The 57671-nt window shown below is 42.8% G+C and carries 41 protein-coding genes (1 of these 41 running past the window's edge); 30 read left to right on the forward strand and 11 right to left on the reverse strand.

Annotated elements, in window-relative coordinates; translation table 11 throughout:
- Positions 1-27 precede the first annotated feature (27 nt).
- The 5 genes from rplJ (at position 28) to WAZ74_RS01155 (ending at position 11147) form a co-directional block, all read left to right on the forward strand.
- Positions 28-555, forward strand: a complete 528-nt coding sequence (rplJ, locus tag WAZ74_RS01135) for a 50S ribosomal protein L10 (protein WP_201544320.1) — start codon at positions 28-30, stop codon at positions 553-555.
- Between the two features lie 126 nt (positions 556-681).
- Positions 682-1053: a 50S ribosomal protein L7/L12 gene (rplL, locus tag WAZ74_RS01140; RefSeq protein WP_201544321.1), complete on the forward strand. Its 372-nt coding sequence runs from the start codon at positions 682-684 to the stop codon at positions 1051-1053.
- A gap of 856 nt (positions 1054-1909) precedes the next feature.
- Positions 1910-6028 (forward strand): DNA-directed RNA polymerase subunit beta, encoded by a 4119-nt coding sequence (rpoB, locus tag WAZ74_RS01145; protein WP_422304921.1) that lies wholly within the window; start codon positions 1910-1912, stop codon positions 6026-6028.
- A gap of 163 nt (positions 6029-6191) precedes the next feature.
- Positions 6192-10412: a DNA-directed RNA polymerase subunit beta' gene (rpoC, locus tag WAZ74_RS01150; RefSeq protein ID WP_422304923.1), complete on the forward strand. Its 4221-nt coding sequence runs from the start codon at positions 6192-6194 to the stop codon at positions 10410-10412.
- Between the two features lie 207 nt (positions 10413-10619).
- Complete coding sequence (locus WAZ74_RS01155; RefSeq protein ID WP_422304925.1) at positions 10620-11147, forward strand: DUF6586 family protein; 528 nt, start codon at positions 10620-10622, stop codon at positions 11145-11147.
- A gap of 81 nt (positions 11148-11228) precedes the next feature.
- On the opposite strand, the gene WAZ74_RS01160 is transcribed toward WAZ74_RS01155, so the two are convergent.
- Complete coding sequence (locus WAZ74_RS01160) at positions 11229-13949, reverse strand: transglycosylase domain-containing protein (RefSeq protein ID WP_422304927.1); 2721 nt, start codon at positions 13947-13949, stop codon at positions 11229-11231.
- Positions 13950-14142: 193 nt separating this feature from the next.
- On the opposite strand from WAZ74_RS01160, the gene WAZ74_RS01165 reads away from it, so the two are divergent.
- From WAZ74_RS01165 to WAZ74_RS01215, 11 genes are all read left to right on the forward strand, one after another.
- Positions 14143-15198: a pilus assembly protein PilM gene (locus WAZ74_RS01165; protein WP_422304929.1), complete on the forward strand. Its 1056-nt coding sequence runs from the start codon at positions 14143-14145 to the stop codon at positions 15196-15198.
- Positions 15198-15851, forward strand: a complete 654-nt coding sequence (locus tag WAZ74_RS01170) for a PilN domain-containing protein (RefSeq protein ID WP_422304931.1) — start codon at positions 15198-15200, stop codon at positions 15849-15851. Before WAZ74_RS01165 ends, WAZ74_RS01170 begins: the two co-directional genes overlap by 1 nt.
- On the forward strand, positions 15848-16582 hold the full coding sequence (locus tag WAZ74_RS01175; protein ID WP_422304933.1) for a type 4a pilus biogenesis protein PilO: 735 nt from the start codon (positions 15848-15850) through the stop codon (positions 16580-16582). The genes WAZ74_RS01170 and WAZ74_RS01175 overlap by 4 nt, the downstream gene beginning before the upstream one ends.
- Complete coding sequence (locus tag WAZ74_RS01180; protein WP_422304935.1) at positions 16582-17127, forward strand: pilus assembly protein PilP; 546 nt, start codon at positions 16582-16584, stop codon at positions 17125-17127. The genes WAZ74_RS01175 and WAZ74_RS01180 overlap by 1 nt, the downstream gene beginning before the upstream one ends.
- A gap of 27 nt (positions 17128-17154) precedes the next feature.
- A complete protein-coding gene (gene pilQ / locus WAZ74_RS01185) occupies positions 17155-19530 on the forward strand; it encodes a type IV pilus secretin PilQ (protein ID WP_422304937.1) in 2376 nt (791 codons plus the stop codon).
- A gap of 175 nt (positions 19531-19705) precedes the next feature.
- Positions 19706-20266, forward strand: a complete 561-nt coding sequence (gene aroK, locus WAZ74_RS01190; protein WP_422304939.1) for a shikimate kinase AroK — start codon at positions 19706-19708, stop codon at positions 20264-20266.
- 85 nt (positions 20267-20351) lie between these two features.
- Entirely contained in the window at positions 20352-21500 is a 1149-nt protein-coding gene (gene aroB / locus WAZ74_RS01195; protein ID WP_422304941.1) for a 3-dehydroquinate synthase, read from the forward strand.
- Positions 21501-21616: 116 nt separating this feature from the next.
- Positions 21617-22714 carry a hypothetical protein gene (locus tag WAZ74_RS01200; RefSeq protein WP_422304943.1) on the forward strand — a complete coding sequence of 366 codons (1098 nt, stop codon included), beginning with the start codon at positions 21617-21619 and terminating at the stop codon, positions 22712-22714.
- A gap of 667 nt (positions 22715-23381) precedes the next feature.
- Complete coding sequence (gltB, locus tag WAZ74_RS01205) at positions 23382-27845, forward strand: glutamate synthase large subunit (RefSeq protein ID WP_422304945.1); 4464 nt, start codon at positions 23382-23384, stop codon at positions 27843-27845.
- 184 nt (positions 27846-28029) lie between these two features.
- Positions 28030-29451: an FAD-dependent oxidoreductase gene (locus tag WAZ74_RS01210; RefSeq protein WP_422304947.1), complete on the forward strand. Its 1422-nt coding sequence runs from the start codon at positions 28030-28032 to the stop codon at positions 29449-29451.
- 368 nt (positions 29452-29819) lie between these two features.
- On the forward strand, positions 29820-31055 hold the full coding sequence (locus tag WAZ74_RS01215; RefSeq protein WP_422304949.1) for an FUSC family protein: 1236 nt from the start codon (positions 29820-29822) through the stop codon (positions 31053-31055).
- Between the two features lie 252 nt (positions 31056-31307).
- Here WAZ74_RS01215 and WAZ74_RS01220 read toward each other — a convergent pair whose 3' ends face one another.
- Positions 31308-32429, reverse strand: coding sequence for an ABC transporter substrate-binding protein (locus WAZ74_RS01220; RefSeq protein WP_422304951.1), 1122 nt, complete (start codon positions 32427-32429; stop codon positions 31308-31310).
- A 290-nt stretch (positions 32430-32719) separates the two neighbouring features.
- On the opposite strand from WAZ74_RS01220, the gene WAZ74_RS01225 reads away from it, so the two are divergent.
- Positions 32720-33526: a 3-oxoacyl-ACP reductase gene (locus WAZ74_RS01225; RefSeq protein ID WP_422304953.1), complete on the forward strand. Its 807-nt coding sequence runs from the start codon at positions 32720-32722 to the stop codon at positions 33524-33526.
- Positions 33527-33577: 51 nt separating this feature from the next.
- Positions 33578-33841, forward strand: coding sequence for a hypothetical protein (locus tag WAZ74_RS01230; protein ID WP_422304955.1), 264 nt, complete (start codon positions 33578-33580; stop codon positions 33839-33841).
- Positions 33842-34020: 179 nt separating this feature from the next.
- On the opposite strand, the gene WAZ74_RS01235 is transcribed toward WAZ74_RS01230, so the two are convergent.
- From WAZ74_RS01235 to parC, 3 genes are all read right to left on the reverse strand, one after another.
- Positions 34021-34815 carry a Cof-type HAD-IIB family hydrolase gene (locus WAZ74_RS01235; RefSeq protein ID WP_422304957.1) on the reverse strand — a complete coding sequence of 265 codons (795 nt, stop codon included), beginning with the start codon at positions 34813-34815 and terminating at the stop codon, positions 34021-34023.
- A 251-nt stretch (positions 34816-35066) separates the two neighbouring features.
- A complete protein-coding gene (locus WAZ74_RS01240; RefSeq protein ID WP_422304959.1) occupies positions 35067-35990 on the reverse strand; it encodes a GIY-YIG nuclease family protein in 924 nt (307 codons plus the stop codon).
- Positions 35991-36072: 82 nt separating this feature from the next.
- Entirely contained in the window at positions 36073-38388 is a 2316-nt protein-coding gene (gene parC, locus WAZ74_RS01245; protein WP_422304961.1) for a DNA topoisomerase IV subunit A, read from the reverse strand.
- Between the two features lie 852 nt (positions 38389-39240).
- On the opposite strand from parC, the gene WAZ74_RS01250 reads away from it, so the two are divergent.
- From WAZ74_RS01250 to WAZ74_RS01270, 5 genes are all read left to right on the forward strand, one after another.
- Positions 39241-40968, forward strand: a complete 1728-nt coding sequence (locus WAZ74_RS01250; RefSeq protein WP_422304963.1) for an AMP-binding protein — start codon at positions 39241-39243, stop codon at positions 40966-40968.
- Positions 40969-41616: 648 nt separating this feature from the next.
- Positions 41617-43341 (forward strand): AMP-binding protein, encoded by a 1725-nt coding sequence (locus tag WAZ74_RS01255; protein ID WP_422304994.1) that lies wholly within the window; start codon positions 41617-41619, stop codon positions 43339-43341.
- A 186-nt stretch (positions 43342-43527) separates the two neighbouring features.
- Entirely contained in the window at positions 43528-44244 is a 717-nt protein-coding gene (gene rph, locus WAZ74_RS01260) for a ribonuclease PH (protein ID WP_079692657.1), read from the forward strand.
- A gap of 74 nt (positions 44245-44318) precedes the next feature.
- Positions 44319-44810 carry a hypothetical protein gene (locus WAZ74_RS01265; protein ID WP_422304966.1) on the forward strand — a complete coding sequence of 164 codons (492 nt, stop codon included), beginning with the start codon at positions 44319-44321 and terminating at the stop codon, positions 44808-44810.
- Between the two features lie 294 nt (positions 44811-45104).
- Positions 45105-45872, forward strand: a complete 768-nt coding sequence (locus WAZ74_RS01270) for a hypothetical protein (RefSeq protein ID WP_422304968.1) — start codon at positions 45105-45107, stop codon at positions 45870-45872.
- Between the two features lie 121 nt (positions 45873-45993).
- Here WAZ74_RS01270 and hemJ read toward each other — a convergent pair whose 3' ends face one another.
- From hemJ to serB, 6 genes are all read right to left on the reverse strand, one after another.
- Positions 45994-46428 (reverse strand): protoporphyrinogen oxidase HemJ, encoded by a 435-nt coding sequence (hemJ, locus tag WAZ74_RS01275; RefSeq protein ID WP_422304970.1) that lies wholly within the window; start codon positions 46426-46428, stop codon positions 45994-45996.
- A 109-nt stretch (positions 46429-46537) separates the two neighbouring features.
- Entirely contained in the window at positions 46538-47713 is a 1176-nt protein-coding gene (gene bioB / locus WAZ74_RS01280) for a biotin synthase BioB (protein ID WP_422304972.1), read from the reverse strand.
- Positions 47714-47947: 234 nt separating this feature from the next.
- Positions 47948-48454, reverse strand: a complete 507-nt coding sequence (locus WAZ74_RS01285; RefSeq protein ID WP_422304974.1) for an SCP2 sterol-binding domain-containing protein — start codon at positions 48452-48454, stop codon at positions 47948-47950.
- A gap of 180 nt (positions 48455-48634) precedes the next feature.
- Entirely contained in the window at positions 48635-49024 is a 390-nt protein-coding gene (gene aciT / locus WAZ74_RS01290; RefSeq protein ID WP_422304976.1) for an AciT family ciprofloxacin tolerance protein, read from the reverse strand.
- A gap of 214 nt (positions 49025-49238) precedes the next feature.
- Complete coding sequence (locus WAZ74_RS01295; RefSeq protein ID WP_422304978.1) at positions 49239-50279, reverse strand: DUF368 domain-containing protein; 1041 nt, start codon at positions 50277-50279, stop codon at positions 49239-49241.
- A gap of 152 nt (positions 50280-50431) precedes the next feature.
- Positions 50432-51619 (reverse strand): phosphoserine phosphatase SerB, encoded by a 1188-nt coding sequence (gene serB, locus WAZ74_RS01300; RefSeq protein WP_422304980.1) that lies wholly within the window; start codon positions 51617-51619, stop codon positions 50432-50434.
- Positions 51620-52090: 471 nt separating this feature from the next.
- Between serB and WAZ74_RS01305 the strand changes: the two genes are divergently transcribed.
- From WAZ74_RS01305 to WAZ74_RS01335, 7 genes are all read left to right on the forward strand, one after another.
- On the forward strand, positions 52091-53680 hold the full coding sequence (locus tag WAZ74_RS01305) for a hypothetical protein (protein ID WP_422304982.1): 1590 nt from the start codon (positions 52091-52093) through the stop codon (positions 53678-53680).
- Between the two features lie 194 nt (positions 53681-53874).
- Positions 53875-54111: a PA3496 family putative envelope integrity protein gene (locus WAZ74_RS01310; RefSeq protein WP_079692647.1), complete on the forward strand. Its 237-nt coding sequence runs from the start codon at positions 53875-53877 to the stop codon at positions 54109-54111.
- Between the two features lie 313 nt (positions 54112-54424).
- Entirely contained in the window at positions 54425-54982 is a 558-nt protein-coding gene (locus tag WAZ74_RS01315; RefSeq protein WP_422304984.1) for a UPF0149 family protein, read from the forward strand.
- Positions 54983-55036: 54 nt separating this feature from the next.
- Positions 55037-55504 carry a YbjQ family protein gene (locus WAZ74_RS01320; RefSeq protein WP_422304986.1) on the forward strand — a complete coding sequence of 156 codons (468 nt, stop codon included), beginning with the start codon at positions 55037-55039 and terminating at the stop codon, positions 55502-55504.
- A 60-nt stretch (positions 55505-55564) separates the two neighbouring features.
- Positions 55565-56029: a YbjQ family protein gene (locus WAZ74_RS01325; RefSeq protein WP_422304988.1), complete on the forward strand. Its 465-nt coding sequence runs from the start codon at positions 55565-55567 to the stop codon at positions 56027-56029.
- Between the two features lie 144 nt (positions 56030-56173).
- A complete protein-coding gene (locus WAZ74_RS01330; protein ID WP_422304990.1) occupies positions 56174-56386 on the forward strand; it encodes a hypothetical protein in 213 nt (70 codons plus the stop codon).
- 453 nt (positions 56387-56839) lie between these two features.
- A protein-coding gene (locus tag WAZ74_RS01335; RefSeq protein WP_422304992.1) for a bile acid:sodium symporter family protein crosses the window boundary here: on the forward strand, positions 56840-57671 show its 5' portion. Its footprint extends 92 nt past the window's final position; the window shows 832 of its 924 coding nt (coding positions 1-832); the start codon lies at positions 56840-56842; the stop codon falls past the right edge of the window.

Raw genomic sequence — 57671 nt, forward strand, 5'->3', positions numbered from 1 at the left:
GATTGATTAGATTAAAGGAGTCAACTTATGGCATTAACGCTAGAGCAAAAACAACAAGTTGTGGCTGAAGTGTCTGAAGTTGCTGCTAATGCTTACTCAGCAGTAGCTGCCGAATATCATGGTATTGGTGTTGCAAAGCTTACTAAGCTACGCGAACAAGCCCGTGAAAAAGGCGTCGTTTTGAAAGTGGTAAAAAATACCCTAGCAAAACGTGCGTTTGAAGGCACTAAGTTTGAGAGCATGTCAGACCGTATGACTGGTCCATTACTTTTGGCTTTCTCTATGGAAGATTTGGGATCTGCTGCTCGAGTCGTTTTCGACTTTAGCAAAGATAACAAAGCTTTAGAGACCAAATTGGTATCAGTCGGTGGTGTTGTTTATGGTCCAGAAGAGCTAGAGCGCGTATCGAAGCTTCCAACTCGCGACGAAGCACTCTCTATCTTGATGGCTACTATGAATGCACCAGTTACCAAGCTTGTTCAAACTATGAACGCTGTTCCTAGTAAGCTTGTTCGCACGGTAGCAGCAATCAAAGACGCAAAAGAAGCGGCATAATTGCTTGTTTTAACGTAACTTTGACATCGCCGATTGCACTTTATTGCTAACCCTATTTGAAAATTTAGCAAGCAATCCAAGCGATATTAAAATCAATTAATTTTTATCAGATAACGGAGAGTTCTCATGGCACTATCTAAAGATGACGTGTTAAACGCAATCGCTGAAATGTCAGTAATGGATATCGTTGAATTAATCAGCGCTATGGAAGAAAAATTCGGCGTAACTGCTGCTGTTGCCGCTGCTGCACCTGCTGCTGCCGGTCCTGCTGCTGCTGCTGAAGAGCAATCAGAGTTTGACGTTGTTCTTGCCAGCTTTGGCGAGAAGAAAGTTGGCGTAATTAAAGCCGTACGTGAAGCTACTGGTCTTGGCTTGAAAGAAGCGAAAGATTTGGTTGAAAGCGCTCCAGCTCCAATCAAAGAAGGCGTAAACAAAGCTGAAGCTGACGAGTTGAAAAAGAAACTTGAAGAAGCTGGTGCAACTGTTGAACTAAAATAAGCCTCGCTTATCTTAGTGTTGTACAAAAAAAGCTGGTAATGCCTTGCATTGCCAGCTTTTTTTTATTATAATTCGTAGCTTGACCTTTTGTGTCTGCCAACAGTCGCATGCAACATCACGGTGGATACCCATCAAAAGGACAGACGATAGCTATGCAAGTAAACACAGCGCAAGCACACTTAGTAATTTTTGAAGTCAGTTAATATAAGCTAAACGTCGATCGATGTTTGGCGTTTTTTTGTGTCCGCATGCTTTCCTATTAACACTATAGTTTGTATTGATTTTAACAGTCATTGCCTAAAATTTATAGTTACTCCAATTAGCATTAATTCTGAAACGTTATAAATCTTAGGTTATTTATTTAGCATGGTTTTACTGTCAGTAGGTAGGCTCGTAGACGGTAGATATCAGCGACGATATTACTTATGATGGTAGATAGTGAGTAGTTTGCTGTTTAGTGCTAGATAGTTTAAGAATTGAATTTTATAGGCAACACCCTTGTTTAAGATATCAACAACGCTTTAAAGGTATTACCCACACTTTAAGTGAATTTATCAACAGAATCAATAGTATTTAAATACCAGTGCTTGGTTGTAAGTATTATAGAGTGTACGACATTGAAATTTGCAATGTCAGCACCCATATAGGCATGTTTAGATGCCGATTTTACGCTTAAATAAGCTGGGTTAATCATGCACTATACGCGTGAATTAATCATCAGTCATTAAATGAGCAGGAATAACCGTTTTATATTATCGTTTACGTCGCCAAGTTTGCATAATATTAATATCAACTAATATTGATGCACGCTGGCCACGCTTTCAATTTGTTTCCACGTTTACTGTAAGGACTCTCGATGGCATATTCTTATACTGAAAAAAAGCGTATTCGCAAAAGTTTTGCTGAATTGCCTACTGTGATGGACATTCCCTATTTGTTGTCTATCCAAGTAGATTCTTATGAGCAATTTTTGCAAGAGCATAAAAAGCCAAAAGCTCGTGAGAATACTGGTTTGCAAGCTGCGTATTCCTCTATTTTCCCAATTGAGAGTCACTCTGGTAATGCAGAGCTACAATTCGTTGAATATTATCTAGGCACGCCTGAGTTTGATGAGCGTGAATGTATTCTACGTGGCTCAACGTTTGCTGCGCCTATGCGTGTTAAAATCCGCTTAATTATCAAAGATAAAGATAGCAAAGATAAAGATAGCAAAGCGGCTATCAAAGATATCCGTGAGCAAAGCGTTTATATGGGCGAGATGCCATTGATGACCGCTAACGGTACCTTTATTATCAATGGTACTGAGCGTGTTATCGTGTCACAGTTACATCGCTCACCTGGCGTGTTCTTTGATCATGATAAAGGCAAGTCGCATTCAAGTGGTAAGGTGCTTTATAACGCTCGCATCATTCCTTACCGTGGTTCATGGCTTGATTTTGAATTCGATGCTAAAGACTTAGTTTTTGCTCGTATTGACCGTCGTCGTAAATTATTGGCGTCAATTATCCTGCGTGCACTAGGTTTAAGCACTTCTGAGATTTTAGATCTGTTCTTTGAAAAAGTAGCCGTTTATAAAGGCGAAGAGCAGTTTGAAATTGATCTGGTTGCTGATCGTTTACGTGGCGAAATGGCGCAGTTTGATATCGTCACTCCTGAAGGTGATGTGGTTGTCGAGCAGGGCAAACGTATTAATGCCCGTCGTATTCGTCAGCTTGAAGAAGCTGGTATGACCAAAATTGCTGTGCCTGATGAATACTTGTATGAGCGTATCTTGGCAGAAGATATCATCGTTAATGATGAAGTCATTGCTAAAGCCAATACGTTGATTGACCATGAATTATTGGTTAAGTTAAGCGCGTTTGAAGCCAGTGATTCTATTAAAGAGTTCAGTATTTTATTCACCAACGATATCGATCAGGGCAGTTATATTGCCGATACGTTACGCGCTGATAGTACCTCAAGCCGCGAAGAAGCGTTGGTTGAGATTTATAAAGTCATGCGTCCAGGTGAGCCACCAACGATCGAAACCGCTGAGAAATTGTTTGACAGCATGTTCTTTAACGCTGATCGTTATGACTTATCAAATGTCGGTCGTATGAAATTTAACCGCCGTTTAGGTCTTGACTTTGTAGATACGGACGACGCTGATATCCAACGTGAACGTAGTGTATTGACCAATGCCGATATCGTCAACGTCCTAAAAGAGCTGATTGAGATTCGCAATGGTCGCGGCGAAGTTGATGATATTGACCATTTAGGTAACCGCCGTATTCGTTCAGTAGGCGAGATGGCAGAAAACCAATTCCGTGTGGGTCTAGTACGTGTTGAACGTGCGGTTAAAGAGCGTTTAAGCTCAGCTGAATCTGATAACTTATCGCCACAAGACTTGATTAACTCAAAGCCTGTTGCGGCTGCGGTTAAAGAATTCTTTGGTTCAAGCCAGTTATCACAGTTTATGGATCAGAATAATCCATTGTCTGAAGTGACGCATAAGCGTCGTGTTTCAGCTTTAGGACCCGGTGGTTTGACCCGTGAACGTGCAGGTTTTGAAGTACGTGACGTCCATGATACGCATTATGGTCGCGTATGTCCGATTGAAACTCCTGAAGGTCCAAACATTGGCTTGATTAACTCACTAGCGACCTTTGCTAAAACTAACAGCTTTGGCTTTTTAGAGACGCCTTATCGCCGTGTGGTTGATGGAAAAGTAACAGACGTTATTGAATATTTATCAGCGATTGAAGAAGTCGGTACAGTTATCGCACAGGCTGATTCACCAGTGACCGCTGATGGTGCCCTATCTGATGAAATGGTCAGTGTTCGTAGCTATGGTGAATTTGTCCGTATGCCACCAGAAAAAGTGACGCATATGGATGTGTCACCAAGTCAGGTAGTATCGGTAGCCGCTGGTTTGATTCCGTTCCTAGAGCATGATGATGCTAACCGTGCCTTGATGGGCTCGAACATGCAACGTCAGGCGGTTCCTACACTACGTGCTGATAAGCCGTTAGTGGGTACAGGTATGGAACGTCACGTTGCGCGTGACTCTGGTGTTTGTGTGATCGCTAAGCGTGGCGGTGTGATCGAAGACGTTGATGCTTCACGTGTTGTGGTTCGTGTGAATGAAGATGAGATGATTGCTGGTGAAGCCGGTATTGATATCTATAACTTAGTTAAATATACCCGTTCTAACCAAAACACTTGTATCAACCAACGTATTATCGTGAACCAAGGTGACGAAATCGCTGTAGGCGATATCTTAGCTGATGGTCCGTCAACGGATCTTGGTGAGTTGGCATTGGGTCAGAACATCCGCATCGCATTTATGCCATGGAATGGTTACAACTTCGAAGATTCTATTCTTTTATCTGAAAAAGTTGTGAAAGAAGATCGTTTTACTACCATCCATATTCAAGAATTGACTTGTGTGGCGCGTGATACCAAGCTAGGTACAGAAGAGATTACTGCGGATATTCCAAACGTTGGTGAAGCGGCTCTATCAAGTCTTGATGAAGCAGGTATCGTTTATATCGGTGCTGAAGTTGATGCTGGTGATATCTTAGTTGGTAAAGTGACGCCGAAAGGTGAGACGCAACTAACGCCAGAAGAGAAATTGCTCCGGGCTATCTTTGGTGAAAAAGCCGCTGATGTAAAAGACACCTCATTGCGTGTACCAACATCAAGCAAAGGTACGGTTATTGACGTACAAGTCTTCACCCGTGACGGTGTTGAAAAAGATGCGCGTGCACGTGCCATCGAAAAGTCACAGCTTGACAGCTATCGTAAAGATTTGAAAGAAGAGCTACGCATCTTTGAAGCTGCAGCACGCGGCCGTATTGGTAATCTTCTAGATGGTCAAAAAGTCAGTGGTGGTTCTGGTCTAAAAGCTGGTACCGTCATGGCATTGGCTGATATGAAAGATATGAGCCTTGAGACCTTGCTTGATATACAGCCTGTTGAAGAAGAAATCTCTGAGCGTCTAACGCAAATTGCAGAATACTTAGTCGATAAGCAAAAAGACATTGACAGCAAGTTTGCTGAGAAAAAACGTAAATTGACGGCAGGTGATGACTTGCAACATGGCGTGCAAAAAATCGTTAAGGTTTATCTAGCGGTTAAGCGTCGTATCCAGCCTGGTGATAAAATGGCTGGTCGTCATGGTAATAAAGGGGTTGTCTCGCGCATTATGCCGGTTGAAGACATGCCTTATGACGAGCATGGCAATACGGTTGACATCGTATTGAACCCGCTTGGTGTACCATCGCGTATGAATATCGGTCAGGTACTAGAAACGCATTTAGGTATGGCGGCGAAAGGCCTCGGTGAGAAAATCGACGGTATGCTCAAAGCCCAAGCAGCAATAAAAGATTTGCGTGATTTCCTAGACCAAATCTATAACAAAGTTGGCGGCGAGCAGGTTGATCTCGATAGCTTAACTGATGATGACATCATGGCGCTAGCAGATAACTTACGTGACGGTGTACCGATGGGTACGGCAGTATTTGATGGTGCACATGAGCATCAAGTCAAAGATTTGCTTGAGCTTGCTGGTATGGCACGTGATGGTCAGCAAACCTTGTACGACGGTCGTACTGGTCAGAAATTTGATCGTAAAGTAACGGTCGGCTACATGTATATGCTTAAACTTAACCATTTGGTTGATGACAAGATGCATGCGCGTTCAACGGGTTCATATTCGCTAGTCACGCAGCAACCATTGGGCGGTAAAGCTCAGTTTGGTGGTCAGCGCTTTGGTGAGATGGAAGTCTGGGCACTAGAAGCATATGGCGCGACTTATACTTTGCAAGAGATGCTAACTGTGAAGTCGGATGACGTTGAAGGCCGTACACGTATGTATAAAAACATCGTTGATGGTGAGCAGTATATGGATCCAGGTATGCCTGAATCGTTTAACGTATTGACCAAAGAAATCAAATCACTGGGTATCAATATTGAGTTAAAACAAAGCAACTAAATCCGTTGTTTAACTTAGTTGTTAACTAAAGGCAGTATGCTGATTGCTGCTGCTTTTAGTGATTTGTCTCAACCCTATTCATTGCCTTCATTCATCCTAACCGCGCCGCCATGATAATAGTGACAACGCTAGCAGATGATTATAAAGATAACGGAGAAGCAACTTGAAAGATTTACTCGATATCATGCAAAGCCCTACCGGCAACGGTAACCAAGAGTTTGACAGTATTCAAATTACTTTGGCCTCACCTGACGTGATCAAATCATGGTCGCACGGTGAAGTTAAAAAGCCTGAAACGATTAACTATCGTACCTTTAAACCTGAGCGCGATGGTCTTTTTTGTGCCAAAATTTTTGGTCCAGTAAAAGATTTCGAATGTTTATGTGGTAAATACAAACGCCGTAAATTCCAAGGCGTTATCTGTGAAAAATGTGGTGTTGAAGTTACCACTGCTAAAGTTCGTCGTGATCGCATGGGTCACATTGACCTAGCGAGCCCAGTTGCGCATATTTGGTTCTTAAAATCATTACCAAGCCGCATTGGTCTATTGCTAGACATGACGCTTCGTGATATCGAACGCGTCCTGTATTTTGAAAGCTATATCGTTACTGAGCCAGGTTTGACTTCTTTAGAGAAGTATCAATTGCTTGATGATGAAGATTACTATAAAGCCCTTGAAGAGTTTGGTGATGAGTTCGTTGCCAAGATGGGTGCAGAAGCTATCCAAGACTTATTAAAAGACATCGATTTAGATATTGAGATTGATGAGCTGCGTGAAGCTATTCCACAAACAGGTTCTGAGACTAAGCTTAAAAAGATGTCTAAGCGTCTGAAGCTGTTAGAAGCTTTCCGTGATTCTCATAATAAGCCTGAATGGATGGTGATGACCATCTTGCCAGTATTACCACCAGATTTGCGCCCTCTAGTACCACTAGAAGGTGGTCGTTTTGCGACCTCAGATCTAAACGATTTATATCGCCGTGTCATTAACCGTAACAACCGTCTAAAGCGTCTGCTTGAGTTGAGTGCCCCTGATATCATCGTACGTAACGAAAAACGTATGTTGCAAGAGTCAGTTGATGCCTTGCTTGATAACGGTCGTCGCGGTCGTGCGATTACGGGTAGTAACAAGCGTCCATTGAAATCTTTGGCTGATATGATCAAAGGTAAGCAAGGTCGTTTCCGTCAAAACTTATTGGGTAAGCGTGTTGATTACTCTGGTCGTTCGGTCATCGTTGTTGGTCCAACGTTACGTTTGCATCAGTGCGGTTTACCGAAGAAAATGGCACTTGAGCTATTCAAGCCATTTACGTACAACAAGCTGTTATCTCATGGTTTAGCAACGACGATTAAAGCTGCTAAAAAAATGGTAGAACGCGAAGAGCCGCAAGTTTGGGATATGCTGGCCATGGTTATCCGTGAGCATCCAGTGCTCCTGAACCGTGCACCAACGCTTCACCGTTTGGGTCTACAAGCATTTGAGCCAGTATTGATCGAAGGTAAAGCGATTCAATTGCATCCATTGGTTTGTACAGCGTTTAACGCTGACTTTGATGGTGACCAAATGGCGGTTCACGTGCCATTAACCTTAGAGGCGCAGCTTGAATCACGCGCGCTTATGATGTCTACCAATAACATCTTGTCTCCTGCGAACGGTGAGCCAATCATCGTACCATCACAGGATGTGGTGTTAGGCTTGTATTACATCAGCCGTTCATCAGTCAATGCCAAAGGCGAAGGCATGATTTTTGCCACGGTCAATGAAGCATTGCGTGCGATTGGTTCAAACGATTTACATGTGAACGCCAAGATTAAAGTTCGTGTGACTGAAACGCATATCGATGAAGATGGTAATCATACCAAAGAGATAAGCCTAAAAGATACTGTAGCTGGTCGTTTACTGATTTGGAACATCATGCCTAAAGGTATGTCGTTTGATGAATGTAACGAAGAGATGACGAAGAAAAATATCTCTAAATTGATTAACTCTTGCTACCGTAAAGTAGGCGTCAAAGACAGTGTGATGTTCGCTGACCAATTGATGTATCTTGGTTTTGCTCAAGCAACATTATCTGGTGTGTCAATTGGTATCGATGACATGGTCATCCCGCCAATGAAAAAACAAATCATCGAAGTAGCTGAAGCTGAAGTTCGCGAAATCGAAGATCAGTTTGAGCAGGGTTTTGTGACCGCTGGTGAGCGTTATAACAAAGTAGTCGATATCTGGTCACGTACCAATGACAAAGTCGCTAAAGCGATGATGGACAACTTGGCCACAGATAAAGTAATCAATGCGCAAGGCGTCGAGGAAGAACAGAAGTCATTTAACTCTATCTTTATCATGTCAGATTCTGGTGCTCGTGGTAGTGCGGCGCAGATTCGTCAGTTGGCAGGTATGCGTGGTCTAATGGCTAAACCGGATGGTTCAATTATCGAAACGCCGATTAAAGCCAACTTCCGTGAAGGTTTGACCGTACTACAGTACTTCATCTCAACTCACGGTGCGCGTAAAGGTCTAGCAGATACGGCATTGAAAACGGCTAACTCAGGTTACTTGACGCGTCGTTTGGTTGACGTGGCACAAGATTTGGTTATTACTAGCGAAGATTGTGGTACTGAGCAAGGCTTGCTCATGAAACCACATATTCAAGGTGGTGAAATCATTGAAAAGCTAGGTGAGCTGGTGCTTGGTCGTGTGACTGCACGTGATGTATCTTACAACGATGACGAATCAAAAATCTTGATTCCATCAGGTACCTTGATCGATGAGCATTGGGTAAATGTGCTTGATAACAATGCAATTGATGATATCTGGGTACGTTCGGTCATTACTTGTGATATCGAACATGGTGTTTGTGCACAGTGCTATGGTCGTGACCTTGCTCGTGGTCATCAAGTCAATATCGGCGAGTCAGTCGGTGTTATGGCAGCGCAGTCTATCGGTGAACCTGGTACTCAGTTAACGATGCGTACTTTCCACGTAGGTGGAGCGGCGAGTTCTGCTTCTGTGGACAACAGCATCTCTGTACGTAGTGCTGGTCAAGCGCATTTTGAAAACATGAAAACGGTTCAACATACCGATGGTCATTTGGTTATCGTATCGCGTTCAGCTGAAATCGCCTTAACCGATGAGCTTGGTCGTGAGCGTGAGCGCTATAAAGTACCTTATGGTTCAAGCGTTCTTGTGCAAAACGAAGATCAGGTCGAAGGCGGTCAGACCATCGCTAAATGGGACCCGCACACGCATCCTATTATCACAGAATTCGCTGGTTCAGCACGCTTTAGTGATATTACTGATGGCTTGACTGCGACTGTGAAGGTTGATGATGCGACTGGTATGAGCTCATTTGAGATTCTAGCGACTCGTGACCGTTCAAGCTCAGCAAAAGACTTACGTCCGGCGATTATCTTGAATACGGACGAAGGTAAAGAAGTGGTTTACTTCTTACCGGCTGAAACCATTATTCGCGTGGGCGATGGTGAAAAAGTAGCAGCAGGTTCGATCTTAGGACGTGTACCACAAGCCTCTTCTGGTACCAAAGATATTACCGGTGGTCTACCACGTGTTGCCGATTTATTTGAAGCACGTCGTCCAAAAGACCACGCGATCATGGCAGAGATGTCAGGTGTCGTGAGCTTCGGTAAAGAGACTAAAGGTAAAAACCGCTTCATCATTACCAATGAAGATGGCGAGATTCATGAAGAGCTGATCCCAAAATGGCGTCAAATCAACGTCTACGAAAACGAGACAGTTGCCCGTGGTGAGGTTATCGCTGATGGTCCACAAAACCCGCACGATATCCTACGTCTAAAAGGACAAACCGCGCTTGCTGATTATATCGTCAACGAAGTACAGGACGTTTATCGCTTGCAGGGTGTAAAAATCAACGACAAACACATCGAAGTTATCATTCGTCAGATGTTACGTAAAGTTGAGATTACCGACGGCGGCGATTCAAGCCACTTTAAAGGTGATCAGGTAGAATACGCTGATATCAAAGCGTTGAATGCGAAGCTGGTTGCGGAAGATAAATTCCCAGTACAGTATGAGCGTCAATTATTGGGTATCACCAAAGCAAGCCTTGCAACTGAAAGCTTTATCTCAGCGGCATCGTTCCAAGAAACCACACGTGTCCTAACGGCTGCTGCGGTTACTGGTAAAGTCGATGAGCTACGTGGTCTGAAAGAAAACGTAGTCGTTGGTCGCTTGATTCCTGCTGGTACTGGTCTTGCTTATCATAAAGCACGTAAAGAAAAAGCGGAGCAAAAACTGCAAGATAAAGACTTAAACGCAGCGTTTGATATGACAGCCAGTACAGATAGCAAAGACTTTGCTAGCTTCGATGAAGCGTTTGCTCAAGAGCTTAATCAAGGCAATCATTAATTTAAATCACGTTCAATTGTTTCTATAAATAAAAAAGCCAGCCATGTTGCTGGCTTTTTTGCGCCTTTAACAAAGTGAAGAATAAATGGTTATTTTCTTAGGAAGTTATTTAAGAAAATAGTACACTGCAATAAAGTAACTTTATAAAACAGTTATGGCTGTTTAGATAATAGCTCATCATCATTAATAATTAAAAAGGATAAGGGCATGGCTGGTAAGACTCGTGTTGCTAAATATCAAGCTGACCGTACCAATCAAAAGCTATATTTTTGTCGTCTGGCTTGTCAAGCGGCGGCAAGTACTAACGATAAGCAGCACTATCAAGCGCATTGTGAGACGGCTATTTTCCATTTGTATGGTACTTTTTTGGCCTTTCTACAAGAGCTTGGTCACTTTTATAATTTAACATTAGCGGCACCAACGCTGTCAGATATTGAAGATTTGCTCAGTGAGCGCACTCAAGTATCGCCAGAAGTACAGCGCTTACAACAGCTACAACAACAGGGATTCTTAGCAAATATAGAGCACGCGTACCAGCGTTGTTTATATGCCGTGATAGCTGATCCTGTAATCGATGAACAGGTAAATAGGGGCGCAACAGAGTCGCCTGATCTTATTGTAAATGTCGTTACATTATCGAATCAGTGGTTACCGGATGATGCGACCATACGTGAATGGCGTCAGCAGTTTTTGGAGCTGATTGAGCAACTACGTGCTGGTATGGTGGAATTTTAAGAGGACAAATAAAAGGCTTGCTCAGTAGATACTGAACAAGCCTTTTATTGAATAACTACTTTTATATTATCAGCCGTATATTTATTCTGGCATTGCTGGCATACGTTCTACTGGTGTTGGCGATAATGGTTTTGGTTTTTGCGCTAAGCTATCACTATTACGATTGTTATTAGGCTTAGCTACCGGTTTAGCTTGCGGTGTTTCCACAGGTCTAGGGGTAGGCGGTTGGCGTTGTTGTGTGGTGGTTTTGACGGGTTTATCTGATTTGCCTATATCGGTATTTTCGTCTTCAAGATCGATAACCCCTTCATCCATCATTTCTATAATGCTTTGCTTTTGTTTTTTAGACTTGGCTCGGTTATTAATAGACACCCACTGATTGGGAGTGTCTTTAAGTTGGGCTTTCATAAAGTCCATCCAGACCGGTAACGCTGCTACGCCACCATACTCGCGTCGACCAAGCGTTGAGGGCTGATCAAATCCCATCCATACGACCGTTGCATTAGTAGGATGGAATCCTGCAAACCAGGCATCTTTTGCGTCGTTGGTGGTACCAGTCTTGCCACCAATATCGTCACGTCCCAAAGATTTTGCCTTAAAGGCTGTACCACGCTGTACCACATCACGTAAGATATCTGCCATCTCAAAAGCTACTCTCGGTTTTAAAATACGCGGTGCTTGTTCTGCCCGCACATACTGTATAACAGGCGCTTTTAGACGATCCGACCCTGGACTGGCATCATAAATGCTCAAATCAACTTCTTTACTATCTTTAGAAGTATTGTCGCTACTATTTGCATCTACATTTAAATCAGCATCTAGGTTTTCATTTAACGCTTGATCTTTAGAGTCAGATTTTTTATTACTAGAATCAGCTGCTTTACTATCGCTTTCTGTTTTACTATCGCTTTCTGTTTTCGCATCAAAATCTTCGAGAAGTTTTTTGTTGGTGTCGTCAAGCAGTTCATTGAAGCATAAGGCGCAAGCTTGCTTGGGATTTGCCTGAAATAACAGCTTGTTATTATAGTTATAAATTTGTTCGATAAAATAAGGCTGAATACGATGACCACCATTTGCAAAGGTGGCGTAAGCGGTCGCCATTTGTAATGGAGTTGCTTGACCAGCACCTAAGGCTAAAGACAAAGTGGTTGGCAGCTTTTCTTTATCGAGTCCAAATTCATCCAAGAGGTTGCGCGCATCAGAAATACCAATAGCTTGCAATAAACGAATAGAAACCAAGTTGCGTGATAAATATAGTCCGCGGCGTAGGGTAATATCCCCTAAAAAACGACCATCAGAGTTTTTAGGTTTCCAGTCACCTACTTGAATCGGGCGGTCTGAAACGATACTATCTGGACGATAGCCCTTTTCTAGGGCAGCGGTATAGACAAGTGGTTTAATGGTTGAACCTGGTTGGCGCCAGCCTTGAAGGGCACGATTGAATTTACTATGGTTAAAATCGAAGCCACCAATTAATGCTCGAACGGCGCCCGTTTCAGGATTTAAAGAAACCAAGCTACCTTGAACCTTAGGTATTTGTCCCAACTGCCAACCACCATTCGTAGTAGGTAGCAGGCGAATAATATCATTTTTACTGACAATTTGGCTGGCATTACTAGGGGAGTTACCAATACGATTCGCAGAAATATATTTGCGCGCCCAGCTCATACCAGACCAGTTGACCGTGATACTTTCACCTGAGAGCATAGTAGCTTCAAAACTTTGAGAGTTAACCTTAGTCACTTTAGCAGGCGACATGTTGCTATAGCGGCGGAAGTTCTCAAGTGGTTCGTCATTTGCTTCAGCACCGCGCCAACCATGGCGATGCTCATAAGCAACCAAGCCAGCCAGTACCGCCGCTTCAGCATCTGTCTGTGCTTTACTATCAACGGTAAGACGCACACGCCAGCCGCCATGCATGACTTGCTTACCATAACGGTCAACCAGTGCAGAACGTGTCATTTCCGCCAAATAAGGCATATTAACATCAAGCTTTTCTTTATAAAGGTTAATACCGATTGGAGAGTTGATGCCCTCGTCACGTTGGGCTTTATTAATGTAGCCCAATTCATACATGCGTCCAATAATCCAGTTACGCCGTGTGAGCGCGCGACTAGGGTTAGCAACCGGATTATATTTAGAAGGTGCTTTGGGCAACCCTGCCAACATGGCCATTTCGGCAATGGTAAGGTTTTCTAGCGATTTGCTATAATATTTTTTAGCAGCGGCGCGAATACCGTAAGCGCCTTCTCCTAAATAAATTTTGTTGACATAAAGGGTGAGAATATCGTTTTTACTCAACTCGTCTTCAATTTTACGAGCTAGAAACAATTCTGTAAGCTTGCGATTTAAGGTGCGCTCTGAGCTTAAAAAGTAGTTTTTGGCGACCTGCATGGTAATGGTTGAGCCGCCCGTTTGGCTATCATCGTCGGTTACTACTTCAGTAACAGCACGACCAAGTCCTTTAATGCTAATACCACTATGTTGAAAAAATGAGGCATCTTCTGCTGCCAAAAAAGCGTGCGTCAAATCTTCCGGTATCTCATTAAAGGTAATTGGTAGCGATAGGCGATTGCCATACTGCCCAATCAACTTGTCATCACTACTATAAATCTGTAATGGCATCTCTAATTTTGCTGTTTTAATTTCTTGAGTACTGGGCAAGGTTGGCGATAAATACATCGCCATGCCATAGAAACCAATAGGTACAGCGAGCGCCAAGATAACCGCTAACGCCAAACAAGCGATGAAAAGCCCCACCAAAAAGTGAATGAGACGAAAGGTAGCATTTTTTTTGGTCATAATCAGACTTATCAATTAAAATTTGCAACAGGTATGGCATTATACCTTGAACAAAATAGGCAAGTAATAATAAATGTGTAAGTTATCCTTGATAGATAATTTAAATGCTTGAATCTATCTGTTAAGTAAAGTATTGTACTAAATTATTACAAATAACTATCAGATTGTACACTTAACATAAGGTATAGAGTTTGTGAGGCTATTTACTTCTAAGAGTCGACATTTAATTGGCGTGGATATTTCTACCACCTCAGTAAAATTGGTTGACATACAGCGCCAACAAGGCGTTTTTCATTTAAAATCTTATGGTACTGAAATACTACCAGAAGGCGTAGTCGTCGACAAACTTATTATAGACACCGAAGCTGTAGGTAATACTATAGCAAGCTTAGCTAGACGTTGCCAAGCTTCGGGTAGCAGCGCTGCAACCGCAGTCTCAGGGTCAGCGGTGATTACTAAGATCATCGATATGGATATGGTGCTCAATGACGTAGAGCGCGAAGCTCAAATACGTCTAGATGCTGATCAATATGTGCCTTATCCACTAGAGGACGTTAACTTGGACTTTGAAGTATTGGGTCCCTCTCTTATAAATGACGATATGGTGCAAGTACTACTCGCCGCCTCGCGATCGGAAAACGTTGATCAAAGGGTTGACGCGTTAACCTTTGGTGGTCTGCAAACTAAAGTGATGGATATTGAGTCTCATGCAATCGAACGTGCTTTTGGTTTGATGGCAGATAGTCTACCAAATCTGCCGGATTTGGTGGCTTTAGTCGATATTGGGCACAATCAAACCACCTTATATATTGCTAAAAATGGTGAATTTATATATAGCCGTGAACAGTTATTTGGTGGCAGCCAGCTAACTGAGGCGATACAGAACCGTTATGGGCTATCGGCCGAAGAAGCAACTACTAGTAAACGTGAGCGTAATTTACCTGATGACTACTATCCTGATGTATTGACGCCGTTTATAGAAAATACTATCCAACAGATTACTCGTTCGTTGCAATTTTACTTCTCCTCTAGCCAATATAGCAGTATTGATCATGTGGTACTTGCTGGTGGTAGTAGCTCTATTGCCGGTCTCGCGGGTATGGCTCAACAGAGATTGGGCGTGCCTGTTAGCATAGCAAATCCATTCATCAACATGACCATTGCTCCGCATATCGATAATGAGCAGCTGGCGATTGATGCACCAAGCTTAATGGCCGCTTGCGGTCTTGCGTTAAGGAGCTTTGACTAATGGCTCGTATTAACCTATTGCCCTGGCGGCAAGAAGAACGCGCACGTCGCAATAAAGAATTTATCACTTTGGTGGTGGCAGTGACTCTACTTGCTCTACTGGCTGCATTCGCTTCTTGGAGCTATTTTAACAATCAGCTCGAAGAACAATTGAAGGCAAATGCACTGATTGAGCAAGAAAACGTCCTCTTAGATAAAGCATTGGTCGAGATTGATAGTTTGGAGCAGCGCCGTGAAGATATTATCTCACGTATGCAGGTTATCCAAGACTTACAAGGTCGACGCCCGGTACCGGTGCGCTTATGGGACGATCTTGCAAAGGCCATTCCTCCAGCATTGTATTTAAACAATTTAAAGCGTGAAGGTGATTTACTGACGTTGACCGGCCTTGCGGATAATCCAAACATCGTATCAAGCTTGATTCGTAATCTTGATGATAGTAAGTGGATGGGTGACTCGGCCGTTAGTAATATCCAGCAAAATATTACTGCTTATCAAGCTGCGCCTACTTTGGAAACCACAGTCACTACTGGTGAACAACCGCGTCCTATTTATCCTGAAGACAGTTATGTACAGTTTGTGGTCACGACTAAAGTACAGTCGGAGACGGCGGCACCTGTAGATGGCACTACTGGACCTGGAGGTGAGTTATGAAGCTGACCCGTAAAAAAACGCTAATCAAAACCAAAAAGACGGCGTTAAAATCGAAAAAACAGTTTGATTTAAATGAGTTTCGACGCAGTTTTGAGTCATTGGATTCTGAAAACTACGGCAGTTGGCCTCTTCCTGTAAAGGTCACCGTCATTGGATTTATCATTGCTCTGATTGCTGCTCTGTCATGGGCGCTACCGATTAGCAGTAAAATTGATGAGATTACAGCAGCTGAAAGTCAGCAGCAAACCTTACTTGATAGCTACCGTGAAAAAGAATCACGTGCGCGCCATCTAAAGGCCTATCAAGCACAAGTCATTCAGATGGAAACTGAGTTCAATACCTTACTCGACCAGCTACCCAAAGAAACCCGCGTATCAGAGTTAGTAGAGGGTATCAATATGACGGGCGTGGGCAGTAACATCCGTTTCCAAGATATTTCAGTAGAGCCTGAAATTGAAAATGAATTCTTCATTGAGCAGCCTATACGTATCGCTGCTTTAGGTGAATACCATCAGTTTGGTAGCTTTATCAGTGGTTTGGCGGCTTTACCGCGTATTATTACGATGCACGATTTTGAAGTCAGTAATCCACAGCCGACCTTAGATGTTTTACCAGAGCTTAATTTGGTGCTACAAACCAAAACTTATCGCTCAAAAGAAGCGGCTCCTGAAGGTGATGAAACGGTTGCTACTGCTGAAGCTGTTCCCACTGATGCTGCAGGAGGCAACTAATGACTATCCAAAAACTGTCTATGCCTAGATTAAAGTTACTGTTATTAAGCGCGGCTATTTTATCAATGACGGGTTGTACTGATCGTATTGGTTTGGCAGAGCAGGCGATGGCTGATATTCGTAATCAGCCAGCGCAGCCGATTGAGCCTCCGCCTAAAGCGGAACTGGTAGAAGACTTTGTTTATAGCGCCAGTGCGCAGCGTAGCCCATTTTTGCCACCAAGCTTAGTAAATGTGCAAGGTCCGACGACCTCTATTGATGGCGTGCGCCCTGACATAACCCGAGTCAAAGAACCGCTGGAACAATATGAGCTATCACAACTTACCTTTCGCGGTGTCGTTATTTCACCCGAAGGTCAGCAATACGCTTTAGTACAGCGTCCTGATGGTTCGGTTGCGAGTGTGAGAGTAGGTAATTATCTTGGAATAAATGACGGCCGTATTGTTGAAATCACGCCGACCCAAATTAACTTGATTGAAATTGTGCCAGATAGCCGTGCTGGGTTTGTTGAGAAACCCCAGTCACTGGTGTCCCCTATAAGCTAAGTCGGCAGATTTTTTGAGGAATAAATAATGACAGTACGCAATAACAAGGTAATGACGATGAGCAACCGCCTATCTTCTACTTTTGCCATCTCTGCATTGGCAATGAGTATGGTAGCAATAAGTAGCAGCGCCCATGCCGAACAGCGCATCAATAATGTCTCTGTCGTGCAGACTGCCCCAGCTGTAACGCAAATGCGTTTAGGATTTGCAGGCGCGCCAGTATTGCCTGCCGCTTACCAGTTAGATAATCCTAGCCGTTTGGTATTGGATTTTGAACAGGTACAAAACGGGCTTGCCAGTCGCTTTAATGAATATAATATCGGTATGATCAAGGACGTCACTACACTTAACAGTGATAGTACTACCCGTCTTATTGTTGGACTAAAACAAGCTGGCAACTATACCACGGCTATTGATGGCAATGAATTGTTGCTGACTATTACCGATCCTAATCGTCCAGTGATCGCGCCAGTAGTTACTCAAGTAATAACCAACGACCCTGTAAGAGATGTGCTAAATGGTAATACTGCCATCACGACTACAGCGATTGTTACCCCGATCGTAGAAAGTAGTAGTGTAGCAGTGACTCCTATTAAGACGACGGTAACAAAAACCCAAGTACCTGCTGACACTATGGTAGTACGAGTTAATCCCTTGTTAAGTCCACAACTTGCAGCCTCACAAGTGAGCAAGCAGTATAGTTATGACGGACTAAGCGCTGTTAATTTTGCAGCAGGGAATGACGGTGGCGGTAACGTGAGTATTGCACTTGCCAACGAAGCAATTCCAGTGGATGTTCAGCGCCAAGGTAATAAGCTAGTGGTACGCTTAACGGGTAGTACCGTGCCTAGAAATCTATTACGCCGCTTGAACGTTAACAGTGGTTTGGTTGATAGTATCGATACTAAAAATCAAGGTCAAAATGGTGTCATCACCATTAATATGAAAGAAGATTATGAATACCAAGCCTACCAGTCAGGTAATCAGTTAAACATCGGTATCAGGAAACCAGAGCTACTACGTGAGCCAACGCTCGAAGAAAAAGTTTATACGGGTGAAGCGCTATCTATGGAGTTTCAGGATGTCGAAATTCGTAGTGTGTTAGATATTTTGGCACAGTTTACAGAGATGAATATCGTCGCTAGTGATTCGGTTGCTGGTAATATCACCTTGCGCCTTATTAATGTACCTTGGGATCAAGCGCTTGATATTATCCTGAAAAGTAAAAATCTGGGCAAACGCGAAAATGGTAATGTGATTTTGGTTGCGCCCTCTACTGAGCTTGCGCAGCAAGAAGCTCAAGACCTTGCAGCACAGCAAGCCGTTGAATCTTATGCACCACTACGTACTGAATATATTCGTCTAAGCTATGCAAAAGCAGCAGATGTTTTGACGCTTATCTCTCAAGGTAGCGGAGGTTCTTCTTCTGGCGGCAGCAATACGGGTAACGCCAATACTGCTGATAACAATACCTTGTTGTCTAATCGTGGTACGGTAACGGTCGATGAGCGTACCAATACTTTGATTGTTAAAGATGTGGCAGCCAGTATTGAAAATATTCATAAGTTAATTAGCAAAATCGATATTCCTGTCCGTCAAGTTATGATTGAAGCACGTATCGTTAGTGCCAGTGATAGCTTTAGTAAAGAGATAGGGGTTCGTTGGGGTATCTTGTCAAACGGCGCCGCCAATAACCGCAACTTATTGGTTGGCGGCAGTAATCAAACCTTATGGGATTTAAAAGATTTTGATGTTCAGACAACGACAGTTAATGGACAAACGGTTTCTTATCCTAAATATGATATCAGCCGTCCTGATAACTTAAACGTCGACTTGGGTGTTGATAATCCTGCTGGCCGCATTGCTTTTGGTTTACTTGGTATCTCTGATTTTATGCTAGATCTTGAGTTATCAGCCATGCAAGCAGATAATCGTGGTGAAGTTATCTCTACGCCAAAGATTTTGACGGCTGATAAACAAACCGCAAAAGTATCATCTGGTACGCAGATTCCTTATCAAGAAGCATCGGCCAGTGGTGCCACTACTACCAGCTTTAAAGAAGCAGCATTAAGTCTAGAAGCCACGCCGAATATTACCCCAGATGGTAAGATTGGTTTGCAATTGTTAATCACTAATGGCACACCTACCATTATTAACAATCAGGTTGCTATCGCTGAGGATTCTATTTCAACCAACGTAATTGTTGAAGATGGTCAAACGATTGTATTGGGCGGCGTCTTTAAAAACCGTACCAACAATGGTGTCGAAAAAGTACCTTTCTTAGGCGACTTGCCTTATATTGGTCGCGCCTTCCGTAAGGATGTACGTAGCACTTCTAAAGAAGAGTTACTGATATTTATCACACCAAAACTGATCAATGATGGTATTAGTCGCTTAGATTAATAAGTAGTTAGTAATTTCTTAGTCAGAAAAAGCAAGCCTTAGCGCTTGCTTTTTTTATGGCTATGAGGATTACTATTTCTATGATTACAGAGATTTTACTAACAATAATCATCGCTCATTACTAGCCAGAATATCAATGACGTTGTATCATACCTAATTTAGCTGAGTGAGTACTATGGTTGAGGAATTACCGTCGGTATTTTTAGTAGGGCCGATGGGAGCAGGCAAGACCACAATTGGCAGATTACTGGCAAAGCAATTAGGACGACCGTTTGTAGACAGTGATTGGTATGTTGAGTCGCAAACGGGTGCTGATATTGCTTGGATATTCGCTAAAGAAGGCGAAGCGGGCTTTCGTGAACGTGAAACACGAGCAATAGATGAATTGACCCAGCAACCGCAAATTGTCTTAGCGACTGGTGGTGGCGCAGTAATGGCAGCTGAAAATCGTGAGTTTCTAAAGCAGCGCGGTATTGTTATCTATCTTAATGCGCCTGTTGATGTGCAAATGGCCCGTACCGCCAAAGATAAATCGCGACCTCTGCTACAGCAACCGAATCCCAGAAAAATATTACAAGCACTATATAGCGCTCGCGACCCATTATATCGGCAGGTGGCGCATATTATCATGCCGACGGGACATACTTATCCACGACATATGGTCAATCAGTTATTACAGCAGCTTAACTCGTTCTGCGCGTCTACGTCTGTCGATTCAGAACCTGAGAAAGATTGATGTTAAAAAATCGATATCCGGAAACAATGTGCTACATCAAATAAATTTTAGTTAAATTTCACTCATAAGACTTAAGGAAACTTTCATGGCAACGCCACTGTTTCATGCTGACTTGACAGTACATACGCAAAGTCATGACTATCCAATTGTTATTATTGAAGAAACAGCGACCGAGAACGCAGCGATAGATAACAAGACGATGGCAAGTCAAATTACCCCTTATATTGTGGGTCAGCAGGTATTGATTGTTACTAATGAGACGGTTGCGCCCTTGTATTTAAAAGCCTTGAAGGAGCCGTTAGAAGAGCAGTTTACCGTTCGGGTTTGTGTACTGCCAGATGGTGAGCAATATAAAAATCAGACCAGCATTAACCAAATTTATGATGCGCTAATGGCAGCGCACTTCAATCGTGATGTGACGCTTATCGCGCTTGGTGGCGGTGTGGTTGGTGATATGACAGGTTTTGCGGCGGCAAGCTTTATGCGCGGTGTGAATTTTATTCAAATTCCAACCACATTACTGTCGCAAGTAGACTCAAGCGTCGGTGGCAAAACGGGCATTAATCATCCGCAAGGTAAAAATATGATTGGTGCATTTTGGCAGCCGCAAATGGTATTGGCTGATATGAGTACGCTCAAGACTCTACCAGCGCGAGAGTTATCAGCAGGATTGGCTGAAGTCATCAAATACGCCCTCATTATGGATGTGGATTTTTTGACATGGCTTGAGCACAATCTGCCGGCAATGATGGCATTGGACTTAGCGGTACTTGGCGAAGCGGTAAAACGCTGCTGTGAATATAAAGCCCATATCGTCGCCCAAGATGAAAGAGAATCAGGTGTAAGAGCGCTATTAAACTTTGGTCATACGTTTGGTCATGTGATTGAAACACATGAAGGCTATGGCAACTGGCTGCATGGTGAGGCGGTCGCTGCTGGTATGGTGCAAGCCGCTGAGCTATCACAGAGAATTGGCTGGTTAACTTGTGATGAAGTTGCCCGCGTTAAGCGCGTGTTAGCCTTAGCCAATTTACCCATCACGCCACCGCCTATCGAGGTAAAGACGGCTTTAGGCTTGATGGGTCATGATAAAAAAGTGAAACAAGGACAAATCCGGCTTATTTTGCTAAAATCATTAGGTAAGGCGGTCATAACCAGTGATTTTGATACACAATTACTGACTGAGGTGTTGTCAAAACATCACTTGCAAGGTACGGAAGCAAGTATCTTCTAAATGGCTGCTAGCAAATAGCCATTCAAAGTAGGCAGTTTGGTCTTATCTTTATCTGAACGTGTTTTCTATGAGCGCTAAGCACACATTCTAAGTATATCTTTACCAAGGACATCCCCATGGCAGCATCCCGCTCGACGACTCGCACCGCTAGCCAATCCTACCGCCGTCAAGCATTGATTTGGCTGATAGCGACCTTGCTGTTGGGCGTGTTTACTGCTTTAGTATGGATGTTTAGTCAAACACCAGCGATGGGTGCCAAAATTGAAAATGCCCCAATATCAGCGCCACAACCATTGAGCGCTGAGCTTGAACAGCCGTTAAAAATCGAATCATTGCATGAGCTTGATACCGATGTGCAGCCGATTAGTTTTGATGAAACTATTCGTGATCTGCGCAGCTATCCTGATGAGTTTAAAGATAAGCGTTATCTGCTTGCTAACAAAGGCAAGTGGACCGTACAGGTGATGAATGTCGCTGAAAATGATGTGATTGTCAGTTACTTAGAAGGTCGTGAAGATCGTAGTAAGTTTGCCTATTTTCGCTATCTTGATGAAAACGAGCAAGTACGTTATATGCTGACTTATGGGCTAATGAGCAGTCCACAAGAAGCAGTGGGGGCTGCCAAGCTGATAGACTTTAAGCTCCCTGCTAATGTACGGGTATTGCCTGAGGATATTAATCGCTACGTCAGTATTATCGATAATTATGAACGCCCTGACCCTGTCAAAGACTTAAGCGCTAAACGCACGCGTTCAGTGAATTTGCGACCGACCAAACGAGAAGTACCGGTTCGTCAGCAAACCAATAACGATACTGACCAAACAGCAAGCAATACTGCCAATCGCAATGCTCAAGAAGCTGCTAATCAAACCAATGCTGAGAGCATTCGCCAGTCAGTCGATACCTCTGAGACCTTATCGGTCAATGAAGAGCGTATTGTCGGTACAGATGAGCAAGCACCTGCTATCTCAACGCCTAAAAATGTAGATAATACCCGTAAGCCTGAGCAAGACAGCAAAAAGCCAGCAGCGTCAGGCACGGATAATAACGTAGCGAAAAAACCACCCGTGGTTGCCACGCCTAAGCCGCCTAGTGCTAACACTAATAATGCGAACTCGGCTAATAAAAACACCAATAGCAGCTCTGCTAATACAGGGACAGCAAAAAATAACAACGACAGTATAAAAGAGCTTATCGAAGAAAAAAATAATTGATGTTAACTGTAAATGTGCTTCAAAAAAGCCTACTAAATAATTAGTAGGCTTTTTTGTGTTATCGGTTTGCTTACCTCATCTTTATGTTACAAATAATGGTTAACACGCTAAGCTTTTACTAAATCTGATGGACGAGTTGACAGAAAAGACTAGATTTTTTGTTAATCATTAACTAAGATAAGTATGGGCGATGTTCTGTATAGTTATCGTAAATAGTGCAATTCCTCTTATTGTCATCCTTATTAGGATGGTTAAGGCGATTAAATACAGGATATCTAATATTCAGATTTAATGGAAAACTAGCGTGATGTCAGCTATTTTATTGGTTAGTCATTAGGTGTTATAGCGTTCACATTGAACGCTATAACAGAGCCAATACTGGTAGATGATAGCGCCTAAATACTGAATAACTTGGTTTTTTGATGACTATTCTATCTTATTAACAATGTTGTTTTAGTGGCTGGTGTTAAGTCAATAGCTCTGATTGCTCTAGGATAAAGGGAGTCGTGATAAGTATTTTTATCAGGCTCAAACGCTTGCACTATTTTCTCTGCCTGCGCTTTATTAATCCGGATATGTGAATATATTTTAACCCGTTCTGCTTGCGGAGAATAATCTGTGCATCACGTTGGTTGCATAGACTACCGCTCATTTAAAAGGACAAGCTATGTCAATGATTTCTTCCCACACGCATTTGGCCACGCCAGATGATTTTTCTGACAATTGCGGCTTTGGTTTGATTGCTCATATTGAGGGACAAGCCAGCCATGATTTAGTAAAAACGGCCATTCATAGTTTAAGTTGTATGACTCACCGCGGCGGCGTAGCGGCTGATGGTAAAACTGGTGATGGTTGTGGTTTATTATTAGCGACACCCGTTGCTTTCTTTAAAGACATTGCAGCAGAGCTACAGTTTGAGATAACGGATAACTTTGCGGTCGGTATGGTATTCATTAATGATGATACAACCCAAGCACAGCATAGTCAGCAGGTCTTAAGCGATGAGATTACTGCGCAAGGTTTGGAGGTTTCTGGTTGGCGCGATGTGCCGCTTGATTTGAGCATTGTTGGTGAGATTGGTCGTCAGACGCTACCAGATTTTAAGCAAGTATTTGTCAATGCCCCTGATGGCTTAGCTGCCGATGATTTTAACCGTAAGTTGTTTGTTGCCCGCAAAAAAGCGGAGCAGCGCTTAGACAATGATGAGCTATTTTATGTCTGTTCGCTAAACTGCCAAACTATTATTTATAAAGGTTTGGTGATGCCATCAGATTTGCCAGCTTTCTTTTTAGACTTACAAGATGCGCGCTTAGCCTCACATATTGTGGTTTTTCATCAGCGCTTCTCGACCAACACGCTACCACGCTGGCCGTTGGCGCAGCCGTTTCGCTACTTAGCTCACAATGGTGAGCTCAATACGATTACCGGTAATCGTAGCTGGTCTGAGGCACGCACACCAAAATTAAAGTCAGATAAATTGCCCAATTTGAACGAGCTAGGACCATTGGTTAATAGCAGTGGTTCTGACTCATCAAGCTTAGACAATATGTTAGAAGTGCTAATGTCGGGTGGTATGAGTTTGTTCCATTCTATGTCTATCCTTGTGCCACCAGCGTGGCAAAATGTCGATAGTATGGATATGGACTTGCGCGCATTTTATGAGTTTTACTCACAGCATATGGAAGCATGGGACGGTCCAGCAGGGTTAGTCATTCAAGATGGTCGTTATGCTGTCTGTATGCTCGATCGAAATGGTTTGCGTCCATCACGTTGGGTGACCACGAAGAATGGATATATTACGGTCGCTTCAGAAGTCGGCGTTTGGGATTATGCGCCAAAAGACGTGCTTGCTAAAGGTCGCGTTGGCCCCGGTCAGATGCTGGTTATTGACACCCTAACCGGTCAAATCATGGATACTAAGGCCATTGCGACCTTGCTTAAAAAGGCGCATCCGTATCGTAAATGGCTACGTGACGAAGCAACTCGCATCCGCGATGATGAGCGCTTAGAAGAAGAATTGGCGGCGCAGGCATGTCGCGGTGAGCCGCTAAAAGCACTACAAAAGATGTATCACATTACTAATGAAGAGCGGACAGAAATCATCCGTCCTAACGCTGAAAATGCGCAAGAGCCAGTTGGTTCTATGGGTGATGATACGCCAATGGCAGTGCTATCACAGCAAATTCGTCATGTTGGTGACTTCTTCCGTCAGCAGTTTGCGCAGGTGACCAATCCACCGATAGATCCGCTGCGTGAGGCTATCGTTATGTCGCTACAGACTTGCCTTGGTGCTGAAACCAACGTCTTTGCACCATCAGCCAAAGATGCCCATCGTATTATTTTATCGTCGCCAGTATTGTCAGCCAGCAAGATGCAGCAGCTTGAAACCTTGGCTGATCCCGCCTTTAAGTTGGTACGCATTGATCTAAATTATGACCGTACTCAAGAGCTATCAGAGGCTATCCTTGCTATTTGTGAGCAAGTGGCAAGTGAAGTTCGTGCCGGTCATACGCTGATTGTGCTCTCTGATAAAGGCATTGAAGCCGATAAAGTACCAGCCAATGCCATTATGGTGACGGGTGCGGTACATCATTATCTGATTGCTCAAGGCATTCGTACTGACGCCAATTTAATCATTGAGACGGGTCTGGCGCGCGATTCGCATCAAGTGGCAGTACTGATAGGATTTGGCGCGACCTGTGTTTATCCTTATTTGGCTTATGACGTTATCGATGATTTGGTCGCCACTGGTGAACTGCTTGGTGATCCGATTCAAGCGCGGGTAAATTTCCGTAAAGGCTTGGACAAAGGCTTGCTAAAGATTTTATCGAAAATGGGCATCTCAACCATAGTCTCTTACCGAGGTGCACAGCTATTTGAAGCCGTTGGTCTGTCTGAAGAAGTCGTGAACTTATGCTTTAAAGGCGTGCAAAGCCGGATTAAAGGCGCTACTTTTGCCGATCTTGCTGCCGACCAAGCGCAATTAGCGGCTAATGCTTTTAAACGTCGTGCACCGCTTGACCAAGGTGGCTTATTAAAGTTTGTCTTTAATAAAGAATATCATGCCTTTAACCCTGATGTAATCAATAGCCTGCATATGGCGGTACGTACCGGTAATTATGATAATTACCGCCAGTATGCAGAACTCGTTAATAGCCGTCCGGTCGCCACTTTGCGCGACTTACTACAGCTTAAAACCGACAATCCTCTTGAAGTCGATGAGGTTGAAGATATCTCAGCCATTTTGTCGCGTTTTGACTCTGCTGGTATGTCGCTAGGCGCACTATCGCCAGAAGCGCATGAAGCCATTGCTATTGCTATGAATACCATTGGCGGTCGCTCAAACTCAGGTGAGGGCGGTGAAGACCCTGTAAGATACGGCACGCTACGTAACTCAAAAATCAAGCAAATCGCCTCTGGTCGTTTTGGGGTCACACCTGCCTATTTGCGCTCAGCAGAAGTCTTGCAAATTAAAGTTGCTCAAGGTGCAAAACCTGGTGAAGGTGGTCAGCTGCCGGGTGGTAAAGTCAATGCCTTGATTGCCCGCTTGCGTTATTCAGTGCCGGGGGTGACCTTAATTTCACCACCACCGCATCATGATATTTACTCGATTGAAGATTTGGCACAGCTAATTTTTGATTTAAAACAAGTCAATCCTGATGCCTTAGTATCCGTTAAATTAGTATCCCGTCCGGGCGTAGGTACGATCGCAACGGGTGTGGCAAAAGCCTATGCCGATTTGATTACCATCTCAGGCTACGATGGTGGTACGGCGGCGTCGCCACTGTCATCTATCCATCATGCGGGCTCGCCTTGGGAGCTGGGTCTTGCTGAAACCCATCAATCACTACGAGTAAATGGCTTGCGTCATAAGGTTCGTATTCAAACCGATGGCGGTTTAAAGACAGGACTTGATGTGGTGAAAGCAGCCATTCTTGGTGCTGAAAGCTTCGGTTTTGGCACCACGCCGATGATTGCGGTTGGTTGTAAGTACTTACGTATCTGTCATTTAAACAACTGTCCGACTGGGGTTGCTACCCAAAAAGCCGAGCTACGCGATAAGCACTTTATTGGCGAGGCAGAAATGCTGATTAACTTCTTTAAGTTTGTCGCGACTGAGACTCGGGAATGGCTTGCAAAGCTTGGCGTGCGCACCATGGAAGAGTTGGTTGGACGTACGGATTTACTGGATATATTAGAAGGCACGACAGATAAACAGCGCCATCTTGATTTAACACCGCTACTGTATAGCCATCCAGCAAGTGTTGGCGCCGCGCAAACCTGTCAAGTGGCACGTAATGAGCCGTTTGATAAAGGCTTACTTGCTGAGCAGATGATTAAGGATATGCTGCTTAATATTCGCCAAGGTAACGGCGGCGACTATAGCTATCATGTCGGTAACTGCGATCGCTCTATTGGTGCGCGTATCTCAGGTGAAATTGCCCAAGTATGGGGCAACCTTGGCATGAACGATATGCCCATTAAGCTGCATCTAACCGGTACCGCAGGGCAAAGCTTAGGCGTGTGGAATGCTGGCGGCTTGCATATTGAGCTTGAAGGCGATGCCAATGACTATGTCGGTAAGGGTATGGCAGGTGGTGAAATTATTATTTATCCGCCAAAAGATTCAAACTTTACCGCACAGCATACGGCCATTATTGGTAACACTTGTTTATATGGCGCAACGGGCGGCAAACTATACGCTGCTGGCACTGCAGGCGAGCGCTTCGGCGTCCGTAACTCTGGTGCCCATGCCGTCATTGAAGGCACCGGTGATCACTGCTGTGAATATATGACTGGCGGTATTATCACCGTCCTTGGACGTACTGGTCTTAACTTCGGAGCAGGTATGACTGGCGGTTTCGCGTATGTGCTTGATATGGAAGGTGACTTTTTCGATCGCTGTAACCATGAATTGATTGACCTTAACCGTATCTCTAGTGAGCAGACCGAAGGGCACCGTATTTATTTGCAGCAAGTGCTTGAAAATCATGTGAATAAAACGGGCAGTGCATGGGGTCAAACGCTATTGGCTGACTTTGAGCATTATGTGCGTAAGTTTTACTTGGTTAAGCCTAAAGCGGCGAATATTGCGACCTTGCTTAAGAGCACAATGGCAGACCCACAATAGCATTCGTGATGATTGGTCAAACATTTTAAAACCAAAAATTTGCCGTTCATATGTGTTAAGCAGGCAAGTGACAGTAGTAAAGGTTGCCTATAGTTTTTTAATTGATTGATTACGGTTAATAATTACTATTGATAACTGCGGCCTTTACTAACAGTTACCGCCCACTATAGAAGAGATTTTTACCATGGCAAAACGCTTAGAAAATAGTTTTCAGTTTTTAGATGTGCCTCGGCTTGAGCCGAGCAAAAAAGACATTGCGACGCGCTCAACAGAGTTTGTCGAGATTTACAAACCCGTTGAAAGTGAAGCCGTTGCGCAGCAGTCACATCGCTGCCTTGAATGTGGCAACCCATACTGCGAATGGAAGTGTCCGGTACATAACTACATTCCTAACTGGCTGAAGCTGGCAACAGAAGGACAGATATTTCAAGCAGCAGAATTGTGTCATCAAACCAATACTTTGCCTGAAGTCTGCGGACGTGTTTGTCCGCAAGACCGCTTGTGTGAAGGCGCCTGTACGCTTAATGATGGCTTTGGTGCTGTGACTATTGGCAATGTAGAAAAATACATCAACGACACCGCCTTTGCCCTTGGTTGGCGTCCTGATATGTCAGAAGTGATTTGGACAGATAAAAAAGTCGCTATTATTGGCGCAGGACCAGCAGGACTGGGCTGCGCAGATATTTTAGTTAGAAATGGCGTCAAACCGGTTATCTTTGATAAGCGCCCAGAAATTGGTGGCTTATTAACCTTTGGTATTCCAGAGTTTAAAATGGAAAAAGATGTCATGCGCAATCGCCGTATCATCTTTGAAGGCATGGGCATGGAGTTTCGCCTTGAGACAGAAATCGGTACGGATGTCAGTATTGATGAGCTGTTAGACGAATATGATGCCATATTTATGGGTATGGGCACTTATACTTATATGCGCGGTGGTTTCGCTGGCGAGGAGCTAGAAGGCGTATATGATGCGCTAGATTTTTTGATTGCCAACGTTAATCGCTGTAACGACTGGGAAAAAGATCCAGAAGAGTACATCGACCTAAAAGGTAAAAAAGTGGTGGTGCTTGGTGGCGGTGATACTGCGATGGATTGTAATCGTACCAGTATTCGCCAAGGTGCTGAGCAAGTAATTTGTGCCTATCGCCGTGATGAAGAAAACATGCCCGGCTCACGCCGAGAAGTAGTCAATGCACGCGAGGAGGGGGTTGAGTTCTTATTTAACCGCCAACCGACCGAAATTATTGGCTTAAATGGTAAGGTTAATGCGGTAAAAGTGGTCACTACACACTTAGGTGAGCCAGATGAACGCGGTCGTCAGCATCCTGAGCCAATCGCTAACTCTGAAGAGATTATTCCTTGTGATGCGGTGATTCTAGCTTTTGGTTTCAGACCAAGTCCTGCTGACTGGTTTGAATCACAACAAGTGGCCATGGACAGCTCTGGTCGTGTATTAGCAGCAGAGAAGCAGACCTTTAAGTTCCAAACCAATAACCCTAAAATCTTCGCCGGTGGCGATATGGTACGTGGCTCTGATTTAGTAGTGACTGCCATTTGGGAAGGTCGAGAGGCTGCTGAAGGGATTTTAGATTTTCTAGAAGTCTGATGTTCTTAAACGATCATTCGCTAAACGCTAGCGAATAAGCACGTTTTTTGTATTATGTGCTAGCATGTTTGACCTTTAACGTCTTTTATCCTTTAATAGGTAAAAGGCGTTATTTTTTTGGTAGTTATGGTCAATCCTAAATAAAAGAAGTGCAAATATTATAACGTGCTGCTGGAATAAATTTTTCTTGCTTGCTGTGCCTCCGCAGACAGAGGCTACAAAAAATTCATACCAGCATCACTGTATCCTTTTAAAATTTAATCAACTATAGTTTAATAATAGACTATCTACCAATATTAATATTAATTCTTGAATGACGCTGTGCTCCAAATCTCACTTTAAACTTACTTAAAAAAGAGCCCTATTGCGTGAAACTAACCTTTTGGCAACGATTTACCGCGCCGCTTACCGAACCTTATGCACGTTATCAGCACGCTGATGTCTTACATGCCATGCGTTTGGGTGTGGCGGTATTGACGGCGCTGCTGCTAAATAAAGTCACGCATCTGCCGCATGGAGAGTGGACAACCATTACGGTCTTTGTCATTTTGGGTTTACTGCAATACCAAGGGGCTATCTATACTAAGGCCAAAGAGCGGATATTAGGTACGGTGCTTGGTGTGGTCGTTGGGCTAGGATTTTTATGGCTGAGCCAAGATATCGGCACGTGGCTATGGTTATACTATGTAATTATCGGGGTGATGAGTGGCATCATCGGTTATATCGCCGTCAAGCAGCTAGGCTATATTGGTTTGCTGACGGGTATCACGATGCTGATGATAGTCTCAAGCCCTGACCAAAGTAATATTGCTCAGGATGGTCTTTACCGCGCCTTTAATATTTTGCTCGGCGCTGGTGTGGCAGTGGCAGCGACCTTAATTTTGCCGCTGAAGTCGACCTTAATGTGGCGATTTTTAATGGCAAGTAACCTTGATGCGTGTAGCGACCTCTATGCAGGCGTCGGTCACCATATTGATGCTGAAACCTTGACCGCTAAGCCCTTTAAATATACCGAAATTAACAGTGGATCGAGTGTCATTTATTCTGCCAGTCATTCTGTTCCTGATATACCAGTTACTAAGGCATTATTGAAGTCGCTACAAGAAATTAATAAACGCCTACTCGCAGTACGTCCGCATATTGCCGCTACCGCAAGTGAGACAGGTCTTGATAAAGATACCATCGAGACTATTCAGCGTGTCCATCGTAATATTATCGGTACGATTGATTTATTATTAACGGCTGCACCGCGCTTGGCTAATATCGAGATTGACGATGACAATCATATTTTGCTCATTCATTATCAACATGAGTTAACCCAAGCAATGCAGCATATGGCGGCAGTGTTACGTAGTCCTAGCGATGAAGTTTTTCGTCCTATTACCCGTATTGCGGTGTCAGATTATCCAAGCGTGCAACATTTGGCTTTTGAGTGGCAAGGGTATTTTTGGTTAACTAAAACCTTACAAGCGCAATTGCAGCAGCTTAGTGATTTGTTACAAGCCACTAAGCCGCGCTGGTTTTCCGCCTCGGGTGTTCGTTATCAGCGCCGCGAACAGCGCCGAATGGAAGAGCATGGTGGCGAGACAGATTTGCATTTATAGCTATCAAAAATTTATTTTATAAAAAAAGATATAGTCAGTAAAAAGTAATATCGTTACTGACTACTGGTATCAATTTTTCTTGCTTGCTGTGCCTACGCAGACAGAGGCTGCAAAAAATTGATACCAGCAGTACCTTAGCGTCTTTAAGGTGTTTTAACTTTATAAAAAAACGCTGACCGTTATCGATCAGCGTTTTTTTTAAATCAGTTTTTAGTAAAAATATTCAATCGAACTGCTTTTCAACAAGTGCGATTAACGGCCAGTTTTTAATTTATCCCAATACTGCTGATACACTTGTAAGGCATCATCGCCGACATCTTCTTGGAACTCCGCTTTTGCCAAAACATCTTTACTAGGATAAATAGTTGGGTTGTTTCTAACCTCTTCAGGCATTAATTCCCGTGCTGCGATGTTAGGCGAGGCATAACCAATCTCTTCACTAACGATTTTAGAATTCTCTGGACGCAGCAGATAATCAATAAATTTATGTGCGGCGTCTACTTGTTTGGCGTTTTTTGGAATGACAAAGTTGTCCATCCATAATATTGCGCCCTCAGTTGGGTATTTATAAACCAAGCTGGTTAGACCTTCGTTGTTGGCGATGATTGCTTCGCCATTCCACGTCATACCAACCGTCGTCTCACCTTCCATATAAGGCATGCGCGAGGCATCTGAGTTAAAAGTTTTAACATTCGGCATCAAAGTTGTGAGCTTTTCATAAGCCGCTTTAATCTCATCAGGATTTTTACTATTACCTGAATAGCCAAGCGTTAGTAACGACATGCCAAATACTTCGCGCATATCGTTCATCAGCATCACTTGACCTTTATACTCAGGACGCCAGAGGTCATTCCAGCTATTGACAGTCGCAGGGTCGATCGCTTCGCCATTAATGGCAAGTCCAGTGCTGCCCCACATATAGGGAATCGAGTATTTATTCTCGGGGTCGACTTTGGTATTGGTAAAGGAGGTATCCAGATTTTTAAAGTTGCTTAATTTAGATTTATCCAACTCTTGTAGCAAGCCTTCTTTTGCCATTTTTTCGACATAATAAGTCGATGGAATCGCTAAGTCATATTGGCTAGAGTCATCAAGCAACTTCAATTTGGCGTACATCGCTTCATTAGAATCAAAAGTGGTGTAATTAACCCTAATGCCGGTCTCTTTAGTAAAACCATCGAGAATTTCTTGCGGCATATATTCTGACCAATTATAGAGATTGAGCGTCACGTTGCTAGTCGTTGTACCTTCAGTAGCAGCGTTATCAGATTTGCTACAGCTAGCAAGTGAAAGCCCAATAGCAACGCACAACAGTGCTTTAGGTAGCATTCGGGTAAGGTTGCTAGTTGAAAGACGTGATGATAAATGGGACAAGATGGCTCTCCTAAACTAAGGCAAAAGATAAAAAACGGGTATATGACACCGTTATAATATATTCATTATACGTTTATGGTTATCCTAAGTCGAAATTTAAAGGGCAAGGGTTTGAATCTACTGACTTTAAGGCTGATGACTGTCGAGAGTGGCTCATATAATCACCATAGTTAACCATGCTATGATTGGCGCTGTTTGGTTTTTAGTATCATAAAAATAAGCCATCAAAATAAAGCTACTAAAATAAGCCTTGTTTTCTATAACTATTAAATAATAAAGGATAAAATATAATGAATGAAATTCAAGTAGCTATACCAGCATTACCAGCATTATTGACCAATAAAGTTGCCATTGTCACAGGTGCCAGTCGTGGCCTTGGCGCTCAAATTGCTCAGCAAATGGCAGCAGCAGGGGCAAGCGTTTGTGTGAATTATCTTAATAGTAAAGCCGCTGCTGAAACAGTCGTTGCTGATATTAGAGCAGCAGGTGGGCAGGCTTTTGCCTATCAAGGCGACGTGACTGATTTGGTGCAAATGCAAGCGATGGTAGCTGAAGTTATCAAGCGTTTTGGGCGTATTGATATATTGGTGAATAATGCCTTACCGAGCTATCAGTTTAATCCAAGCGCTGATTACACCAGTATTGAAACCGTTAAATGGGCGCATTTTTCTCAGCAAATAGACGGTATTGTTCAAGGCGCGGTCAACACAGTGCAAGCAGTATTGCCACAAATGAAATCCCAGCAGATGGGCAAGATTATTAATATCTCAACCAACCTTGTTTATAATCCAGTCGTCACTTATTACGACTATACCACCGCAAAATCTGCGCTCATTGGCCTAACACGCAATCTGGCTGCTGAGCTCGGACAATATGGTATCCGCGTCAATTTACTGGCAGGTGGACTATTAAAAACGACTGATGCGAGTAGATTAACGACTGAAGAAGTGTTTGATTATATTGCCACCACGACGCCACTGCGCCAAGCGACCTCAGTTGCCGACTTTGCTAATTCAGTATTGCTGATGGCGTCTGATTTGAGCGCTGCTATCACTGGTCAATCTATTGCGGTTGATGGTGGTTTGACCATGCCATAATGGTTTAATTATTGACTCACTAAATTGATTTGAGTGTACGAAAGAGACAAGATGACTAACCATAAAATCGCCGGCATTGTCACTGCTGTGATAGGTCTATGTGCCATCATTGCTTTTTTCAATGCGGGCATGGATACGCCAATTCTAAGCTGGCCGTTAGAAGCGTATCTTGGCGTGACATTTACTATTGGCTGGTTGACTAGCATGCCGACATTATTGGCTTATCTAATCGCTGCCTTGATATTTATTTTGATTGCTGTCGCACTTTATAAGCTTGGTAGTTGGGTTTATGGGTTGGTAGCGGGTCGGGGTTAAGTAGCAATTATTCACTGAGTTTAAATTAATCATATTGATAATATTACTGATGACTTAAAGGCGTTTTCTCTATTGAGATAGTTAAATGAAAGTCTAAATAAATAGCTGCTAAGTTTTAAATAATAAAAAGCCCTTACTAGATACTAGCAAGGGCTTTTTTACGGTTTTTGAACTGAATGTTAGACTACAAGTAAATGCTTAACTACCGCTTGTATCCCATGCTCTTCAATCGTACCAGTCACAAAATCTGCCCGCTCTATCAGCTCGGGCTTTGCATCGCCCATTGCCACCGCATAGCCTACCAAATCAAACATCTCTAAATCATTCAAGCCATCACCAAACGCCATGCAATCGCTCGCATCGATGGCGTAATGCTGGCATAAATCGATGATACCTCGTGCTTTGGATGCCTCGATTGGTAATATATCTGCGCCAATATGATGCCAATGTACCAGTTTTAAATCATCCTGAGCAAAGTCAACCTCTTGCATTTTATCTTCTTGATTGTTAAAGAATACCGAGCATTGATAAACCGTATTTGCTTTATGATAATCTGGGTCAAGGATAGAGTTTGGCGTTATCGAATTATAGTCACGCAGCCGCTCGTTCTCATGTGACCATGCAATATGCGTTGCTGAGTCAAATTTATGAATAAGTTCACTTTTTTGGCACAACAGCACAATCTTGTTAGTCTGCGTATCTGATAGTGGGTAATGACTGATAATGCCCTCTTTATTAAAGCTATATTGCCCATTCATACAGATAATAGCATCCAATACATCAGCCTCAAGTAACGCTAAAATATCAGCAGGTAATATGGCTTTGGAACGTCCGGTTGAAATCACCAGTTTAATATCAGTTTGTGCGAGCGCTTCAAGCGTTGCTTGATTGTGCGCGGCAATAATACCGTTACGGCTTAAGGTGTCGTCGATATCAAAAAATATGATTTTGGGAGTAAGTGTTTTATTATTCATAGTGGCTTTGGTAGTCCTATGTACGGTAAATATAATGATTTTATTAAGTTGAAGAATCTTAACTATAAAAGTATAGCGTGGGTGTAATGAAATGAAACCAACGGGCTAAGTTAAAATTATAGGTTAAAAAATGGGCTCTATTCATCTGATTAGGTCGGAACGAGTATGGATAGGATTAAAATTGGCTATGATTAATTTCCTTGTATAATAGATGTTTTTTTTATAATGATTTGCTGGGCTAAAAGCCCAGCCTAGGCTTGCTTAAGATAAATCATAAATTCTACTAAAGCAGACTTCTCATCTCCTGAATAACTTTGATTAAACTTTTTCTCGTTGTAAATAGCACTTAAAATAATAGTTTTACCGTCTGCTTTAACACTTACTTTCGTTTTTTCTATGTATATTACTCGTTTTATCTTTAACTTCGCCATTATTGGCTTTAGAACGTCTATATCTTGAGATAGATTCTCTAGATAGTACCAAGAGTGTTTGTGATGAACTTTTTTAATTTCATCTTCATTATTCGTTGTAAATGAATATAAAACAAAAAAGACTATGGCAAAAAGGGCGTAATATACGAATGACTCTATATTGAACCATACTGCTAAAATAGCACCTACAGCAAGAGTACCGTATTTATAAATTTCTAACTGTTTGCTGTTATTCTTAACAACCTCTATTTCAGCAAGACTAGCTTCCCTGCTCATTCTATCTATAGTCCTCCTAATACGAGATATATAATTAGAGTCAAGCCTTTCAGTAACGAGGGCTTTTTCAACTTCTGCCACAACTTCTTTAGCTAAGCGGTCTCTATTTTGAACTTCTAACTTCTCTTTATATAATTTTTCTATGTAATCTTTAAGTTTGTGTTGTTTTTTTAACAACAAGTTATCCATTTTTTTTATAACGTATTCAACCTCCTTACCTCGAAAGTCAAACATTTCACCTCTTTTATCAAGTCTATAGCTTTTGAACTCTGCAAATATATATTGCTCTGTTTGATAAGCCTCATTAACAGGCCAATCACGAGCTACTTCCCATTTTCCAGCAACACCTGTAGCTCGACTTATTTCTCTTGCTCTTTCGATAGGACTCCTTTTTGTATAACCAATTTTATATATATTTGGTACAAACTTATTAGTTAGTATGTAGATATAGCCATCATCGTTAGCCACTTATGACCACCTATGTAATTATTTCTTTTCTAGAAGCCTAATCAAGGGTTTCAAATCTACAATATAGAAAAGTTAAACCCAATTACCCAACCTCAACACTCGTCACATTCTGAAAACCTCTTGGTAGCTGACCACCACGACTACCACGTTTCGCAGTATAGTTGGCTAAGTCCATTGGTTTTAAGGTCACATGACGCTTACCCGCCGTAATAATAAGGCTGTCTTGTTGACGTAATGGCGTGATAGTAAGCACTTCTTCATCACCTTTTAGGTTAATCATTTTATTGCCTTTACCACGAGCCTGTTCAGGCAAATCGCTCAGCGCAAAGATTAATAAATAGCCAGCGTTGGTCACGACGGCGATATGGTCAGGAGTAGCACTGTTTTCGCTAGCAGATATGCCACTATTCTCAGCGCTTACAATCACATTCGCTTGACCATCAATACGTGCGATAGGTAGCAATCGGCTATTAGTGGCTAAGTTAATGATGTTTTTACCGGCTTTTTGATTGCTATCTAGATTGCCAATGGTATTTATAAAGCCATAACCTTGTGAGCTGGCTAAGATAATGCGCTGGTCATTGTCGCCAGTTAATAATTGCTCAAAGGTAGCACCTGAAGGCGGTTTTAACACGCTAGTAAGCGGATCGCCTTGACCACGAGCGGACGCAAGGTTATGCGCATCAATACTATAGCTACGCCCTGTGCTATCCAGCACGTAGATTCTTTCATTTGATTTAACGCGGACGTACGCTTGGTAAGCATCGCCTGAGCGATAGGTCATACCAGCGGGATCAACATCGTGACCTTTGGCAGCTCGAATCCAGCCCGCTTTTGATAATACAGCGGTAATCGGCTCGCTCGGTACGAGGTCAGACTCTTTTAATGCTTGCGCTTCCTCGCGTTCCGCTAATTGTGACACACGTTCGTTGCCGTGCTCTTTCATATCGGCGGTGAGCTCATCAATCATTAGAGTAGTCAGACTCTCTGGGTTGTCCAAATATTCTTGAATAATGGCGCGTTCGGCTGCCAGCTCATCTTGCTCACGTCTCAGCTCAAACTCTTCTAATTTAGCTAATTGACGCAGACGAATATCTAAAATGGCATTGGCTTGAATCTCGGTTAAATCATAGTCTTGCATTAACGACAATTTTGGATCGTCTTCTTCGCGAATAATGCGAATCACTTCATCAATATTAAGATAAGCAATCAGCAGACCTGCGAGGATATGCAAGCGTTTATCGATTTTATCGAGGCGATACTGCAAACGGCGCGTGACCACTGAACGGCGGCAAACGAGCCATTCTTCTAGGATTTCTTTAAGGTTTTTAACTTGCGGTTTACCGTTGAGACCAATCATATTCATATTGACGCGGTAATTGCTTTCAAGGTCAGTACTGGCAAACAGATGACTCATGACGCGATCAACATCAACCCGCGATGAACGTAACTCAAGCACGATACGGCAAGCATTTTCGTGGTCTGATTCATCATGAATATCAACAATCCACGGCAGCTTTTTATCCGTCATCAGCTTGGCGATTTGCTCTTGGATTTTATTACCGGATACTTGGTAAGGGAGGGCATTAATAATGACAAGGTTTTTCTCTTTCGGGTCAATATGAAAGGTCGCGCGCATTTTATAGCTGCCACGACCAGTCTCATACATGGCTTGCAAGTCTTTTTTGCTGGTGATGATCTCAGCAGGCGTGGGCAAATCAGGTGCTGGTATTGATTGCGTCAGTTGCTTAACCGATAGCTCAGGGTTTTTTAGCAGACGAATAGCAGCACGAACTACTTCGTTAAGGTTGTGCGGTGGAATATCCGTTGCCATACCGACAGCAATACCTGTGGTGCCATTTAATAAGATATTGGGCAGGCGGGCAGGTAGAGTGGTCGGCTCTTGCATCGTGCCATCGAAGTTATCTTGCCAATCGACCGTACCTTGACCGAGCTCTGCAAGCAACGTATTGGCATAAGCAGACATTTTGGCTTCGGTATAACGCATGGCGGCAAATGATTTAGGATCATCCGGGCTACCCCAGTTACCTTGACCGGTAATCAGCGGATAGCGATAGCTGAACGGCTGAGCCATGAGCACCATGGCCTCATAACAAGCGCTATCGCCATGCGGATGATATTTACCAAGCACGTCACCGACCGTACGCGCAGACTTTTTCGCCTTCGCCGTCGATTTTAGCCCAAGCTCGCTCATCGCATAGACAATGCGGCGCTGGACAGGTTTTAGACCGTCAGCGATATTGGGCAACGCCCGATCCATGATGACGTACATCGCATAGTTAAGATAAGCTTGCTCAGTGAATTCCGCCACTGAGCGTGTATCCATCGGTTCATTCGGAATGGTTGTAGCAATCGTATGATCAATAACATCGGACATAAAGTAAGATTCGCTTATCAGTTTTAATAGGTATAAATAATTGGTTCAATTGAGCAAATAGGATAGTGCTATCGTAAAGGATATTGGCGCAATTAAAAAGGTGTAAGTCAGTATAAGCGACAGCGCATGACGTGCTAAGTATGACGTTTCTATAGCGCTTTGGTTGTTAGCTTTCATAGAATAAACCAATGATGGTTAATCTGATTGTCTGCTTACTTATTTTTATCATCTTATAGTTGATACCCAATAAAAAAGATAAGTTATTTTATCACGCGAGACTAGGATGAGTTTTTCTGGCTTGCTGTGCCTACGCCGACAGAGGCTGCAAAAAATTCATCCTAGTTTCGCTGTATCGTTTTTACATTGAACTGAATATATTTATAGCATTAGCGTTTCAATCAATACTAACTTAATTATCATCACAACAATCATAATGATAAAGTCAATGAAAGCAAGGTAGCCGTAGGTGAAACGTATATTGCTTTATTTAAAGTCCCTCCGATAGCTCAACAAAAGCTACATAATAATAGACGATAAATGTTCATCAATATATTATGGCTTATTTAGTCTGTAATCATACTTAAATGACTGATATAAATAAATATATGGGTCGTCAAGCTACTTTGCGAACTCAAGTAGCAATCTTTTATATTGAGTAGTTTGTATAAAGTGTGTATGTTAAACAACAAAGGGCTATTTCCCGTTAAATTGTTGACTCATCGCCATACACTTGTACCGTCAGCCTCCCTCGCCATCATTGTGGCTAGCTGGTGCGTCGGATTTTCGTGTGTTTATCACATTGTGATTGTTGTGGGTTAACAGTAGTGCACTATTACTAGGAGAAGTAAGATTATGGAAAATCAAGATAACCTAATTCGTCGTAATGATAAAGTATGGGTCAAAACTTACGAAAAGCTTGGTATCCAGTACGATATCAATATGCCAGCTGCAAACACTTCGTTAATCGATATATTTGAGCAGAATTTTGTCAAGCATGCGGGTAAGACTGCTTTTGTCTGCATGGATGTAGATCTCTCTTATGAAGATTTAGATCGCTATAGTAAACAAATCGCTGCTTATCTACAGTCAATTGGATTAAAAAGAGGCGATAAAGTCGGCGTTATGATGCCAAATATTTTGCAGCTACCGGTTGCAGTATTGGGTGTGCTACGTGCTGGCATGGTCTTAGTAAACGTTAACCCACTGTATACGTCAAAAGAGCTTGAGCATCAATTAACAGATTCTGATACTAAAGCATTATTCATTTTAGAGAATTTTGCCAAAACTTATGAAGATATTGGCAAAGACTTGGTTGACCATGTCGTTGTGACGTCGATGGGTGATTTAATGAGCCCATTGAAAGGTTTTATCGTCAACATGGTTGTGCGCCATGTGAAAAAATTGGTACCTGATTATAATCTTAAAAACAGCGTAAACTTTAAAAAAGCACTCAATCGCTTACCTGCTAAACGCTATAAGCGTCCAACTGATATCGGTCTTGACGATATTGCCGTTCTACAGTATACCGGTGGTACAACAGGTGTTGCAAAAGGCGCGATGCTCACGCATGGCAACTTAGTGGCTAACCTGATTCAGTGTGATACGTATCTTGGCGATGCTTTTGATAAGTTTGAAGGCATGAGTGAGCAGGCAGTTATCATGACGGCATTGCCGCTATATCATATCTTCTCATTCACGGTTTGTGGCATGTTCGGCTTATATCGTGGTTGTATCGGTCTGCTGGTACCAAACCCACGTGATGGCGCAAGCTTAATTAAAGCCTATAAAGATTATCCACCAGCGTTTTTCCCAGCGGTAAACACCCTGTTTAATGCGTTGGCAAATAGTGACGAATTCAAAGCCTTAGATCATAGCAAGCTTGAGATGTCTATGGGCGGCGGCATGGCTGTTTTAAAAGACACGGCTGAAAAATGGCAGAAAATTACCGGTAATATAATCGTTCAAGGTTACGGTTTGTCGGAGACTTCACCTGTTGCATCAGCAAACCCGCAAGGTACTGGTGAATTTTCAGGTAATATCGGTCTACCGATGCCTGCGACTGAAATGGCCATCTTGGATGAAGAAGGTAATGAGCTGGCACTTGGTGAGCGTGGCGAGATTTGTGTGCGTGGTCCGCAAGTGATGAAAGGCTACTGGAAACGTGACGATGCCACGGCTGAAGTCATGACGTCCGACGATTATTTCCGCACTGGTGATATCGGCGTGATGGATGAAGAGGGCTACTTTAAGATTGTTGATCGTAAAAAGAATATGATTTTGGTATCAGGCTTCAACGTTTATCCAAACGAAGTGGAAGACGTGATGTCAGGTCATCCAAAGATTTTGGAGTGTGGCGTCATTGGTGTCGATGATGAAAAGAGCGGCGAAGTACCAAAGATTTATGTCGTACGTAGTGATGACAGTTTAACGGTTGAAGATGTCCTCGCTTATGGCAAAGAAAATCTCACCGGTTATAAGCGTCCACGTTATGTTGAATTCATTGATGAGTTGCCGAAGTCGAACGTTGGTAAAATTTTACATAAAGATCTGCGCGTACTTGAAGAAAAGAACAAGGGTTAGATAGTTAGGCAATTTGCCATCAAGTTCAGAGCATTTTTTATTTATGCCTATCCATGTTTATCAGTGATAGGCATCATTGAAATAGCTTAATGTTTGATGCGGTAGCTATAAGTAGCTATGAAAAATAACTATTAAAAATGACTATGAAATATAGTTGTGAAAAATGATAAGGTCTGTGCAAACGACCTTATCATTTTTTTTGTTTTTCTATTATGATATGGCAGTATTTATAGAGAATTGCCAGCAAAACTGCTATAGTTCGTGCCGATGTGTTTTTATGGTTAACAATAAAAGCGTGTCATTTCTAGCCTTTTCAGCTTAAGTTTTTCACGAGAATATCGCTATAAAGTAGTGGGGATAGGTCATCTTTAACGGCCTTTATAGTAGATAATAGAGTTTGGCATGGGAATAATGATTTTTGATTTAAAAAATTTGTGAATAACAAAACATGTTCGCTTATGAGCGAAGAGACTTCTTATTCACAAGTTTTTTATTCTAACAATGAGTGGCTTAGTTATTTACGACGACAGTCATTCTATCTGGTGTATTTTAACAGTAATGTTTTAACGGCAATATTTAGGGAAGATTATGACAGACAATATTAATAAAGAAAACAAAGACCATAAAGCTGCGAAGAATGTTCAATCAATGGTAGAAACCAACGCATTTCCTACCATGCCGACGATAGCAAGTGACAGACCGTGGCTGAATTCTTATGAGCGTTATGGTATCAATGCGACAATCGATATGCCAGATGATAGTACGTCTTTACTTGAGGTGTTCGAGCGTAACTTCAGCCGTTATGGTCAAAAACCTGCCTATATTTGTATGGGTGCGTCCATCACGTTTAAGCAATTAGATTTATATAGTCGTCAGATTGCCAGCTATTTACAGTCACTAGGATTGGTTAAAGGTGATGGCGTTGGGGTGATGATGCCCAATATTTTGCAGTATCCAATCGTCATGCTAGGCATCATCCGTGCTGGTATGGTTTTGGTCAACATCAATCCTTTATATACCAGCCGCGAATTGTCGCATCAACTGCAAGATAGTGGTGCCAAAGCTTTATTTATCGTCGAAAACTTCGCCAAGACTTATCAAGACGCTGAAGATAAAGGTCAAGTTAAGCATGTCATCGTGTGTAAGCTTGGCGATATGTTGGGGTTGGTCAAAGGTACTGTCGTCAACCTCGTAGCTCGCCATGTCAAAAAAATGATTCCCGCTTATCGTTTGCCAGAGAGTACCAGCTTTAAGCAGGCGTTAAATGCCGTATCAGCCAGCAAATATAAACGTCCTGATTTGAACCTAAGCGATGTGGCGTTACTGCAATATACCGGTGGTACAACGGGTGTGGCTAAAGGCGCGATGCTCTCGCACGGTAACTTAGTCGCCAATATGCTACAGATTAGTGCATTGATGAGTAGTGCCTTTGATGATGATGTGGATTCGGATGATGTCATTTTGACAGCGCTACCGTTATACCATGTGTTCTCATTTATGGTGTGCGGCATGTATGGCATGTACGAAGGTTATGCTGGTTTGCTTATTCCAAATCCGCGCGACCTTGATGGTTTGATTAAAGAGATGGGTAAATATAAACCCGCCTTTATCCCTGCGGTCAATACCTTGTTTAATGGTTTGGTACACAAACCCGCTTTTGCAGATTTAGATTTCTCTAGTTTAAAAGCCTCTATCGGTGGCGGTATGTCGGTATTACCAAGCGTGGCAAAAGAGTGGCATAAAATTACTGGTCTGCCTATCGTTGAAGGCTATGGCTTGTCTGAAACCTCACCGGTAGTGGCTTTTAACCCGATGACCATCGCTGAGTTTACTGGAAAGATTGGTATTCCTGCCTCTAGCACTGATATCGTACTGATTGACGATGATGAAAACGAAGTGGCTATTGGTGAGCGCGGTGAAATCTGTGTTAAAGGGCCACAAGTCATGATTGGCTATCAAAATCGCCCAGAAGAAACGGCTGAGACTTTTACGGCTAGTGGTTATTTAAAAACTGGCGACATCGGTATCATGGATGAAAAAGGCTTTATCAAAATCGTTGACCGCAAAAAAGACATGATTTTGGTGTCTGGTTTTAACGTTTATCCCAATGAAATTGAAGAAGTCATGAGCGAGCATCCAGCAGTGGTGGAGTGCGGTGCTATTGGTATTCCAAATGATGACCGTGGCGAAGATCCAAAGCTGTTTGTGGTCAAGAAAGGTGAGGTCACTGAGCAAGAGCTGCTTGATTTCGGCAAAAAGAACTTGACTGGTTATAAGCGTCCACGTCATATCCAATTCGTTGATGAATTACCAAAATCAAACGTCGGTAAAATTCTGCGTAAAGAATTGCGTAAGATGGAAGGTCTAGAATAACTTTTACGACTATTTTTATCCAAAACAGCGGTGTGATAGTGGGTGTGAATCTTGCTATTGCACCGTTGTCACGTTAGGATAACCTAATGTTTAGCGCTGTGACTGGCTATTGAAAAGCCAAATAATTACCAATCATTTATTTTATAACATTGCTTTTAAAAAACCATACTTGCACTAGGAAATTTTATGCGTATTGACAACCGTGAGCTTAACCAACTTCGCTCAATCAGCTTTGAGCGCCATTATACTAAGCATGCTGAAGGGTCAGTATTGGTCAGCTTTGGCGACACCAAAGTACTATGTACTGCAAGTGTTGAATCTGGCGTACCGCGCTGGCTCAAAGGTAAAGGCAAAGGCTGGATCACTGCCGAATATGGCATGCTACCACGCGCGACTAATACCCGTAATCAGCGTGAAGCGGCACGTGGTAAGCAGTCAGGTCGTACGCAAGAAATCCAGCGTTTAATCGGTCGTAGCTTACGTGCCATGATTGATTTGAGTAAGCTGGGTGAGAACACTATTTATCTTGATTGTGATGTCTTACAAGCGGATGGTGGCACTCGTACCGCTAGTGTGACGGGTGCAGCAATTGCCCTCATCGATGCGTTAGAGAGCATTCAAAAAACTAAGAAACTAAAAGCGGATCCATTGATTGGTTTGGTTGCTGCAGTTTCTGTCGGTATGAAAGATGGTGAAGCGTATCTGGATTTGAACTACGAAGAAGATGCTAGCTGTGATACTGACCTCAATGTGGTCATGACCCAAAAAGGCGAGTTTATTGAGCTACAAGGTACCGCAGAAGAAAAGCCATTCACGCGCGCGCAAGCCGACGACATGTTGATTCTTGCCGAAAAAGGTATCGCTGAGCTTATTGCTATGCAAAAAACCGCACTTGGTTGGTAGTGATGTAAGACAGCTAGACCGCTTGCTCAATGCGCTTTCATTCTTCTATTACGCTCTTTAACAGGTATTAACCTATGCTTAAGCTGACCGATGACGGCGCTAAAATCACCTTACAAGGACAGCCTCAAGCATTAGACAATAGGTTGTTTTGGTTTGGCGCGGCGTTGTTAGTAGGCGCAGTGTGCGTCGCGCTGGCGATGAGCTTACTGCCAGTACGATGGTCTATTGGTGCCCTAGCATTGCTGATTATTGGTAGCTTCTTTTTTAATCGACAACGACAACAGCGTAAAAAAGCCATGACCGGTATGATTAGTAGCGGCATATTATGGGTGCGTGCTGGCGAGCTAGTACATGATAATCAAGGGAAGCGTACACCTATCCAGCTGGCTGACGACGATAAAATCAGTCTAATCGGTGAGCAACTCGAGATTATTGATAGTGATGCCAGACGCAAATACTATATTAGCGGCTTTGATAATATCCAAGAAGCGACCGCTGCCAAAGCTATCCTACAAGGTCAAGCGCTGACCAAACGCCATGTCAATATCAAAATGAGTAACGATTAGCGGCTGTATTGCATTTAAAGGCCTTTATAGCTATAAACTTTAAAGGCTTCTTTAATCCCACAAGATTTTTCAATCCACCTATTTTGCTTCATTCATTTACCGCTTATCCTTATATTTATACCTTTTATCGCTTATTTAAGCGTGATAAGGCTTGCAGACTGCTGCCCAAATGGTTTATAAGTAGGATTGAAAAATCTCATCACCTTTATCGCTCATACGGTTATCATTAATACGGTTATCGCTACTAATGTTATCGCTACTATATATTGATACTATATTGACAAGGAGCTAGTCATGTCGCGTTTGTCCATTTGGTCAATCACAACGTCGTGCAGTGCATTATTGCTGACTCTGGGCGCGGTCGGTCAAGTTCATGCCGATAGCATGAGCAGCTTAATAGCCCAAAAGTCTGCTCAACCCGATTATAGCGCCCGCTATACACCATCGTACTCCGCTGTTCCTGCTGCTAAAATCAGTACGCACTCTACCATCCAACGTGCTGGTTCTGGTGCTGGTAAATACAATTCAAATTTTGCGAATACTCAACCAGCTATTAATACTGCTTATCGTTATCCTGAAGTGCAGCCGCAAACACCTACAGTGCTACCAGCATTTTTATCGGGCAATTATGATAATGTCGATAGCGAGTACCTACCGCTACTGAGTAATGCTGAGACCCAAAGTAGTCTGGCTGCTCGTGAAGTGATTAGCATCGCCCGTAAAATGGCGCTAAACGAGCGTACGATTATTCAAGGCGGCTGCTGGGATTATCTGAATGCCGTGTTTAAACGAGCAGGGGTGACTCGCGATACCATACACAAAGGTACTTATGGTCAAGGTCCTTATGCCAATAGTGGCGAGATTGAAGTCGGCGACTGGCTCTACTATATTAATCATGGCTATAATGGTGTCGAGCATAGTGGCTTATTTGTGGGCTGGGTTGATGAGCAAGCAAAGCAAGCGCTGATACTAAGCTATGCTGGCGAAAGCCGACGTGAGCCTGCGCGCTATCGTGTTTATGATTTGAGCAATGTCTATCAAATCATGCGCCCAAACGTTTAATATAGATAATTAGTCTGGATGATTTAATATAGTTAATTTATTCAAACATAAAAAAGCGTCCGTCACTTTATTAAAGTGCGGACGCTTTTTTTATTAAATATCGCTGATATTAAAGCCAGTCTTAGAAAGGTTTAACGACCACCAAAATAACAATAATGACTAAAGCAAAGACTGGCACTTCATTAAACCAGCGCCAAAAAATATGCGACTTATATTGCGGGCTATCAACCAGTTTTTTACGATAAAAGCCACAAGCGCCATGATAAGTAGATAGTAATACTACTAAGAAAATCTTTACGTGTAGCCAACCCTGAGTTTTATAGACATCCCAGCCTAAGTACACCATCCACAAACCAAACGTCCAGGTCGCTATCATAGATGGCGTCATGATGCCGCGATATAGCTTGCGCTCCATGATAATAAAACGGTCGTGACTGATCTTATCATCGCTGATAGCATGATAGACAAATAAGCGCGGCAAGTAAAAAATTGCAGCAAACCATGTCACTACCGAAATAATATGCGCCGCTTTAATCCAGTTAAAGTAATCTGCCATGCTAGAGTCTCTCTGGTTATTTTGTTTTTGACATCAATCAATGCTGGCAAGCTTATCCTAGATTGGCAGACGATAAAAGCCTACTGACATACCGTCACGTCAATTTGATTTAATCCGCTAACATGACCTGTGTCTTATGACCACTCATAGCATCTAAAACAGGGAGTGATTTGGCTGCTCTAGGCGCTGCAAACTGCTTGGTTAAGCCCAGCTCACGCATCAATCTATCATCGCCCGATTGACTGGCATTGCCAGTAGTCAGGAGTTTATCACCGTAAAAGAATGAGTTAGCGCCCGCCATAAAGGCCAATGCTTGCTCAGAGTCGGACAAGCTTTCGCGTCCCGCAGAGAGACGTACATAGCTGCTCGGACAGCAAATACGCGTCACAGCAATGGTACGAATCCATTCAAGCACTGGCAGCTGACCTTCCGCTAATACCTTGTCTCCGATCGGTGTGCCTGATATGGGAACCAATAAGTTAACCGGAATAGATTCAGGTGCTTTGGGCATTTTTAGCAGCTCATGTACCCAGTCGATGCGGTCGTCACGGCTCTCACCCATACCGACGATATTACCGCTGCAGACGTTGATACCTGAGTTACGTACGTTTGTAATGGTATCTAACCGCTCATCATAGCTGCGGGTACTGACTACTTGCTCATAGTAACTTCTTGACGTATCCAAATTATGATTATAATAATCCAGCCCAGCATCGGCCAATTGCGTTGCTTGATCGGTATCTAGCATACCCAAAGTCATGCAAGTTTCTAACCCTAAGGCTTTGACTTCTTTGACCAGCTCAACCACATAAGGCATATCTTTAGCACTTGGATGCTTCCATGCGGCGCCCATACAAAAGCGCGATGAGCCAGTGGCTTTTGCACGTTTGGCAGCAGCAATAACTTTCTCAACGTCTATGCGCTTTTCGGCTTGTAGCTTGGTGGTATCACGGTGATGACCCGATTGTGAGCAGTAGCCACAATCTTCAGGGCAGTTACCCGTTTTGATAGACAATAAAGTACTAATTTGCACTTCGTTAGCGATGAAGTTCTGACGATGGATAGTCTGTGCTTGTAGTAATAAATCCATCAAAGGTAAATCGAATAACTGTGCAATTTGTTCGCGACTGTGTGTATTCGCGACTTTTTCAGATGATTTGGTCGCATTGGTCGCATTGGTCGCATCGGTCGTCAATGTCGCTAGAAAGTCATTATTAGCGTTTATTTGATTGTTAGCGTTTATATTGTTGTCGCTAGGTTCTGAGATATTAAGTAATCCTGCCATCATATAAATCCTTTTATAAACATAGTAAGCATTAGCGTATAAGATAAATTCGAATGTATTTTGTCTATTTTAATTTTGAGGAAGTAGTATTTGAAGTGAAATTTAAAATAAAAAAAGGTTGCGGTATAGTATACCGCAACCTTTTTAGAAAATCAGAATCCTGCTAAATAGTCACTCAAATCTATATAGCAATGCTCTTTTTACTCGATCTGTCTACTCAATCTATTTATGCAACTACTTTCCCAACTTATGCTTAGCAACACCGACCCAATGGTTGGCAAGCTGCTGTGCTTTATAAGCATAAGGTTTGGCTTTTTGGATATACGGTTTATATTCTTCTGGAATAGCTGGCATGATATGTTTAGCAAGCTTATTGAACCACATCATTAGGCTGTAATCGCCTTCTATGCTTAGGTTGCCTTCTTGCACGGCAGTCATAAAGGCAGGAAGATTACCTTTGGTCAAAAGCTTAACGCCTGTCATCGAGTCTTTGAAGCTAATAGTCAGGTCGGCTGCTTTTGCATGACCACTATGTTGGCTAAATTGACCATTATCAAAGCTAAAATAACGCGCGACGTCAGATTCATTACTGGCAAACTCGATCGCTACTTTACGATCAGCGAATAATGCTTTCACATCTTCGTTATCACTATCAGCAAGCATAGACAAGCGGTAACCAATCACTGCCAACAAAACATCTAACGGATCAGACTTGATATCTAAAACAGGTACAGTAAACATAATCGAACTCCTAAAGAATGAGAAATGAGACGCAAAATAATGCACACTTTATAACAATTTTTGCGACAAATATATAACTACATTATAAACGATTGCTAGCTGTCAATGCTTTAGTAGTTACGTAGAGTGCGTTAAGTATCTTGTAACATTCGATGACGTCAGTAGGAATGTGGCACACGCTCAATGAAAGCGTGGCTGGTAATCGTCATCATAGACAGGGGTGTGCTCAATATAGCGTGCCGCTTGTAGTTCTCGCTGTTGGTGCATTTTTTGACTGACATCTTCATAACGCAGCGCTCTATATGACACCCAAGCGCCTAACGGTAGCCAACTAATACCCATCGCAACCACGTAATTGTGCCATTCTGACAACATAAACCAATGCGTTAATAAGCTATCAATGACTTCGACGGCTAGCCAATAAGCCATGCCACCGAATAGATACCATAGTAACCAGCGCTGTGACGATAAAGCGAGCGCTACGACTGAGCTTATAAGTAAACCATAACCCAATACTGCACTCGTGCTCCACGGCTCACTACCGAAAGTAGAAAATATTGTTAATAACATTGTTCATCTCGCTCTTCATAAGGTGAGTTCCAACAAGGCTATTATGGAAGTTTAAAGCACAAAGCTAAAGAGGGTGAGGACGACTTTGCGACAACAGCTGACGTTTGGTTTTTTAAATGAATATATAAAAATACGCGGACAATTTTGCACTGACAGCCATTAAAAAAGCGCCACAATAAAGGGCGCTTTTTTTGAAAACAAGATAGTGGATTTATTAAGGACGAGTGCTACGGCGACCCCAAAATGATAACGCGGTCACTAAAATGGCACCTAATAACATCAAACCTAAAGTCGTCAACCAATGCGCGCCAGTAGGATACTGCCATGGCATAACGTTATTGATAGCTTCACTACTTAACGTACCTAAAGCATCGGTTTTCCATGGCCATACTTTGACTAAAGAGCCGGCGATAAAGCCGATAAGCAGCGCTAAAGTCGCTTGATAATAACGCGATAGTAACCATTTGAGCATGCGGGTAAACAGCAACAGTCCCGTTGCCATACCAGCAACGAGCGTGAAGATGATGGTAAAGTTTAATGTGTGTACCGCTTCAAGCACCGTATTATAAGCGCCCAATAATAGTAAAATAAACGAGCCTGATATACCCGGTAATATCATCGCACAAATAGCAATAGCGCCGGCAAAGAATAGATAGGGTAAGCTGGGTGTGGTGGTCATTAGAGGTAGACTGCTGATGACGATAGCGCTCCCCATCCCAAGCAGAAAAAGTAGCCCACGTCCTATATTCCAACGCGTAATCTCAGCTAATAAGAGAAAAACGGTCGCGACGACCAAACCAAAGAAGAATGACCAAATTATCAAAGGCTGATTGTCCAGTAAATGCTTGATCGTACCGGCTAAAGTGATAAGACTGGTGGCAATACCGAGCAATAAGCACAATAAAAAAGTGGCGTCGACCTGTCGCCATACTGCCAGTAGGCCTTTGATACCGCCTTCTTGCCGAAATATCTGCCAGAGATTGGGACCAATACTACTTAAGGCATTAATTAAGCGCTCGTAAATACCAGCAATCAGCGCGATCGTACCACCAGAGACACCCGGCACAATATCAGCTGCGCCCATGGCAATACCTTTGACGTAGACACCCAATAGCTGCTTTGGATTATCGTTATAAATAGGCGTGCTGTCTTTAATTAAATGCTTCTTCACTGAATGTTCATTATCTAAAGGTGGTTTTTCTAAATCAACGGAAGATGACGGCGCATCTGGCCGTGGTGATTGTGATGCCGTCATGGACATTCCTTTCTTATTGAATAATGTAAAGATGAGGGTAGCATTTGGCGGCATAATAGTACCAAAGCACTGCGTAAAAGAGGGTTTAAAGAATAAAAGCTAGGCAAATGGAAAGTACATTAACCTAGCTTGTTATTAGCAGTAAGTAATAGCTATTTGCTACGGGCGAATGCAGGATAGCCAAGCGCATAAAGGGTACCTTCAAGCCCTGTGACATTGACCGCCGCATCTGCACGCGCTTGTACGATAGGTTTGGCATTAAAAGCCACACCCAAATCAGCGCTTGCCATCATCGGTAAATCATTGGCACCGTCACCGATACAGACCACTTGCGACATTGCAATACCTAAGCGCTCAGCAATATGAGCGACGATAGCCGCTTTCTTAGCGCCATTGACAATAGGCAGTTGCACGTGACCTGTGACTTCGCCCTCGTCGATATCTAAAGGATTGGCATGCACTTCATCAATACCCAATTGTTCAGCGATATAGCGGGCAAAATAAGTAAAACCGCCTGATACCAATACCGTATGGTAACCCAAGGCTTTAAGAGCTGTGATAGTGGTGCGAGCGCCGGTCGATAGTGTTAAGCGTGTGCAAATTTCATCAAGTACGCTGGTTGGGATACCTTGTAATAAAGCCACGCGCTGAGCAAAAGATTCATCAAAATCCATCTCACCGCGCATCGCCGCCTCAGTGATTACTTCCACTTGCTCGCCAATGCCCGCTGTTTTTGCCAGCTCAACGATGACCTCTTGTTCAATTAACGTAGAGTCCATATCGAAGCAAACAAGCTTATGGGTACGTAGCATATGACCAACCGATAGGATGTGGCAGTCGACTACGTCAAAGTGGTCGCTCGTGATTGAGCTTTGAGCATTTTTATAATCTTCAGTCAACTCGCGACGCAAACGCGTGGTCAATTGATCGTCAATGATATGTGCCGCTGCTGTTTTTTTAGCAGGATGCATTAGCGTATCAGTCACTGGCACCAGCAAATAGCGGAAAACTTGCACATCAACAAACGAGGGTTTGGCAAATGTCTGCGCCGTGTCTGTATCAGCAATCTCAATATCTACAAAACTGGCATCAGCGTCTTCTGCCACTGTGACCAGATGCCAATTCGGCTGCTCATCAACCCATGACTGCACGTATTGATGGATATCGAGCGACGATACATGCGTAGGCAGTACCACAATCAAGGCAAAAATAGGCAAGGATTGTAGCGCATCAAAATCCTGTAAATTAGTACCCTCTGGTAATAGCGAGGCCACAGAATCAACAGCTTGTTGCCATGCTTTGCTGTCTTTTGGTAACGAGTAAGATGTATTTTTTGGCATCGCTCAATTGTCCCTTGTATGCTGGTATAAGATTAGGAATAATAACAGTTTTACTGGGCAGCGCCTATAGATAAGGCGCAAAGTATCATAGCCCGATAAAAACATCCGTCACGACTAAAAAGGTCGGTAGAATAAAAGAAAAGTATTCCCATAAATTTATGATACTAGCTAACGCCATAACCCTTACTATGGTGATATAGTAGGCATAAATGAGCGGGTGATTTTCTTACGCCGTTACTTGATAGCTATTTGATAATTACTGATTAAATACCTGATAAGCGCTTGACCCAAACATACTTGCACAACAAATCTACTGTACGATGGCAGCGTCTCATAAATAGTCTTTCATTAAACAATGATGCATTTAGACGATGTGGTATTAACTTAAGCAAAGATAGCGACATACTCTTCTAAAAAATGAGCCAACGCCTCGTTTTTTAATTCCATTTATCCAAAAAAGTTTAACATATCATGACCTATTTAGCGCCGCGGCAAGGGTTGTTTGCCATTATTCTACTGGTTAGTTTTTGTTTGCAGACTCTATTGTTGGTCATCAGTACCGATCAACAGCTGAGCAACAGTCGTGCGCAAAAAGGCGAGCAAATGGTCGCCCAGCTTATCGATGAAGCACGCCTGTCTTTAGAAAATAAAGACCGCGTCAGTCTCAGTGTCATTGCCAATCGCTATACCAGCGAGCAGGATGTGACTCGTATACTGATCAAAGACAATAATGGCGACATATTAGTGCCCGTTGGCAACGCACCAATGCAGCAAGGCGATACGATTAGCCAAATCGCTACTCAAGGCGATGCCGTCATCGGTAGTGTGGCTTTGACCCTAAAAGATATTAGCAAGGGCGAAATCATTGCGATGCAATGGCCGTTTGTAATTGGAATGATGCTGCTACATTTATTGCTATGGCTGCTTTATAGTTATATTGCGCGCCCAACGAGAGAGCAAATCAATGCCATCAGTCGAGATATTCAAGATTTGCATCGTAAGCAAAATATACAGGTCGACCAACGTGGCTATGATCGTGAGTTTGAACGTCGCCAAACAGATGTGAGTGCAGCTACTAATGAGTCGGATACTAGCCAGAATAATAGCGCTATCAACGAAGGTCGCAATCCAACCGATCAACAAGGTCATTCTCAAGCATCTGAGAGTGAGTCGAATCGCCCTAAAGCTAATGCGCGTAAATTAGATATTCATAGTGCAGTGAATCAGTATGTAAGAACACAGCAGAATCAAGACACAGCGCTCAATGCTAATAGCATTGCTGATGGCATTGCTGATGGCATTGTTAATGACACTGTTAATGACACTCATGGCACTAATGTCGCTGCTAGTGATACGATTGAAAACCATGTCGTAAATCATGCAGTAGATAGTAGACAAAATGCTATGAGTGGCGCTGACGGTAGCCATAAATCTAATAACACCTCTCGATTGTCTGCCACGCGGCCATTTGATAGTATCAGCGTACAAATTGTATTTCATGACGAATTTAATATGCTTGAGCGCCTAGCGCCGTCTCAGCGTCTGCCTTATTTGGCGTTATGTACGCAGCTATTAAATCAAGCAGTGACCGAGTTACTCAAACAGCCATTGTTGCTGGGTGTGAGCGCATTGAATGAGCCATACTTTGATGAAAGCGGCGCTTATGTGATGCTTAAAGCAGACAATAGCCATGCAAAAGTCGCATTAGCGGGTGTCATGCTAGGTAAGCTATATTTGATGCTCAATAAGATCATTCATGATAAGCATATCGAGCTGTCAAGATTTGCCCTGCCAGCAAAAGCTGGAGTGAGTGATAATGCTCAAGTCGAGGCTATGACGCATTTGCTCGACAGCGTGGGTAAAAAAGAGCAGATGCTGATTTTGCTACCCAATGGTGGTCTCAAACAAATCAGTAATCATGTACAAGTGCAAAGTATCATGCGTCCGACGACTGTTTATGAGCGCGAGTGTGCGATATTTGATGGTGGTAATGATGCTATGATTCAGCGTCTAGCGGATGTGCGCAACGCGGTATTGATGATTGAAGAGTCAGCAGATTAGGTGCAAACAACCTTTTTAGCTTCACTAGAGCCTCTACAATTGCCTGCGCAAAAATCGCTATTGTCATCTTGGCATCTGCTGGTAAATCAGCCATAGTGATAAAAAGGATTGACAACGCTTAGTAGAGACTTTATAAGGCATATATATAACGATATATTTTTAATACACTTGCCTAAAAATGATAGGAGTTTGTCATGAGTGACGCTGATATTGATGACGATTTTGATGATGATTTTGTCGATGATGATGATGCAAAGATGGTCGAAGAAGCCGAGACGAGTGTGCGTACACGCTTAAGCAGTCTTGAAAAACGTCGTTTAATCGATAATTTGCTAGAAGAAAAACGCTTGGCTAAAGAGCTAAAAGACGATCTTGACGATATAGATAATTTCGATGAAGACGGTGATGATTGGGATGATGACGATATTTAAATCGTCATTTAAGCGCTAAAATTTTATCTTAGATAATTAGTTAAACAACTTCTTAATAACTGGTAATGATCTAATTGGTATTCGCTAGCCATCGTTAACGAATGCTGCTCAGTTGACTATGCTAAGCTGGTTGTATTGTTTTTTTGACCATAGCCATTCAATCAGCTCTTCTTAATAAGCTTGTTTTATCAAATTTTATTGGGATTTATTTTCTTAATCCAGATAAATATCATTCTTATACTTCCTACTATTTTGTATTTAACACATTATTTATTGCGCGTGACGCAACCTATCCTCCAAGGACAACCACACGATGAATAACCAACTAAGTTTCGATGAATTATTAGATTATTTAGACAATGAAGAAAGTCAGTTTGTGCTCGATAGTGTCGCCACCCATGGTTTTTTGACAGCGACCGTTATTGGACGTCCGTTGCCTAATTGGATAAATGCGCTTTTTGAAGGTCATGTGAGCGAGATTCCAGAAAACGTCATCGACGGTATTCAGCGCTGGCGCGAATCAATCATGGCTGAGCTAAAAAACGAGACGCCTATTGAGCTACCTTTTGGTGAAGATGCTGGCAATGAAGAAGTGGCAGTCGACTTTTCAGATGAGTCAGATATCGTCGCTTGGTCGATTGGATTTGTCGATGCGATGTATGGCGACGAAGCCGATGATTGGTTGGAAAACGAAGAGACGGCAGAAGATGTGGCCGTATTGACCTTGCCGATGATTGTACTAAGCGGTATTGATGATGAAGATCCAGAGCTTGCCCAAATGCGTAAAGATGACGATACGATGGCGCAAATGGCCAATAGCATTGAAGGCAATTTAACTGAGCTATTTTTATTATTTCATACCAACGACTAGTACGATATATAGACGTTGTTTTTAATCCAAGTAGCTTAAAAATAAGGTAATACTATGACCGTGCAACTTTCTAACCTTGAGTACTTGCCCAACTACCAAATAACAGAGCGCTTAGACGTGGTTTATGGCAGTACTGTGCGCTCAAAACACGTCGGTAAAGACTTGTTTGCCGGTCTGAAAAATATCGTTGGCGGCGAGCTGACCGCCTATACCGAACTGTTAGAAGAGTCGCGTCAAGAGGCGATAGACCGTATGGTGGTGAAGGCGGAAGCCTTAGGCGCTGATGCGGTCGTTGGCTTGCGCTTTTCGACCTCTAGCATTGCGCAAGGCGCTTCTGAGCTGTTTGTCTATGGTACAGCGGTCAAAGTGGTACGTGTGCAACAACCGCCTGTTTCGCCTCAGTCCCCAAGCGACCATGACGGTCATACGCATTATGGGCAACCAGCACAAGCACCTTCTCAAGAGCCCAATACGGCACAAACGCCTAGTGATGACTTACCACGCTTTAATCCTTTCGGCTAATCGATAATACGCTCTAGCCGTATTTTGACCCTTTAAGTTGTTTACGATAAGAGACGCCTCATGAATAACTCTGTTAGCCAGATGCTAATGAACTACGCGCCACTTGTTATTTTATTTGTGGTTGGTTGGTTTTTTGGTGCGCGTCATGAGCGCCAGCATCTAGCACAGTTAGCAATTTCAGAAAAACAGTTAAATCATATTATCGTATCTACTGAGCGTTTTTATCAGCCGGCGCTTGCTGATGGCACACAAGGCGAACTGGTACTCGGTAGCGTGGTGATTGCGCAGGATTATTTTAAAATGGTCATTGCGCGGGTTTTAAGCATATTTGGTAAAAACCTGACTACCTATGAAACCTTGCTAGAGCGCGCCCGTCGTGAAGCATTGGTACGTATGCGCACGCAAGCTCATACTAAAGGCTATAGTCATATTTATGGTCTGCGCTTTGAAGTGAGTAATATTAATCAGCTAGGTAGCATGGTTGAAGCGATCGCCTATGGTACAGCGGTTATGATTAACGAGTAGGCCTAAAGGCTTGTTGCTTTAGTTGATATTATCTTAAGTGCTATAAACCTAAGCGCTATAAACCTAAACACTGCCATATTTATACCCAATAATTTGCATGAACTTGCATGTCATACCAATGCTCGCCTTATAAAAGGCCATACTATGTTGCTCTTAAAAATAATTTTTGCACTCATACTAATGTATGCTTTTTTTAGAATAGTGACATGGCTGAGTGATGCTGATAATCATGAGAGTATATCGCTCTGGCTATCGGAGAATTTTGAAAGTACCGATAATGGTGACAGTGATTCTGATGGCGGTAGTAGTGACAGTGGTTCTAGTGGAGGTGACGGCGGTGGAGGCGGCGGTGATTAACAAGTGTTTAGAAAGTGCTTAGAAAGAGAGAACAATCGAGTTTCAATTATCCTGTATTCACAAAGAACGTACTATAGTTAAAATACCTCAAAAAACGCTACAGTGCTGCTGGTATAAATTTTTTGTAGCCTCTGTCTGCGTAGGCACAGCAAGCAAGAAAAATTAATATCAGCAGTACTTGATGTATCGATATTACTTTTCCCTGACTATAGCTGCTTTTAAACGTAAAAACCATACTTGACTGGTGAGTAGCTGAATAAAGTAAATGAAGATAACTTGACCGCTATATACTCCCTTTACCGTTGCCTAATGACTGTCGATAAGCAAAATGGCAGGCTATAAAAACGGTAGTGATGTCAGTTACCAGAAACGATTAGCAAGGATCGCTAATCAGACATTGTTCAATCATTATAAATTGATCTATAAGTAGGTCTTATTTACAGGGATGTCGTTATGGAAGGTCTTGAGATAGTCACGTTAGTCAATTCAATCATTATTCCCATTTGCCTATTCTTAATTATGATGGGTATGGGTTTGACCCTCATTGCAAATGATTTTAAACGCGTTTTAAAATACCCCAAAGCGGTTGGTATTGGTCTGACCAATCAGCTGTTGCTGTTGCCAATTATTGGCTTTGCACTGGCAAATATTATGCCGCTAGAGCCTGAGTATGCGGTAGGGGTGATGTTACTGGTGCTGTGTCCGGGTGGCACTACGTCAAATCTGTTTACTTATTTGGCCAAAGGTGATGTGGCACTATCCGTCACCATGACAGCAATTGCCAGTATCATTACCGTATTTAGTATTCCGATCGTTTTAAGTTTTTCGTTGGTGCACTTTATGGGTGCAGGCAGCGAATTTCAGTTACCCGTGTTGAAAACAATGATTACTTTAATCGTGCTGACCATCGTACCTATTAGTATTGGTATGCTGATCAAACGCTTTGCGCCAAAAGTCGCTGATAAATCACAGCTCTATGTATCTAGATTCGGGGTTATATTTTTGACGTTCTTGGTGGTTTTCTTGAGTTATGTGCAAAGAGATATCATCGTTGAGGCGCTAATCGCCACAGGACCAGTTTCTTTATTATTGAATCTCTCAACCATGGCACTTGGTTACTATACCAGTAAATGGTTCGGCTTAAACTTAGCGCAAAGAACTTCTATTACTTTGGAAGTAGGTTTACAAAACAGCACGTTATCGATATTTATGGCATTGACGCTATTGGCCAATTATAAAATGTCGATGACCCCAGCTATTTATACTTTAATTATGTTCTTAACAG

Origin of the sequence: Psychrobacter sp. (genome assembly GCF_049295055.1) — a bacterium.
In the GTDB taxonomy this organism is placed as follows: domain Bacteria; phylum Pseudomonadota; class Gammaproteobacteria; order Pseudomonadales; family Moraxellaceae; genus Psychrobacter.

Bases quoted from the DNA above. Each gene is read 5' to 3' on its own strand.
- WAZ74_RS01230 (WP_422304955.1), top strand. From the start codon at position 33,578: ATGACTAACCATAAAATCGCCGGCATTGTCACTGCTGTGATAGGTCTA.
- WAZ74_RS01170 (WP_422304931.1), top strand. From the start codon at position 15,198: ATGGCTCGTATTAACCTATTGCCCTGGCGGCAAGAAGAACGCGCACGT.
- WAZ74_RS01325 (WP_422304988.1), top strand. From the start codon at position 55,565: ATGAATAACTCTGTTAGCCAGATGCTAATGAACTACGCGCCACTTGTT.
- WAZ74_RS01320 (WP_422304986.1), top strand. From the start codon at position 55,037: ATGACCGTGCAACTTTCTAACCTTGAGTACTTGCCCAACTACCAAATA.
- WAZ74_RS01200 (WP_422304943.1), top strand. From the start codon at position 21,617: ATGGCAGCATCCCGCTCGACGACTCGCACCGCTAGCCAATCCTACCGC.
- WAZ74_RS01250 (WP_422304963.1), top strand. From the start codon at position 39,241: ATGGAAAATCAAGATAACCTAATTCGTCGTAATGATAAAGTATGGGTC.
- WAZ74_RS01270 (WP_422304968.1), top strand. From the start codon at position 45,105: ATGTCGCGTTTGTCCATTTGGTCAATCACAACGTCGTGCAGTGCATTA.
- WAZ74_RS01305 (WP_422304982.1), top strand. From the start codon at position 52,091: ATGACCTATTTAGCGCCGCGGCAAGGGTTGTTTGCCATTATTCTACTG.
- aciT (WP_422304976.1), bottom strand. From the start codon at position 49,024: ATGTTATTAACAATATTTTCTACTTTCGGTAGTGAGCCGTGGAGCACG.
- bioB (WP_422304972.1), bottom strand. From the start codon at position 47,713: ATGGCAGGATTACTTAATATCTCAGAACCTAGCGACAACAATATAAAC.
- rplJ (WP_201544320.1), top strand. From the start codon at position 28: ATGGCATTAACGCTAGAGCAAAAACAACAAGTTGTGGCTGAAGTGTCT.
- WAZ74_RS01175 (WP_422304933.1), top strand. From the start codon at position 15,848: ATGAAGCTGACCCGTAAAAAAACGCTAATCAAAACCAAAAAGACGGCG.
- WAZ74_RS01310 (WP_079692647.1), top strand. From the start codon at position 53,875: ATGAGTGACGCTGATATTGATGACGATTTTGATGATGATTTTGTCGAT.
- WAZ74_RS01155 (WP_422304925.1), top strand. From the start codon at position 10,620: ATGGCTGGTAAGACTCGTGTTGCTAAATATCAAGCTGACCGTACCAAT.
- parC (WP_422304961.1), bottom strand. From the start codon at position 38,388: ATGTCCGATGTTATTGATCATACGATTGCTACAACCATTCCGAATGAA.
- rph (WP_079692657.1), top strand. From the start codon at position 43,528: ATGCGTATTGACAACCGTGAGCTTAACCAACTTCGCTCAATCAGCTTT.
- WAZ74_RS01160 (WP_422304927.1), bottom strand. From the start codon at position 13,949: ATGACCAAAAAAAATGCTACCTTTCGTCTCATTCACTTTTTGGTGGGG.
- hemJ (WP_422304970.1), bottom strand. From the start codon at position 46,428: ATGGCAGATTACTTTAACTGGATTAAAGCGGCGCATATTATTTCGGTA.
- WAZ74_RS01315 (WP_422304984.1), top strand. From the start codon at position 54,425: ATGAATAACCAACTAAGTTTCGATGAATTATTAGATTATTTAGACAAT.
- rplL (WP_201544321.1), top strand. From the start codon at position 682: ATGGCACTATCTAAAGATGACGTGTTAAACGCAATCGCTGAAATGTCA.
- pilQ (WP_422304937.1), top strand. From the start codon at position 17,155: ATGACAGTACGCAATAACAAGGTAATGACGATGAGCAACCGCCTATCT.
- serB (WP_422304980.1), bottom strand. From the start codon at position 51,619: ATGCCAAAAAATACATCTTACTCGTTACCAAAAGACAGCAAAGCATGG.
- WAZ74_RS01295 (WP_422304978.1), bottom strand. From the start codon at position 50,279: ATGACGGCATCACAATCACCACGGCCAGATGCGCCGTCATCTTCCGTT.
- aroK (WP_422304939.1), top strand. From the start codon at position 19,706: ATGGTTGAGGAATTACCGTCGGTATTTTTAGTAGGGCCGATGGGAGCA.
- gltB (WP_422304945.1), top strand. From the start codon at position 23,382: ATGTCAATGATTTCTTCCCACACGCATTTGGCCACGCCAGATGATTTT.
- WAZ74_RS01225 (WP_422304953.1), top strand. From the start codon at position 32,720: ATGAATGAAATTCAAGTAGCTATACCAGCATTACCAGCATTATTGACC.
- rpoB (WP_422304921.1), top strand. From the start codon at position 1,910: ATGGCATATTCTTATACTGAAAAAAAGCGTATTCGCAAAAGTTTTGCT.
- WAZ74_RS01210 (WP_422304947.1), top strand. From the start codon at position 28,030: ATGGCAAAACGCTTAGAAAATAGTTTTCAGTTTTTAGATGTGCCTCGG.
- aroB (WP_422304941.1), top strand. From the start codon at position 20,352: ATGGCAACGCCACTGTTTCATGCTGACTTGACAGTACATACGCAAAGT.
- WAZ74_RS01330 (WP_422304990.1), top strand. From the start codon at position 56,174: ATGTTGCTCTTAAAAATAATTTTTGCACTCATACTAATGTATGCTTTT.
- WAZ74_RS01285 (WP_422304974.1), bottom strand. From the start codon at position 48,454: ATGTTTACTGTACCTGTTTTAGATATCAAGTCTGATCCGTTAGATGTT.
- WAZ74_RS01255 (WP_422304994.1), top strand. From the start codon at position 41,617: ATGGTAGAAACCAACGCATTTCCTACCATGCCGACGATAGCAAGTGAC.
- WAZ74_RS01235 (WP_422304957.1), bottom strand. From the start codon at position 34,815: ATGAATAATAAAACACTTACTCCCAAAATCATATTTTTTGATATCGAC.
- WAZ74_RS01180 (WP_422304935.1), top strand. From the start codon at position 16,582: ATGACTATCCAAAAACTGTCTATGCCTAGATTAAAGTTACTGTTATTA.
- WAZ74_RS01265 (WP_422304966.1), top strand. From the start codon at position 44,319: ATGCTTAAGCTGACCGATGACGGCGCTAAAATCACCTTACAAGGACAG.